Here is a 57,671-nt window from a genome sequence, read left to right as displayed (position 1 = left end):
CGCAGCGCGTCCAAGGGGCCCATGCCCTCGGCGAGTCGGCCGCTGACGGTCGACGAAAGGTGCATGACGTGCGAGTAGCGCTCGACCTCCATCAGGCGGTCCACCCGGACGGTGCCCGGGGCGGCGACCCGGCCGATGTCGTTGCGACCGAGGTCGACGAGCATGATGTGCTCGGCGCGTTCCTTCTCGTCGGCCAGCAGTTCGGCCGCCAGGGCGGCGTCGGTCGCGGCGTCGGTGCCGCGCCAGCGGGTGCCGGCGAGCGGGCGGGTCTGCGCGCGGCCGTCCTCGACCTTCACCAGCAGTTCCGGCGAGGCGCCGATGACGTGCCGGCCGCCGCCGAGGGCCAGGTGGAACATGTACGGCGACGGGTTGACGGCGCGCAGGTGGCGGTAGACGTCGAGGGGCCGGGCGGCGAGCGGCTTGCTGAACCGCTGGGACAGGACGACCTGGAAGATGTCGCCCGCCCTGATGTGCTCGCGCGCGGTCTCGACCATGTCGAGGAAACGCTCCTCGCTGGTGTGGGCGCGCCAGGCGGAGCGGTCCTGCTGATCGGCGGTGCGGGTGGGGGCGAGCGGTCGCGCGCCGCCGTCGGCAGGGATCCGGTCGGCGAAGAGCCGGTCGCGGGTGGCGGCGAGCCGGGCGACGGCGTCCCCGTACGTCTCCGCGGCCGTGTCGTGGAGCGTGGTGATCAGCAGCCGGCGGGTGGCGTGGTCGAACACGACCAGGTCGTCGGCCTGGAGGAACACCGCCTCGGGCATGCCGGGCCCGGCGCCGGGCGCGGTGGGCAGCTGCTCGAAGTGGCGGACGCTCTCGTAGCCGAGGTAGCCGACGGCTCCCCCGTGGAAGGGCGGCAGCCCCGGGACGCGGGCGACGTCGCGCTCGGCGATCGGTCGCAGCGCCGGCAGCGGATCTCCGTCCCCGAGCGGGACGGGACGGGTGCGGTGGGCGACGTACGAGTAGCGGGCGACGGCGATGCTGCTGTCGGTGCCGACGACGCTTTCGAGCAGCAGGCCGGGCTGCTCCAGCTCCGGGCCGCAGAGCCGGGCGAAGGCGGTGACCGGCGAGAGGGTGTCGGCGAGCAGCTCGATGTACAGCGGGACGTACGCGTGCCGGGCGGCCAGGGCGCGCGCCGCGTCGGGGCCGGGGACGACGCCCACCTCGACGGCGTCCGGCACCGGGGGCGCCACGGGGGCGACGGGGGCGGTCATGCGGCCGCTCCCGCCATCGCGAGCGGCTCCACCGTGCGGTCGACGGCCGCCTCGGCCCGGTCCAGGGCCCGGCGGCAGGCGGCCTCGTCCGGCCCCACGGCGACCAGTGCGGCCAGCCGCGGGATGGCCTGGCGGGGCGGCAGGAGCAGCTGGTCACCGGGCTCGGCCAGGACGGCGGTGTGCGCGATGCCGGGTACGGCCGCCGCGGCGGTGAGGTCGAGCGGCCGCGCGAACCCGTCGGAGTCGGCGTAGACGAACCGGACCTCCGCCGTCGCACCGCGGGTCGGGGCGAGGTCGGGCAGGCGGCCGAAGGACAGCTCGGCGGCGGCCACCACGAGGTCGATGCCGGTGGCGAAGGCGCTGATGTAGGGGATGAGGTCCCCGCCGAGGCGGGCGTTGAGCTCGATCAGGCGCGGGCCGCGGGAGGTGAGGCGCACCTCGGCGTGGGTGACGCCGGTGGTGACGCCGAGCACCCGGTGCGCGCCGGCGACCAGCTCCCGGGCCTGCGCCGCCCACGGCTCCTCGACCGAGGCCGCGACGAGGTGCCCGACCTCCTCGAAGTACGGCGCGAACCCGAGCCGCTTGCGGGCGACGTGCACGACGTGGACGGCGCCGTCGTGGACGACGCTGTCGACGCTGATCTCCTCCCCGTCGAGGAACTCCTCGACGAGCACGCCGTGCCCGGTGGGCAGGGTGGCGTAGGCGGCCCCGGCGGCGAGCGCGAAGGCCGCCCGCACCTGGCCCTCGTCGTCGGCGCGGGTGACGCCGATGCTGCCGGCCAGGGCGCGGGGCTTGAGGACGACCGGATAGCCGAACTCGGCGGCGGCCGCGACGGCCTCGTCCACGGTGGTGACGAGCCGGTGGCGGACGGCGGCGAGGCCGGCCCGGGACATCAGCGTGCGGGTGGCGTACTTGTCGCGGCAGTTGCGGGCCGCCTCGGCTGAGAGCTGGGGCAGCCCGAGGGCGGCGGCGGCCTCGGCGGTGGCCTCGACGGCGGTCTCGTCCCAGGTCAGGATGCCGACCGGGGCACCGTCGGGGCCCGCCAGCAGGCGGACGGCGTCGGCGATGGCGACCGGGTCGGACAGGTCCGTGACGACGTAGGAGTCGAGGTGGGGACGCTGCCAGGTCGGCTCGGCGGCCAGGACGGCGGACAGGGTGTAGCGCGCCTGCAGGGATCGGTACGAGTACTCGCGGTAGGCGCGGCCACCGCTGCCGACCACGACGAGGCGCTCGGCGGGAGCGACCACGGACGGTGTGGACATGGCTGTTCCCTCTCAGGCCTGGGCGGGGGCGGAGTCCAGCAGCTGCGCCAACTCGGCGAGCACACCGGCCAGTTCCTTGACCGTTTCGGCCGGGGCGTCGAAGCCGTCGGGCCCGGTCAGCTCCCCGACGTGCGGGATCGAGAGGCTGCGCTCGGCGGCGCGGAAGCCGATGCGGGTGAGCACCGGGCGGAGCATCTCGACGGCCGGGACGCCGCCGGAGGGGCCGGCCGTGTAGCTGACCAGGGCGACGGGCTTGTCCTGCCACTCGTGGTACAGGAAGTCGACGGCGTTCTTCAGCGGCGCGGTGAAGGCGCCGTTGTACATCGGCATCACGAACACGTAGGCGTCGCCGCGGGTGACCGTGGCGCTCCAGTCCTTGGTGTGCTGGTGGACGTAGGCGCCCTCCGAGGGGTGCCCGGGCTCGTCGAGGAACGGCAGGCCGACCTCGGCGAGGTCGACGACCTCGACGTCGAAGCCGCCGTGGCGGCGGGCCTCCTCCGCGGCCCAGGCGGCGACGGCGGGGCCGACGCGGCCGGGGCGGGTGCTGGCGACGATGAACTGCAGACGGGACATGGCGGGTTCTTCCTCCTGGACGGTCCGGTCGTCACCGCGGATCGCCCGGGGCACACAAGCCCCTGCCAGTGCTCAGTAGGTAAGCAGCGGGCCGGGCGTCGCGCAACCGCCACCACCCGGCGCCGCGGACGTTTGTCCGGCTTCGGCCCGTTTCGCTGCCCCGGACGCGCCTGACGCGTTTGCGCCAGCCGCAAACGCGCTGCCCCGCAGCCCGGGATCCCGGCGTCCGGCGGTGCCACAGTGAGAGCACGTCACCGCGGATCCCCCGCCGGCCGCCCGTACGACCCGCACACCTCGTCCGACACACATGTCGTACGACCCGCACCTCGTACGGGCAGCACATCTCGCGACCTCGCGCACACCTTGCGATTCCTCGCAAACGTTGCGACCTCTCGCACATCTCGTACGAGCCACACCCCGTACGAGCCACACCCCGCTCGAGCCACACCCCGCACGAGCCACACCCCGCTCGATCCACGCCCCGCCCCCGCCCCCGGCACGCCTGCTCCGGCAGAACTGGAGACCGCCCATGGACAGTTCAGTCACCTCCCGCTACGTCACGGAATCAGCGAACCCGGACGGGGGACTGCGCACCCTGACCACGCGGGCCGAAATCCCCGCCGTCTACGGGACGTCCTACGGGCACCTGCTGCTGCCCCGCCCGGTGTTCGTCTCCGAGCAGGAGATCGGCGCGTTCGCCGACGACCTGGCGGCGATCTTCCGGGTCCTGGTCTCGCTGCCGGGCCGCTGCTTCGGCGGCGACCTCCACCGCTACGGCGCCGCCATCGGCCTGCCCCCCGAGCTGATCGAGGTCATGACCGAGGGCGCGACCGGTGACCCGCTGCTGTACGCCCGCGCCGACGCCTTCCACGACGGCGCCCGTTTCCGGCTGCTCGAGCTGAACGTCGGCAGCGAGCTCGGCGGCGTGGACATCGCGCAGCTCAACCGCGCCTTCCTCGACGTCCCCGCGTTCCGCGCCTTCGCCGAGGCCAACGGCCTGGACCACACCGACACCATGGCGCACCTGGTGGCGGGTCTGCGCGGGGCGGCCGGCGGCGTCGCGGACGCCGACCCGGTGCACCCGGTGGTGGCCCTGATCGAGGGGCCGGGCGCGCTGGGCGACCACGACGGCGTGTTCCTCTCCATCCAGGAGGACATGCGCGGCCACGGGATCGAGCTGCTGCTGGGCGAGATCCAGGAGCTGGCCGAGGGCGCGGACGGCAAGCTCGCCCTGCACGGCCGCCCGGTCGACGTCGTCCTGCGCTACTTCGCCGCCGGCCAGATCGCCGGCGACCCGGTCGCCCGCGCGGCTCTGACCCGACTCAACCGCGCCCACGCGGCTGGCCGCACCGCCCTGTTCACCCCGCTCGAAGGGGCCCTGTTCACCAGCAAGGCCGCGCTGGGCCTGCTGCACCGGCCGGAGGTCCGCGCCACGCTGACCGAGGCCGAACAGGACCTGGTCGACCGGGTCCTGCCGCACACCTGGGTGCTCAGCGGCGAAAGCGGCGGCGGCGACAGCGACAGCGACAGCAGCGGTGACACCGGCGACGCGAGCTACGCCGAGGCGCTCGCCCACGCCCGCGCGCACCGCACCTCGCTGGTCCTCAAGCCGGGCATCGGCTACAGCGCCGACGGCGTGGTCATCGGCCGCGACGTCACCGAGGAGCAGTGGCAGGAGGCCCTCGAGCGGACCGCCGTCCGGGACTACGTCGCCCAGGAGCTGGTCGTGCCGGCCCTGGAGCAGGTCGTCGACCCGCAGAGCGGGCGCACCGAGGGCTGGGTCGCGAACTGGGGGGTCTTCGTCACCCCGCAGGGGTACGGCGGCGCGTTCTGCCGCGCCCTCAGGCCGCAGGACGGGGCCGTGATCACGTACGCGAACCCCGGCACCCGCGGCACCTGCGTGTTCACCCACCCGGCAGCCCGACCGGAGGAGTCCCGGATATGACCGAGCAGCACCCCACCACCGAAGAGCTCGTCACCACCGACCGCCCGCACGTCGTGGTCGTGAACCGCTGGCGCGAGCGCTACGCCGAGTTCACCCGCTACGTCGACCACGCCGCGAACCGCGTCACCTACGTGTCGACGGAGGTCGGCACCGGTTCGGTGCCCGCCGAGGCCCACGAGGTCGTGCTGGTCCCCGCCACCGACGACCTGACGCGCGTCGGCGCCGAGGTCCGCGCGCTCGCCGCCCGGCACGGCGCGCCCGCCGCGATCGTCGCCCTCAAGGAGGACGACCTGCTGGTCGGGGCCGCGCTGCGGGAGGAGTGGGACGTGCCGGGCCCCCGGCAGGCCTCGCAGATCGCCTTCCGCGACAAGTACCTGATGTGCCGGGCCGTCGCGGACGCCGGCCTGGACGTGCCGGCCTTCACCGCCGCCACCGACGCCGACGCGGTCCTCGACTTCGCCGCGGGCACCGGCTGGCCCGTCATCGTCAAGCCGCGCACCGGCAGTTCGAGCGCCGGCGTGGTCCGGGTGGACGGCCCCGAGCAGGTCGCGGACCTGGACCTGGACGGCGAGCCGATGCTCGTGCAGGCCTTCGTGGACGCCCCGGTCTCCCACGTGGACGGCGTCTTCGACGGCGGGCGCCTGCTGGCCTGGCGGGCCTCGCGCTACCTCAACACCTGCCTGGGCTTCCGCGGCGGCAGCTTCCTCGGCTCCGTCGAGATCGACGACCCGGAGGTCAACACGGCCGTCGAGCACGCCGCCACCGCCTTCCTCGGCGCGCTCTCCCCGGGCCGCGCCACCGTGTTCCACCTCGAAGTGTTCATCGACCGCGACGAGGACGGCGGGGTCGTCTGCCGGTTCCTGGAGTGCGGCGCCCGGGTGGGCGGCGCCGAGATCGCCTTCCTCTGGCGCGAGGTGCACGACTACGACCTGATGCACGCCGCCTGGCAGCTCCAGGTGGGCGGGGCGCTCCCGCCGGTGCCGGAGGCGGCCGCCGCGCCGCACGCCGGCGGGGAGGTGGCCGGCTGGATGCTCGTGCCCGCCCCGGCCGAACGGCCCTGCCGGATCACCGAGTCCACCTCCATGACCGGCCGCGCCGACGGCCCGTACGCCGAGGCCGTCCTGCCTCCGGGCGAGGTGCTGCCCGACGCGGACGCCTACTACGAGCACGTCGGCGGCCGCTTCCGCTTCCGGGCGGCCACCGCCGCCGCGGCCGAGGCCGCCGTCACCGCCACTGCCAGGGACTTCCGGGTGCGCGCCGAGCCGCTCGCCCTGTCCACCACGAACGCCTGACTGGAGCACCGTGTCCAAGGACTACTCGGTTCCCGTACTCGACGGAGAAGGGGACAACGACTACACGCGCTACATGCGCACCGACACCCTGCTGTCGCTGCAGCGCCGGCCGGAGGACGTGATCCACCGGGACGAGTTGCTCTTCCAGGTCGTCCACCAGTCGACCGAACTCTGGCTCAAGCTGGCCTGCCACGAGGTCGAGGAGGCCGCCCGGCAGATCGACGCCGGACGACTGGACACCGCGGCCCGGCTGCTCGGCCGCGCCTCGCTCAGCGCGCGGCTGACCGCCGACCAGCTGGAGATGATGCGCCACCTCGCCCCCTGGGACTTCCAGATCATCCGCACCGTCCTCGGCCACGGCTCGGGCTTCGAGTCCCCGGGCTGGAAGGCGGCCCGGCAGGTCAGCCAGGAGCTCGACAAGTCGTTCCGCCGGCTGGTCGAGGCGCGCGGCACCGACCTCGTGGAGGTCTACCGCAGCGGTCACGACACCGCCGAGTACCGGCTGGCCGAGGCGATGATCGACTGGGACGAGCGGATCTCGCTGTGGCGCACCCAGCACTACAAGATGGCCACCCGCGTCATCGGGCACTCCGTCGTCGGCACCAAGGGCGCTCCGGTCGAGTTCCTGGCCAAGCTGATCGGCCACAAGTTCTTCCCGCAACTGTGGGAGCTGCGCACGGAGTTGACGCTGACCGGCCCCCTGGGGGACGCCGAGGCCTCGCCCGAGTTCGCCGAAGGAGCCGAGAAGGCCGAGGACGGTGCGGAAGCCGCGCCGGCGTCAGGAGCCGCACCGGACGCCCCGCTGGTCTGCCCGATGAGCGGCGCCGGGGCCGGGGTGTGAACGGCGCCGACGGCGCCGCCACCCCGTCCCCCGTCACCGCGGCCGCCTTCCGCCGCGCGTTCCCCATGCTGGAGCGCACCGTCCACCTCGCCAGCTGCAGCCTCGGGGCCCGTTCCGACGCGGTGGACGCGGCGGTGGAGCGGATGCGGGAGGCCATGGCGGCCCACGGCGCCCCGTGGCACCGGTTCGAGCAGGAGGTCACGGAGAGCCGGCAGCGCTTCGCCGCGCTGATCGGCGCCGCTCCGGAGCAGGTCGCGATCGTGCCCAACGCCTCCGTCGGCGCCTACCAGGTGGCCTCCACGCTCGCCTACGGCACCCGGACCGACATCGTCACGACCGTCGAGGAGTTCCCCTCCGTCGCCCACGTGTGGCTCGCCCAACGGCCGCGCGGGGCCCGGGTGGTGTTCACCGGCGACCGGGAGACCGGGGAGGTCCGGGCCGCCGACTACGCGGCGGCCCTGGGGAGCGGGACCGCCCTGGTGTCCGTCCCGATGTCGACGTACCAGTACGCCGAGCGGCCGCCGGTCGCGGAGATCGTGCGGGCCGGCCGCGAGGCCGGCGCGCTGACCTTCGTCGACGCCTACCAGGCGGTGGGCGTGATGCCGGTGGACGTCGCCGAGATCGGCTGCGACTACCTGGTCTGCGGCACGATGAAGTACCTGCTCGGACTGCCCGGCCTGGCCTTCCTCTACGCCCGCGACGGCCTGGCCGGCGATCAGGACCCGCAGCTGACCGGCTGGTTCGGACGGGTCGAGCCGATGGCGTTCGACCCGGAGCTGCTCGACTTCCCGACCGGTGCCCGGCGCTTCGAGACCGGCACGCCCGCGGTGCCCGCGGTGTACGCCGCCAACGCCGCGCTGGAGCTGTTCCGGGGCACCGACCCGGCCGCCGTGCGGCGCCACATCGGCGGCCTGATCGAGCTCGCGGCGACCACCCTCACCGACCGGGGCGAGCGGGTCCGCACCGCCCGCGCCCCGGAGTTCCAGGGCGCCCACCTGAGCCTGTACGACGCCGACCCGGCCGCCCTCGCCGGCTGGCTGGCCAGCCGGGGCATCGCCGTCAGCCCGCGCGGGCCGGTCGTGCGCCTGTCCTTCCACTACTACAACTCCACGGACGACGTGGCGGCCCTGTGCCGGGCCCTGCGCGAGTACCGCGCGCAGACGCGGCGCCGCCCTCCCGTCCCCCTCCCGAAGGCGAGACCCTCAGCGTGAAAGAGCTGACCGACTGGCTGGCCGATCCCGTACCCGGCCGGTTCCCCTACTCCGCGGTGACCGACGAGTTCCACGGCGTCGGCAAGCACTTCGTCTCCGACGGGACGCTCAAGTCCCTGGCCCTGGCCCGCGAACGGCTCGCCGAGCAGGCCACCGGGGCCACGGATGCCGAACGCCTGCTGCTCGCACGGTTCCTGGACACCGCGCTCGACAAGTGGGACGGCGTCTACGACTACCCCAGCTACACGTCCCTCTCCGTGCTCGGCCTCCCCACGGCCGACGACGGCCCGGCCGCCGCCGACGCCGCCCGGACCACCCGCGACCGCCTGACCGTCCAGCTCCTCGCCGATCTGCTGCGCTTCGAGCTCGACGCCGCCGCCGGCCGCACCGCCTGGCTGCCGCAGATGCGCCCCGACGCCCGGCTGGTGGAGAAGCGCTGCCGGCTCGCCGTCCGCGTGGCCTCGCCCGCCCTCGCCCGGCTCGGGTACGAGGGGCGGCTCACCGCCGACGACCCGGCCGGACAGGCCGCCCAGCTCTGGGAGTTCGCCGACGGCGAGCTGCTGGACCCGCACGAGCGCCGGGTGCTGAAGCTCAGCATCATGCCGGTGTACGTGTCGCACGACGAGCACATGTTCATCCGGGTGCTGCAGACCTTCGAGACCACCTTCGCGCTGCTGGCGCTCAGCATCCGCACCGCCATCGGCCACCTGGACGCCGCGCGGACCCGGGAGGCGGCCGACCACCTCGCCGTCGCCGAGACCGTCCTCGCCGAGTCGGCCCCGCTGTTCTCTCTGCTGGCCACCATGCAGGTCGAGTCGTTCCGCACCTTCCGCGACTTCACCGAGGGCGCGAGCGCCATCCAGTCCCGCAACTACAAGCTGGTCGAGTCGCTGTGCCGGGTCCCCGACCAGGACCGGCTGGACTCCCCCGCCTACCGCTCCACCCCCGAGGTGCGCGAGCGGATCCTGGCCGGCCAGCCCACGCTCGACGAGGCCTGCGCCGCCGCCCGCACGGACGCCCGGTTCACCGCCGCCGACCACGAGCTGCTGACCGCCGCGATGCTCGGCTTCGCCGGCGCCCTGCGCCGCTGGCGCCAGACCCACTACCGGCTCGCCGTCCGGATGCTCGGCGCCCGCTCCGGCACCGGCGCCACGGAAGGCACCCCGTACCTCAGCGCGGTCCGGACGATCCCGGTGTTCCGCAGCGTCACCGAGGCCCCGGACGCCCCGGAGGCCCCGGCGGTCGCGGAGGCCAAGGAGGCCACCGCCCCCACCTGCCCGATGGGTTCGACCGCCGCCTCCGTCACCCCCACCCCCACCTGCCCCATGGGCTCGTCCCGCCCCTCCGGCTCCGCCGCCCACCCAGAGAGCGAGAAGGCAGCATGAACAGCGACCTGATCCCCGTCGGCATCGTCGGCGCCGGCCCCGTGGGCCTGGCCCTCGCCGCCCGCCTGGCCTCCTTCGGCATCCCGAGCGTGCTCTTCGAGCGCGATCCCGAGCTGCGCAAGCAGGGCTCCAAGGCCTGCCTGATCCAGGGCGACGTGCTGGAGGTCCTCGACAAGTTCGGCTGCGCGGAGACCATCGGCGCCGAGGGCATCACCTGGACGACGGCGCGCACCTACGTGCGCGGCAAGGAGATCCGCGCCGCCGAGCACACCCGCCGGATCGGCTACGGCCCGTTCGTGAACATCTCCCAGTACCGCATCGAGCAGCTCCTGCTGGCGAAGGTCGAGTCCGACCCGCTCAGCGAGGTCCGCTGGGCCCACGAGATCACCGGCGTCGAGCAGGACGGCGACAGCGTCACCGTGACGGCCGCCACCCCGGACGGCCCGCGCGCCCTGCGCTGCCGGTACGTCGTCGCCTGCGACGGCGTGCGCAGCCCGATGCGCGGGCTCACCGGGGTCGAGTGGACCGGCTACAGCCACAAAGACCGCTTCCTGATCACCGATCTCAAGGTGAAGCTGCCGCTCGCCAAGGAGCGCCACTTCCACTACGACCCGCCGTTCAACCCGGGCCGCCAGCTGGTCATGCACCCGCAGCCGAACGACATCTGGCGCATCGACTGGCAGCTCGCCCCCGGCACGGACATCGAGGCCGAGCGCGCCGACGGCCGCTTCGACGCGCGCGTGCGCGCCGTCATCGGCGACGTCGACTACGAGATCGACTGGGTGTCCACCTACCGCTTCCACCAGCGCGTGGTGGAGAAGTTCCGCCTCGGCCGGATCTTCTTCGCCGGCGACTCCGCCCACTCCCTGCCGCCCTACGGCTCCCGCGGCATGAACAGCGGCATCCAGGACGCGGACAACCTCGCCTGGAAGCTCGCCCTGGTCATGCAGGGCAAGGCCGAGGACGCCCTCCTCGACACCTACCACGACGAGCGCCACGCGGCCGCCAAGGAGAACCTGGCCGTCACCGAGGCCACCATCACGTTCATGGTGCCGCCGACGCTGGCGCGCCGGATCGCCCGCAAGGTGCTGCTGACCCTCTCCCGGCCCTTCCAGGGCGCCCGCGACAAGGTCAACAGCGGCACGATGGCCGAGCCGCACACCTACGTCGCCTCCCCGGTGGTCGAGTCCGCCGAACGCCACCCGCTGCTGGGCGCCTTCGCCCCCGACGCGCGGATCACCGCGCCCGGCGCCTCCCGCGTCCGCGAGCTGTACGGCGCCGGGTTCACCGGCCTCTACTTCGCCCCGGACCGCGACACCGCCCGCGCGTTCGCCGAGCGCGCGCTGGCCGACACCCGCGGCCTCACCGCCGGCCTGGTCGTCGTCCTGCGCGAGGGCGAACTCGCCGTCCCGGCCGCCGGTCCCGCCACCGACATGCCCGAGGGCGTCACCGTGCTGCGCGACCGCGACAACGTGCTGCGCGAGGCCTACCGGGCCGACGAGGGCACCTGCCTGATCGTCCGGCCCGACGGACACGTGGCCGCGCTCGTCGACGCCGGCCGGCCCGCGGCGTTCGGCGCCGCGCTCGCCCGCTGCGCCGCGGCCACCGCGCCGGCCGCCGCGCGCGTCCCCGTCCCCGCGTGACCGCCGCTGCGTGCCGCCCCCGCCTGACCGCCGCGCCCGTCTCCCCCTCTTCCAGTGACCCGCACCAGGAGCACCCAGTGACCACCCCACCCCAACTCCCCACCCACGCCTGGCTCAACGGCACCGTCGTCGGCTGGGACGAGTGCACCGTCCACGCCCGCTCGCAGGGCGCCTTCTGGGGCGCGAACGTCTTCGAGGGCCTGCGCGCCTACCGCCGCCCCGGCCAGGCCGGCCTCGCGGTCTTCCGCATCGACGAGCACCTCGCCCGCCTGCGCCGCTCGATGAAGAGCCTGCGGATGGAGATCCCCTTCTCCGACGCCGACCTCAAGCAGGGCGTGCTCGACGTCCTCGAGGCCAACGCCTTCGAGGAGGACGTGCACGTGTGCGTCGTCGCGTACTTCAACATGGGCCCGAACGCCGACCCGCTCAGCCACACCGACGACGCCGGCGTCCACATCACCTCGACCCGAGCCCCCCGCGGCCGCGGCTTCGAGCAGGGCCTCGCGGCCACCGTCTCCTCCTGGCGCCGGATCAGCGACGACTCGATGCCGCCGCGCATCAAGGCCGGCGCCAACTACCACAACAGCCGTCTCGCCCACCACGAGGCGATCCGCAACGGCTACGACACCACGCTGCTGCTCAACCAGCGCGGCAGCGTCTCCGAGGCGCCCGGCTCCTGCGTGGTGATGCTGCGCGACGGCAAGCTCGTCACCCCGCCCGGCACCAGCGGCGTCCTCGAAGGCATCACGGTCGCCACCATCGGCGAGATCGCCCGCCGCGAGCTCGGCATCCCGATGGAGCGCCGCGAGGTCGACCGCACCGAGCTCTACGGCGCCGACGAGATCTTCGTCGCCGGCACCCTCGCCGAGGTCGCCCCGGTCACCAGCCTCGACCGCATCGCGGTCGGCGACGGCGTCCCCGGCCCGACCGTCCGCAAGCTCCAGGAGCTGTACGACGCGGTGGTCCGCGGTCAGCACCCGGACTACCAGCACTGGTCCACCATCGTCCACACCACCGGAGAGAAGTGACATGCCCGCCACCACCGCGCCCACCGCTGTCGAGCCCACCACCTGTGCCGTCACCGACACCGCCACCGACACCGACGCCGCTGCCGACGCCCAGCCGCTCGCCCCGCTGCTGACCGGCCTGCTCGACGGCTCCGTCGAGGTGATCGACCTCACCTCGCCGCTGTCCGAGCAGACCCCGCTGATCCAGCTCCCGCCCGAGCGCGGCCAGCCGTGGCCCTTCGCCCGCGAGGCCATCAGCCACTACGACGAGGCCGGTCCGACCGTCTACTGGAACAACATCCGCCTCTCCGAACACACCGGCACCCACTTCGACGCGCCGATCCACTGGATCACCGGCAAGGACCTCGACGACGTCTCCCAGGTCCCGCCGCAGCGCCTGGTCGGCCCCGCCTCCGTCCTGGACTTCTCGGCGCACGCCGCCGCCGACCCCGACTTCCTGCTCCAGCGCCACCACGTCGAGGCCTGGCAGGAGGAGCACGGCCCGCTCGCGCCGGGCGGCTGGCTGCTCTACCGCACCGGCTGGGAGCAGCGGCAGGGCTCCCAGGAGGAGTTCCTCAACGGCCGGCACACGCCCGGCATCGCCCCCGACTGCGCCCGCTGGCTGGCCGAGGAGACCCCGGTCATCGGCGTCGGCGTGGAGACCGTCGGCACCGACGCCGGCCAGGCCGGCGAGTTCGAGGACCAGCCCTACCCCTGCCACTGGTACTTCCACGGCGCCGACAAGTACGGCATCACCCAGCTGCGCAACCTGCACCGGTTGCCCCCGCAGGGCGCCGTGATCATCGCCGCGCCGCTGCCCATCGTCGGCGGCTCGGGGAGCCCGGCCCGGGTCCTCGCCCTGGTCCCCCGCTGATCCCTGCTGATCCCCGCCCGCCCCTCAGGAAGGTCCCGCCCATGCCCCGGAGCCCCGTCGACCCGGCCGTGCTGCGCCGCAGGTCGGTCAACCGCATCGTGGTCCTGCACGGCCTGTCGTCGTTCTGCTACGGGATGGTCTTCCCGTTCATCGGCATCCACCTGGCGTCGCTGCCGGCCGTCGGCACCACCGGGGTCGCGGTCTACTACGGCGTTTCCGGCCTCGCCAACCTGGCCGTCTCGCTGCTGCTCGCCTCGGCGGCCGTGCGCGTGCCCCGGCACGCGTTGGGCATCCTCGGCCTGCTGCTCTGGCTCGGCTGCTTCCTGCTGCTGGCCGGGGGCGGCACCCTGACCGGCACGGCCGCGGCGGCGGTGCTGGGGGGCGCCGGCCAGGGCTGCTTCATGGCGGCCATCATCCCGATCGTCAACTCCCTGGTGCCGCCGGAGGAGCGGCGCCGGGTGTTCGCCCGGCGCTACCAGGTCCTCAACGCGACCCTCGCGGGCGGTTCGCTGGTCGCCGGGCTGTTCCTCACCGTCTTCTCCGACCGGGCCATCACCTGGCTCCTGGTGGCGAACGCCGTCGGCTACCTGCCGGTGGCGCTCGCCCTCGCCCTGGCCCGCCGGGTCCCGGCCGTCCCGGAGAACACCGGGAGCGGTGAGAACACCGGGAGCACGGAGAGCGGCGACGGAAGCGAGACCGCCGCGAGCGACGACCGCACCGGCTCGCTCGGGGTCGGCCTGCTCATCCGGGCCTCCCTCGGCGCCGCGCTGTTCCAGTTCGGGGCCTACCTCTTCGGCTACAGCCAGTTCGAGGCCACCGCCCCGCTGGTCGCCGACCGGCTCATGGACACCGGCATCGGCTGGGTCTCCGTGATGCTCACCCTCAACGTCGTGGTCATCGTGACGCTCCAGCGCCCGATCACGAAGCTGCTGGAGAAGCGCCCCGAGGAGCAGGGGCTGCGGATCGCCGTCGCGCTGTGGGTGGCGGGTCTCGCCGCCGCCGGTGTCACCGCCCTCGGACCGGGCCCGCTCCGGCTGGCCGGACTGCTGCTGTACGCGATGCTCTTCGCCCTCGGCGAGTGCGCGTACTCCTGTTCCTTCCATCCCTGGCTGATCTCCCGGGTGCCCGAGCGCGAACTCACCCGCGCCAACGCCCTGTGCAACTCGATGATGGGCATCGGCATGTTCTTCGGCCCCTCGATCGGCGTCACCCTGATCGGCACCGGACAGGCGGCCTGGGTGTGGCTGCCGCTCGCCGGCCTCTGCGGCACCGTCGCCCTCACCACCGTGCGCCGCCGCCGCTCCCGCACCGCCACGACCGTCGCGCCCGACCCCCTGCCCGTCGGCTGACGCCGTCGGCCGCACCGCACCCTTCGACCCCACCGACCCCGGAGCACCGCATGCCCGACGACATCGCGACCCTCGACCGGCAGATCATCCGGCTCCTCGGCCGCCGCACCGCCGCCGCCAGACAGCAGATCCACGCCCGGGTCGCCTCCGGCGGCTCCCGCACCTCCCTCGCGGAGGAGAACCTGGTCATCGACCGCTACCGCGAGGAGCTCGGGCGTCCCGGGGTCAACCTGGCGCTGCTCGTGCTCGGCCTCCCCGAGCGGCTGCCGGCCCGGTGAGCCCCGCCCGCACCGCGAGCGACGGACGGGCCGTCCGCTGCTACGTCTTCGCCCGCGCGAGCGGCACGGACGCCGGGCACGCGTGGTTACTCGGCCTCCTGCCCGGTACGGGCACCGGCCCCACCGCCGGCCTGCCCGGCGAGCACGTGCCCGACGGCACCGACCCGGCCGCCGCCGCGCTGCACGCCGTCTCCCGGCTGACCGGCACCACGGCGTCCCGGGTCACCCCGCCGGTGTCGCCCCTGGAACGCCCCTGGACGGCCGGGACGGTCCGGCCGACGGTCCCGCCGTGGTGGGTCCGAGCCTCGGAGGACGGCCCGTACGGGACCGAGTACGAGTACGTGCTGACGGTGCCCGGCGCCCCGCCGGCCGGCCTGCGGTGGCTGACCCCGGCCGCCGCCCGCGCCCGCGCACACCCGCAGGACGAGAACCTGCGGCTCGCGGCGGCGCTCGGCGGGGTCATGGAGGAACTGGTCGGCGGGCGGATCACCCCGGCCGTGATCCGCGCGATGACCGTGGGCCACAGCCGCCGCGGGCTGGGCGGCCCCCGGACCGCCCCCGAGTGGTGAGACCTCCTACCGATCCGAGATGCCGACCTCGTCCAATCCGACCAGGTATCCCGTCTGGAACCGGCTCTTGGCGTCGAGGGTGCGCATGATCTCGGCCACGTGCCGCTGGACGGTGCGCATCGACATGCCCAGCCGGCGCGCGATGGACTTGTCGTCCAGCCCCTCGGCCAGCAGCCGGACGATGGACTGGCGCAGGTCGTCCGAGATCTGTTTGGCCCACTCGCGGTCGAAGCCCACCGGGAAGGGGGCGGCGGCCCGCCAGGCGGTCTCGAAGGAGGAGACCATGAAGGCGACGAGGTTGGGCTCGTACACGACGAGCGCGTGCGCGGAGTTGCCCTGCACGCTCACCACGGCCACCTTGCGGTCGTAGATCAGCATGCGGTCCGGGCCGTCGGCCAGGGTCCGCACCTGCGCGCCGCGCTCCATCATCCACTCGGCGAACTCCACCGTGTGCTGGCTGTAGCGGGCCGGGTGCTGGTAGATCGACCGGCTGCTGACCCCGCGCTCCAGCAGCCGCCCCATGCTGGCGCGGGCCTTGAGCAGCGCTTCCGGATCCCGGGCGCCGCCCGGCTGCACGTGGAGCGCCTCGGTGCGGCAGTTGTCGGCCAGCCCGTCGATCAGCCGCCGGACGTCCTCGAGGTCGGTCAGGACCTCCACCTCGGCGCGCTGCCGGCCCTGCCGCCCGTTCTGGTAGCAGGGGCCCAGCGCGGCGAAGGTCGTCCGGATCCGCTCGACGTCCTCGGACTGCTGACGGATCCGGCGCTCCATCGGCCACAGCAACTGGCCGGCCGCGAACTCCGGCGAGACCACGGCGTACCGGCACGCCTCGTCGGCGTCCCGGCGCAGCAGGCGCAGCGCCTCCAGGTGCTCCAGGGCCCGCGCCAGCTCCGGCCGCGCCAGCCCGAGGGCGTCGCCCGCCTCCGTGGGGGTGAACGAGGGGACGGCGGCCGCGTACTCGTAGAGCCGCAACCCGTCCGGCGTCAGCTCCCCCGCCGGGCCGCCCCCGCCTTCGGCGCCCAACTCGCCATACTCCATCGCTTCTGTCCCCCTTCGTGTTTACGACAGACGTGAATACCGCATGTCAGAGCACCTCCCCCGGCCCCCGGCGGCACGGCAAGCTGATCACGAGAGAAGGCGACCGGAACAGTCCGGTCCGCATTTCACCAGATCACCCAGAACAGGACCACCCCATGCAGTCGCTCTCCGTGCGCGTCGCCCTCGTCGCCTCCACCCTCACCGCCGCGCTCGCGCTCATTATCGGCCACACCGGCACCGATTCGGCCACCCCCCACATCACCGCCGACAACGGCTGGTCCGCCCCCGCCCCGGCCAGCGTCACCGGTGCCGCCGACAACGGCTGGTCCTGATCCACCCAACCCCCCACCGGGCCCGCCAAACCCCCCGAACCCCCACATCCCACCCAGCGGGCCCGGTAACCCCCGCCGCCACGCCGGCGCCGAGTCGATCCCCTGGTCGCCGCGTTTGAACGCCAAGGCCTGCGCGTGTTCGTCGACCACGCCGCCGTTCCCGGTCCCCGCCTCCGCCGCCGGCGGCTGATCCCGACGGCACCCGACTTCGGCCGTCCCGCACCTCACGCAGCAGGTGGTCCAGCACCTCCAACTCCGGAGTGCGACCGGATCTACGAGGGCCGGCCCGGCGTCGCGGTGGTCATGGAGGGCGTCGTCCCGACCACCCAGGGCCTCCAGAGCCCGCCGGCCGCCTCCAACGACCGGGTCCGGCGGCTGCAGGCGGTCGAGGCCCGGGCCGGGCACTCCTTCCAGTACGTGGACCCGCCCGCCCTGACCCCGGCCGAGATGTCCGACCGCCTCCACCCGAACGACAGCGGCTACGGCCGCATGGCGCAGGCGTTCTACACCGGGCTGGACCAGTCGTACTCGGCCGGAGCGGCGCGGGCCTCCGTGGCGTCGAACACCGCCAGCGAGTCGGGCGGTCTCGGCCGGGTCCGGTACGCGGACTTCGACGGCGACGGCAAGGCCGACTACCTCAGCATCGCCGCCAACGGCGCGGTCAGCGCCTGGCTGAACAGGGGCGGCGACGGACACGGCGGTTGGCAGCCCGTCGGCCAGGTCGCCTCGGGTCTCACCACGGACCCGAGTCGCGTGCGCTTCGTGGATGTCGACGGTGACGGGCGGGCCGACTACGCGGCGATCGACCCGGACGGTTCGGTGCACGTCTACCTGAACAGGGGCGGTGACCCGGCCGGAGGCTGGTTCGACCTCGGCATCGTCGCCACCGGTCTGACCACCGACCAGAGCCGGGTGCGCCTCGCCGACTTCGACGGTGACGGCAACGCGGACTACATCCGCACCGATCCGCCGTCCAACGCCGCTCTCGTCTACAGCTGGAACGGCGGCGACGGCCACGGGGGCTGGAGCGACCTCGGCCAGGTGGCCGGCGGCGTGCCCACCGGCTGACCGTACGCACCCCGAGCCTGCCCTCCTCCTGCCCGGTCCCCTGGTGGAGCTTCCAGGCGGCCTGTGCGTAGGCCAGGGCACGCCTGTTGCGGCCCTGCTGGCCGAGGGCCCTAGGCAGGCTCAACGCTGAGGAGGGTCTGCGAAACACGAGATTCCCCAGGCTCGGTGGCATACCGGATCGAGGTCAACCGGGGGAGGGCTGATGGCCGGATGGTCATCATGTCCGCGGACTCGGCTTGTCGCCTGGTGACCATCGCGTCGCTGCCCAGTAGCCACTTTTTTGTGCGTACTGGGCAGCGACGTGCGGTGGGACAAGACTGGTGTCCGTAAGCACGAAGGGAGATGGCAGCAGGTCAGGAGAGCGGCGGTTCGACCTGTCCGGCCTGCTCGGCCGTCATACGGTCGAGGCGCTCGTGGCCCAGGTCGGAGACCGGGCCGAGTGCGCCGGAGAGGCGGCGGCCGAAGTCGGTCAGGGAGTAGACCGTCTTCAGCGGAAGGACGTCGTGCACCTCGCGGTGCACCAGGCCGTCGGACTCCATCTCGCGCAGGGCCTGGGTGAGGACCTTCTCACTGAGGCCGGGCAGCCGTCGGCGGAGCTCGGCGGGGCGATGCGGGCCGGCCTCCAGCAGCCAGAGCAGGGACGTCTTCCACTTGCCGTCGATCACGGCGATCGCAGCCGTCACCCCGCACACGTTCGGGTTCGCGGCCTGACTGCGCGTCATCTCTTCCCCCCAGGGTCGCCGTTGTCCACCACCATGTCTACAGGAGATGAAGTATGCCCACCAACCACGCCCAGCCCACCGTCACCGTGCTCGGCCTCGGGCCGATGGGACGCGCCCTGGCCGGCGCCTTCGTGGACGCCGGCGTCCGCACCACGGTCTGGAACCGCACCCCGGGCCGGGACGCCACGCTGGTCGCCCGGGGCGCGCTGAGCGCGGCCACGGCGGAGGAGGCCGTGGCCGCGAGCGAGCTGACCGTCGTCTGCGTGGTGAACTACGACGCCTCGGACGCCGTGCTGCGCCGTACGGAGGTCGAGGCCGCGCTCAAGGGCCGGGCGGTGGTCAACCTGACCGCCGACTCGCCGGACCGGGCCCGGTCCACGGCCGCTTGGGCGGCGGAGCACGGCGTCGAGTACCTGGACGGCGCCATCATGACGCCGGCCCCGAGCATCGGCACCCCGGAGGCGGTCTTCATCCACAGCGGGCCGGCCGACCTCTACGAGCGGTACGCGCCGGTGCTGGCGGTGCTCGGCGGCACCCACACCCACCTCGGCGAGGACATCGGCCGGGCGGCCGGCTTCGACATCGCGCTGCTGGACATCTTCTGGACGGCGATGGCCGGGTACGTGCACGCGCTGGCGCTGGCCAAGGCGGAGGGGATCAGCGGGCGGGAGCTGGCGCCGTTCGCCCAGGGGATCGGTGCGATCCTGCCCCCACTGTTCGCGGAGTTCGCCGAGGACTTCGACAGCGGCAGCTATTCGGGCGCCATCAACCCGCTCACCTCGGGGGTATCCACCATGGCCCACATCGTGCACACCGCCGAGTCGCACGGCATCGAGTCCGGGGTCATGCGCGCGGCCGAGGGTCTGGTCCGCCGGACCATGGGCCTCGGCCACGGCGAGGACGGGGTGAGCCGCCTCGCCGAGGTGCTGGCCCGACGCTGAACCGGCTCCGCAGTCGGCGAGTCCGGCCGCGGTGCCGCGCCAGATGCCGGCGGGCAGGGAGCCACGGTTGCGGTTCTCGGAGCCGACGAGCCAGGCCTTGTCACCCTCGAACTTTCCGGGGTGGTCATTCCGTTGTCCTCGGCCTGGGCGTCCTTCCCGATCCGTGTTTCGAAGTCGGCCAGATTCTCCACGCCCTTGATCGCGCACCGCAGCCGGTGGGACGCGTGGGTGTGCTGGCCGAAGAGGCCCCGCCGGCCGGGATGCCCGCAGAGCAGTCGCCGCCATGTGCGCCGCCACCTTCGCCACCGCCGGACGCCGGTGAAGGCGGTCCTCCACCGAACCGTGACACGCGGCCCCGCCGCAGAAAAGGCCGTTCCCCGCATCGCTGCGGGGAACGGCCTTCCGGCCTGCATGAGCATAACGCCGACCGGGGCAGCAGGATCTGCATCTGTGCCCCTTCCCCCCAATTCACCCTGTGATCTTTCCCGCCGAAAAGGCGGACACTTTTTCGATCACGAGCCGCACAGCCAGGGATCCTGCCTCAGTGATCTGCATATTCGCCTCCTCGCGATCGTCCTACCGGTAACTTCTCCCGGTACTTTCGAGGATACTCCCTACTGCGATAATTCGAGCCCACCGTGCACATTGATATGTGAAAATTCCTCCGCGTGGAGTTAGCCCAGAAATTCCACCCGAGAGATTTCCTGCGCCTCACCCCACAGTCGCAGGCGCCGAGTCGGGGCCGCCGGTCCGGATCCGGGTGAGGCGAGCGAGGCACGGCCCTGCGCTCCGAGCACGAGACAGCCTGCGTGCGCCGTGCCCCCGGCAGGGGACGCCATGCGTCACACTGTGTGCCGTGTCGGAGACGAGTCGAGGTGGCGAGGGCGGCGCACCGAGCCCCGACGCCCTGCTGTCGGCGCTCGACGCGGAGCAGCTCGAGGTGTTGCGACGGGTGGGGCTCGAGTGGGGTCGGGTAGCCGGGGATCAACAGGCATGGCGGCATGCGCTGCCGGTGGATCCGGATCTCGGTCGTTATCCCGCTCCTTCGGAGATCCGGCCGGTCCGCTTCGGTCGTTTCGTGCGGGTCGCCGCGGTTGGCGGAGGACCGCCTGCGGTCGAGGCGACCAGCGAGGACACACGGACCTCCCGGCTCGGCCGGGTCGGTACCGGGGTGCGACACGTGGTGCTCGGGGCTCCGCTGAGAAGCTCCGCGATCGCGCATGAGCGGATGCGCAAGCTGGTGGCGTTGCCGGTGCTCTCCGCCGACGCGCTCTCCTCGGTCGCGTACGGGCCCGAGGCGATGCTGGGCGTCCTCGTCCTGGCTGGTGCCGCGGGTTTGCGGTACTCGGTGCCGATCGCCGTGACGATCGTGTTCCTGATGCTCGCGGTCGGGGTGTCGTACCGTCAGACGATCCGGGCGTATCCGCACGGCGGCGGTTCGTACATCGTCGCCACCGCCAACCTCGGCCGCGTTCCCGGGTTGGCGGCCGCTGCCGGACTGATGACCGACTACATCCTCACGGTCGCGGTCTCGATCGCCTCCGGCATGGCGGCGATCACCTCGGCGATCCCCTCGCTCCAAGGCGACGTCGTGCCGATCGGCGTCGCCGTGATCGCCGTGCTGCTCGCCGGGAACCTCCGCGGTGTGCGGCAGGCGGGTGCACTGTTCGCCGCACCGACCTACGCCTTCGTGATCGCGGTCCTGACGCTCGTCGCCGTGGGTCTGTCCGACGCGGCCGGCCGCGGTTTCCACCCGGCGGCGACACCGCAGCTGACCGCGACCGAGGGCGTCAGCCTGCTTCTGGTCCTGCGTGCCTTCGCCTCGGGTTCGACGGCGATGACAGGCATCGAGGCGATCTCCAACGCGGTGCCGGCCTTCCAGCCGACCGAGTGGCGCAATGCCCGCACGACACTGACCTGGATGGTCGGCCTGCTCGTCGCACTGTTCGCCGGCACGGTCACACTCGTCCACCTCGACGGCATCGTCCCGAACTCACGGGAGACGGTCCTGTCGCAGCTCGCCCATCGCACCTTCGGCTCGGGCTTCGGCTACGTGTTCACCCAGGCCTCCACCGCCGCGATCCTGCTCCTCGCGGCCAACACCGCCTACAACGACTTCCCCCGCGTCCTGTTCCTGCTGGCCCGTGACAGCCAGGCACCGCGGATCTTCCTGCGACTGGGCGACCGTCTGGCCTTCAGCAACGGGATCATCCTGCTCTCGGTCGCCGCGGCCGCCATCTACGCGGCGTTCGGCGGCAAGAGCGGCCCTCTGATCCCGCTCTATGCCGTCGGCGTCTTCCTCGCCTTCACTCTGTCGCAGGCCGGCATGGTCGTTCACTGGTGGCGCCTGCGCGACCGCCACTGGCGCAAGAGCCTGGCCTTCAACGCCACCGGCGCCCTGCTCTCGGCGGTCGTCCTCATCACCGCCGGCATCACCAAGTTCACCGAGGGCGCCTGGTTCGCCGTGCTCACGGTGGGACTGTTCGTCCTGGTGACGACACGCATCCGACACCACTACGACACGGTCGGCGGGGCGACCGCCCTGCATCCGCATGCCGTCGAAGTCCCCAGCCGTACGGTCACACCGCCGAGTTCGGAGGGGCGCACGGCACGAGGCACCGCACGGACATCGGGCACCGCGACCGGAGCAACGTTCGAGACCACGGCTGAAGCCGAGAGCGAGGAGACTCCCGAGGAGATCCACCCCCTGTCGATCGTGCCGATCGCCACCCTGGACCAGGCCGGCATGCGCGCCCTCGCCTACGCCGCCTCGCTCCAGCAGCCGGTCCTCGCGCTCCACATCAGCTCCAGCGCGGACGAGGCCCAACGCTTCCGCGCGTACTGGAACCTGTGGGGCGACCACCTACCCCTGAAGATCGTCCTCTCGCCCTATCGCGCGATCGTCGCACCGCTGGTCAACTACATCGAGTCGCTGCACCGCCAGCGCCCGGACCTCACCCTGACCGTCATCCTCCCGGAGATCGTCGTACGGCACTGGCGCCACCGCCTCCTGCACAACCGTCTCGCGGCCAGGCTACGGAGAGCGCTGCGCCCCCTGCCGAAGGTCGTCGTCACGACCGTCCCGTTCCACGTGTAGGACAGCGGCGGCACCGAGCAACCCGACGTGTCCGATCGCGCGCAGTGGCACATCCGCTTCGCCGGGCCACCGGGACGGTTCCGCGTCCGCCCCGGAAAGGCCGACCCTCGGCACGGGGCACGACGGATAGTCGGTCCCCGGGCCGACCAGGGCACGGAGGTGGGCTCCAGGCCCCTTGGGCGGGCATGACGGGGCTCCGGTGGTGGGCCCGGGCTCGGACCTGGACAATGTGGTCATGGCAAGCCTTGAGGCGAACCCCGGAACAGTGCATCTGGCCCATGGGGCGGGATACGTCAGCCCCGGCGTTGCGCTCAGCGAGTCGGTCGGGGGCATCATTCGTATCGACGAGCACGGATGGGTGCACGTTACTCAGAAGGACGGTTCTCGGGTGTCGTTCCCGCCGCATGCTGTGGAACGCATCGACTGGGGCGAGGACGCTTCCTAGACACGAGGCTCCGAGCCTTGCCGCGGGCAGAGCACGGCCGCCCCGTTACGCGAAGGCGCCTGTGCCGTGCCAGTGAGAACGCCGCGGGGCGCACCGTCCACCCACGGCCGCCGGCCCGCCACCGCGAGCCGGCGGAGCGCCCCGGTGGGCGGGCCTGTCGGGGCGGGACCGGACCGTCGTGACCGGAGGGTGGCCGCTGTCACGGATGACGCCCCCAGGGCGTCCGTCCCGCCGGGTCGGCGGGCCGGCTCATCCGGGGGCTCCTTTCGGAGTCTGGTCGTCGACGATCTCCGCATCGACGACCTCCTCCTCGTCACCGCTCTGCGTCGGGCCGGTGCCGGCGGCGGCTTGGGGGCCGCCGGCCTGGGCGTAGAGGGCGGTGCCGATCCTCTGCGCGACGGTGGCCGCGCGCTCCATCGAGGTGCGGATGGCCGTGCTGTCCTCGCCCTCGAGCTTGTCCTTCAGGTCCGCCAGGGCCCCGTTGACCTCGGCCGTGACGTCTGACGGGATCGTGTCCGGGTTGTCCTGGAGGAGTTTCTCGGTGGAGTAGACGAGGTGTTCGGCCTGGTTTCGGGTCTCGGCGGCCTCCTTGCGGCGACGGTCCTCCTCGGCGTGCTGCTCGGCCTCGCGCATCATGCGCTCGATGTCCTGCTTGGGCAGGGAGGAGCCGCCGGTGACGGTCATCCTCTGTTCCCGTCCGGTGCCGAGGTCCTTGGCCGCGACGTGCATGATGCCGTTGGCGTCGATGTCGAAGGTGACCTCGATCTGCGGCAGCCCGCGCGGCGCCGGCGGCAGGCCGGTCAGCTCGAACATTCCGAGCTTCTTGTTGTACGCGGCGATCTCGCGCTCGCCCTGGAAGACCTGGATCTGCACGGACGGCTGGTTGTCCTCGGCCGTCGTGAAGATCTCGGAGCGCCGGGTGGGGATCGTGGTGTTGCGCTCGATCAGCTTGGTCATGATGCCGCCCTTGGTCTCGATACCGAGGGACAGCGGGGTGACGTCCAGCAGCAGGACGTCCTTGACCTCACCCTTGAGGACACCGGCCTGCAGGGAGGCGCCGATGGCGACGACCTCGTCCGGATTGACACCCTTGTGCGGGTCCTTGCCGGTCAGCTCCTTCACCAGGGCGGTGACGGCCGGCATACGGGTCGAGCCGCCGACGAGGATGACGTGGTCGATGCCGGACACCTTGATCCCGGCGTCCTTCACCGCCTGGTCGAACGGGGTCTTGCAGCGTTCCAGCAGGTCTGCGGTGAGCTGCTGGAACTCGGCGCGGGTGAGCTTCTCGTCCAGGTGCAGCGGGCCCTCGGCCGAGGCCGTGACGTACGGCAGGTTGATCGTCGTCTCGCTCGTCGAGGACAGCTCGATCTTGGCCTTCTCGGCGGCCTCGCGCAGACGCTGCACGGCCATCTTGTCCTTCGACAGGTCGATGCCGTAGCCGTTCTTGAACTGCTGGACGAGGTGGTCGACGATCTTCTGATCCCAGTCGTCGCCGCCGAGATGGGTATCGCCGTTGGTGGCTTTCACCTCCACCACGCCCTCGCCGATCTCCAGCAGGGAGACGTCGAAGGTGCCACCGCCGAGGTCGAAGACCAGGATCGTCTGGTCACTCTCCTTGTCCAGACCGTACGCGAGGGCCGCGGCGGTCGGCTCGTTGACGATGCGCAGCACCTTCAGGCCGGCGATCTCGCCGGCTTCCTTGGTGGCGGTGCGCTGGGAGTCGTTGAAGTAGGCGGGGACGGTGACGACGGCGTCGGTCACGTCCTCCCCGAGGTAGGCCTCGGCGTCGCGCTTGAGCTTCTGCAGTACACGGGCGGAGATCTCCTGCGCGGTGTACCGCTTTCCATCGACGTCACCGGCGTCGGGGAAGCGCCAGTGCGGGTCGCCCACGTGGCGCTTGACGGAGCGGGCGGTGCGGTCCACGTTCGTGACGGCCTGGCGTTTGGCGACTTCGCCGACCAGCACGTCGCCGCCCTTGGCGAACGCCACGACCGACGGGGTGGTGCGCGCCCCTTCCGCATTGGGGATGACGGTGGGCTCGCCGCCCTCCAGAACACAGACGACGGAGTTCGTGGTGCCCAGATCGATACCGACGGAGCGAGCCATCGCGGGGCCTCCTCCCGCACAAGCGGATTCCTGGGCCAATCCCCTCTCCCTCACTCGTAAAGCTTGAGTTGGTCGATGTCAAGGTCGTTCAGCGTCGGGCCGCCCATCTTGGGGCGGGAGGGCCCCGAACGCTCGGCGGTGAGGAGGCCGCCATGGCTTCCGTCTGTGGTAGGCGATCGCCCTGCCCGGTGCCCGGCACCCACACGCCGCCCGAGACGGTCGTCGTGCATTCGACCGCCGACCTCGGCCCGAACGGAGAGCCGGTCCGCACGCTCCGCCCGTGGGTGACAGTGGTGCGGCCGTGTCGTCCTCAGCATGGGTACGGCATGACGAACGCGCCGAAACCAGGGGTGAGCGGCCCTCGCGCGGCACAGCTCATCGACTGGGTCAACCGCGTCGAGCGATCGCAGGACGGGGTGCGGGCCGTGGTGCGCGCGCTTTCCCACGTCCTGGAGGAGAAACGGGGCGGTCGTACGAGCGACGGCGCGCCCCTGTTCCTGATCGAGTGGCGCTGAGACGCCCGAACCCCCGCCGCGGCTCTCCAGAGCGGCCGGATCGGTCCGGCGCGGACGGAGCACCGTGGCGATGTCGGGGCGGCCCGAGCGGCCGCGCCCTGAGGGGCGGCCCTCGCTCGGCGGGCTCGGCCCGCGTCCACGGACAGGTGGCGAGCCATGTCGGACGAAACCGGGTGGGCAGGGTCTTCCGGGGCGGGCGGCCTTCGCCCTCGCCCAGCAGGGCCGCACCCGGCGCGAAGGCAGCTCACGACGGTGGCGGTGCTCCAGCGACGGCCACCGGATGGGAGCGGAGGTCAGCTGTCGCTGCGGTAGTGGTCCATCGAGACCTTCACCGGGCCGTTGCCGGTCACGGAGATGACCCGCACGATCGCTATGGCGTGAGTGCTTCTCGATCGCACGCAGAAGGCTCGGCCGGCCGGCAGGTCACTGAAGTCGAGGGCCGTCGCCGGATGCCGGTCGATGGCCGTCGAGCAATCGGCCGGGGCTGGCCGCCCGCCGGGGGTGATGGCGGCGTCGCTTCCCGTCGGTATCAGGAACTCGTTGGCGTTGTGCCCCACGGACCACTCGGCGGACTGCGCGGGGATCAACCTGCCGGTCTCGATGTCGAAGTCGTAGGAGTCGTCGGGTGCGGTCAGGATTGCATCCGTGTACGCCGCGGTGTACGTGGCCGGGCTCGCCAGGTCGGTCGGCCTCGGGCCGTCGGCCGCCGGTGCCGGCGTGTCCGGGCCGGTGTCACCGGCCGTCGGGCTGTCGCCGACCGATCCCGTGGCGGCGAGGATCCGGTCGAGCCTGTCGGACAGGAGCACGCCGCCGACCGTGCCGCCGAGAGCCACCACCAACGCCGACAGCAGCAGTACCGTCTTCCGGGCTGCGCCCTTAGGGCGGGGCCTGCCCACCGCGGGTGGCGCGGGAGCGGCGACGGTCGGCAGTGGGGGCTGAAGCAGAGCGGTCGGCACCTCGGACAGGGGCTGCACAGCGCCGTAGGAGCCGGGCGGGGCCTGGGCGGCGACGACGTCGGGGGAGGACGCGGCGGCCAAGTCCTGCGGCAGGTCGGAGCGGCGGGTGATGTCGGTGCTGACCTGAGTGGGCAGCCAGTCGTCGGCGAAGCGCAGTCCGCCGCCTGCGGCGGGGTGGTTGCGGGCGGCCTCGATGATCTCTGCGGGGGTCGGCCGGTCCTCGGGCTGCTTGGCCAGGCAGCGCAGCAGCAGCGCGTGCAGGTCGCCCGGGACACGGCCGAGATCCGGCTGCTCGTTCACCACCCGGTACAGCACCGTGGTCTCCGGTCCCTCGCCGAACGGCTGGGTGCCGCCGGCGGTGTACGCCGCCAGAGAACCCAGCGCGAAGACGTCCGTCGCGGGCGTGACCGGCCTGCCCAGAGCCTGCTCGGGCGCCATGAAGGCGGGCGAACCGATCCGGAAACCGGTGCCGGTCAGCGCGACGGCGTCGGCCGCGCGGGCGATGCCGAAGTCGATCACGCGCGGACCGTCGGCCGCGAGCAGCACGTTGGCGGGCTTGAGATCCCGGTGCACGACTCCGGCGCCGTGGATCGCCTGCAGCGCCTCCGCGATCCCGCCCATCAGCAGCAGGACCGTGCGCGCCGGTAGCGCGCCGTGTTCCCGGACCACCTGTTGCAGCGACGGGCCCGGAACGTACGCGGTGGCCAGCCACGGCACGTCGTCGTCCGCGCCGGAGTCGATCACCTGGGCGGTGTACAGCCCATGGATCCGCCGGGCGTTGGTGACCTCCTGTGCGAAGCGCCACCGGAACTCCGTGTCCTGCGCGAACTCCGGCCGGACCGTCTTGAGGGCCACGGGCCGGCCACCGGGGGTGTAAGACAGGTAGACCCGCCCCATGCCGCCTGCCCCGAGCCGGGCGTGCAACCGGTAGCCGCCTACTTCGGCCGGATCGTCGGGCTGCAGGGGCTGGTAAAGCGTTGACGCGGGCAAGGAGTCCAGGGACATGTCGACGGGCATGTGGAAGGTCTCCAGTGGTGCGAGCTGTGAGCGGGGACGGGGGTGACGCGACGGGAGTGCCGACCGTTCAGCAGGCCGTGCCGCTCGGGACCGGCTTGAGGTCGATGAGGTAGGCGTCCACGGCGTCGTCGACGCAGGCGTTGCTGCGGCCGTAGGCGGTGTGGCCGGACCCCTTGAAGGTGAGCAGCATGCCGCCGGGCAGTTGGGCGGCGAGGCCCTGCGACCACGGGTAGGGCGTGGCCGGGTCGCCGGTGGTGCCGACGACCAAGGCCGGGGGCAGGCCCTTGGCGTTCACGCGGTGCGGCTGCTGCTGTCCGGTCGGCCAGTCCTTACAGGTGAGTTCGGCGAGCACGGCGGACGTGCCGAAGACTCCGGCCTCCTGGTTGGCGCGCTCCAGCAGCTCCCAGTAGGGCTGCGCGTCCCTCGGGTGCGGCTGGTCGAGGCAGTTGACAGCGGTGATGGCGACGGAGGAGTTGTCGGGCGCCTGCCCGCCGGAGCTGCCCGGGTCGGAGCTGTCGTCCTGGGCGGGCTGGGCGGATATGCCGGGGCTGGCGATCTCGGCGAGTTTCGTTCCGTCGCCGCCCCGCGCGGCGCGCAGCGCCTCGGACAGGTCCTGCCACTGGGACTCGGGTGTGTACATCGACTTGGTGAGGGCGGTGAGCAGCATGTTCTGGTCGAGCCGCTCGGTGGTGCCGTTGATAGGCAGCGGGTGCTTGGCCGTCCGCCGGTGCAGGTCGGTGATCACCTTGTGGATGCCGTCCGGGGTGGTGGCGGGGCAGGCGTCGTGGACCACGGTGGCGCACTTCTGAGCGTAGTCGTCCACCGACTTCCGGAAGGCTTTGCCCTGCTGGAGGGTGGCCTCGGACCAGTCGAGTGAGGGGTCGACGGCGCCGTCGAGGGCGAGTGCGCGGACCCGGTGCGGGAACAGTTCGCCGTAGACGGTGCCGAGGTAGGTGCCGTAGGACCAGCCGAGGTAGCTGAGCTTCTCGTCGCCGAGGGCCGCGCGCAGCACGTCCATGTCGCGGGCCGCGTCCAGTGTCCCGACGTGCAGCAGGATGGCTCCGCTGCGGGCCTTGCAGGAGGCGACCTGCTTCTCGGCGTCCGCGAGCGCGGCGCTGCGTTCGGCAGCGGTCTTCGGATACGCACTCATCGAGGCGGAGTCGGATTCGGGCTGGTCCTGGTCGGCGAAGTCGGAGGAGCCGCAGTCGACGGCCGGCTTGCTGCCGGCCACGCCCCGGGGGTCGAAGCTGACAATGTCGAAGCGGGCGCGCGCCCGTTCGCTGAAGAAGGAGAGGCCGCCGGACTTCAGCTGCTCGACCCCGGATTCGCCCGGTCCGCCGGGGTTGAAGACCAGGGAGCCCATGCGCCGGGCGGGGTCCGCCGTGACGGACCTGGCCAGTGGCAGGGTGAAGGTCTGACCGGTCTCCGGGTGCGCGTAGTCCACCGGGACGGTCAACGTGGCGCACTGGAGCTCGCCGCACGTGGTCCAGGTCGGCTTCTGCCGGTAGAAGGTCTGCAAAGCGCTCTGCTGCGCGGAGCCGGTCAGCGCGGTATCGGTGCTCTCGGCAGCTGTGTCCCCGGACGCCGGGATGCATCCGGCAAGTGCCGTGACGCCGAGTGCGGCCATGGTCAGGATCAGGCCGACGCGCTTGCTCGTCGGGTGCTTCATGGGGGGACTCCAGAGGGACTCGGCAGGTTGTTGCGCACGGCGGCTGCGGTGATTCGCGGCACCGGCACCACCTCGGCGGCCCGGGGCGGCTGGGCCGAAGGCTCCATCCGCCGGGCCGCCGGCGGTCCCCGGGCGCGTGGGGGATCGCGCCCGGGGGTGTCTCACGGCGCCGCGTGCCGGTCCGCCCAGGCACTTCCTGAGCGAACGGCCGCGCTGCTCGGCTCCTGCCGGTTCACTCCGCTGTGACCTCACAGATGATGGCCGGGCGAAGCTGAGGATTTGATGAGGGGCGGGCCCTGGCCGCACATCGGGCGATCCTGACCGCCGTGCGAATACTGGTGGCCGAAGACCACGATGACCTGCGGTTCGCCGTGGCCGCGGCACTGCGCAGCGAAGGGCCGGCCGTCGACGAGGTGGCCGATCTGCCGGCCGCCGACGAGGCGCTGTTCGTCACCGAATAGGCCGCCCGCGACGCCGTCGACACCATCGACAAGACCCTGAACGCGATCGACGGAACCAGGACCCCAATTCCCATCCCCCGACCGCGACCGACGAGCGACGAGCGACGAGCGACCGCACCCCACAGGCCCACAACCGACTCGCACTCATCAAGAGCCGTGACGCCATGACGGACACGAGTTACCCGGCCAAAAGCCCACCGCCGCAGAGCCACGCGACCACAACGCGACCACCAACTGACGGAGCATCAAAAATGCCGTCCCTCGCCCACCCGGCCGTCGCCGCCACCATGTTCCCCGCCGAACGGCACCAGCTCACCGAGACCGTGACCGCCTGCGGCCTGGACCAGGGCAATCTACCGGCCGACCTACAAACCGACGTTGCCACCGCCCTCGACCGCGCCGCCTCGGCGCTCACCCGCAGTCTGGCCGCCAGCCGATAGGGAACGCATGGACTACAGCGCTTGGCCCCGAGTTGTCGTCGTGGACGTGGAGGGCAACGGCGCCCAGCCGCCGGACCTGGTGGAGCTGGCCGCCGTCCCGGTGGTGAACGGCAGCCCGGTGTCCGCCTCCGCGCGCTCCACCCTGGTCCGCCCGCCCCGGCCGATCAGCCCGATGGCCACGCGGGTTCACGGCATCACGAGCCAGGACGTCGCCTCCGCGCCATCGTGGCCGCAGATCGGCGAGCGGGTGCGCGCCGATCTGGAGGGCGCGTGGATCGCCGCGCACAACGCCCACGTGGACTACGGCGTCTTGTCCCAGCACCTGCCGGGGTGGCAGCCGGCCGGGGTGCTGGACACCCTGCGCCTGGCGCGCGCGACCTACCCGCAGGCCGCCGGGTACGGCCTGGACGCGCTGATCGAGCTGTGCGGCATCGACCTGTCGGCCGTCCCCGGGAAGCGCCACCGAGCCGCCTTCGACGCCCACGCGGCCGCCCTGTTGCTGATCCACCTCGCCGGGCACCACGCCACCTGGACCGCTCTGCTGGCCGCTGCCGTCCCGCCTGGCCTGCCCGGCCACCCCCGGCCGCAGGAGGACCCGACCTTGTGGTGAGCGGCCCGGCCCGAATCGAAAACGTGGTCTTCGTGGTCTTCGACCCGGGCTCGCCGAGAACCGCCGGGAACCTCCCGGCGCTTGGATGCGAAATCGAACAGGGAGCAGGATCAACCCCCATGGAAGAGCTGCTGCAAGTCGCCAACTTGGTTGCTAATAAGCTGAATTCGCGTTTCACGGACGATCCCGAAAAGCTCCGGATGCTCCAAGGCCTCAAGGTCCAGGAGGAGGCCGGCGAACTCGCCCAGGCCATCATCGGAGCCTTGGGCCTCAACCCGAACAAAGGCCACTCCCACACCTGGGACCACGTGCGCGCCGAGGCGTGCGACACCGCCCTCACCGCTCTCGTCACGCTCTGCATGCTCGGCGGCGACCCCGAATGGTTCCTCACCGAGCACCTGCGCACCATCCGCACCAAGGCCGAGGGCTGGGAGGCAACCGCTTGAGCACCACGCCACAGCTCGACCTCACGGCCGAAGACGAGGCCGAGATGATGGGGTACCGCCCGCCCGAGAGCGACGCCGAACTCATCTCCGGCCGCAAGGCCAGCGTGCTGGCCACCGCCCACGCCCTACCCCGCCTGGTCCTCCTCGCGCTGCGCCTTGGCCGCCAGGCCGACCCGGGCTCCCTCACGATCATGCTGTCGCCTCGACGGCGAGCGCCTTCGACCTGCTGGCCATCCCCGGCATGATCACTCACCTGCTAGTAGTGCTTTGTTAGGTGGTGTCGTAGGTCTGCCAGGGGATGGGTTGTCGACAGGTGGGACAGGTCCCGGTCCAGGTGGTGACGAGGTGCTGGAGGAGTGCCAGGGCCTGGTAGAGGGTCAGGCCCTGGCAGGGGATTGTGGGTGGGTGCGCTGTTCGGTGAGGAACAGATGGGCGGCGCTGACCAGGGTGACGTGGCGGTGCCAGCCGATGAACGAGCGGCCCTCGAAATGGTCCAGTCCCAGACAGGTCTTCAGTTCGCGGTAGTCGTGCTCGATCCGCCAGCGTGACTTGGCGAGCCTGACCAGGTCCTTGGCGGGGATGTCGGCGGGCAGGTTCGAGATCCAGTACTTGACGGGCTCGGCCTCGCCGTCCGGCCACTGCGCGATCAGCCAGGTGAGCGGGATCGTTCCGTCGCCGGCAGGCTTGGGACGGCGTCCGGCCAGCCGGACACGCAGGAGGACGAAGTGCGAGCTCATCGCGGCTTTGGAGCCCTTGCGCCAGGTCACGCTGTGTCCGGCTCTGCGTCCCGCGGCCAGGATGCGCTCGCGCAGGGAGACCGGGCGGGTCCGGCAACGCGGCAGCGGGTGCGGGCCCAGGCCGCCGTAGGGCGGCTGGTACGGCTCGGCGCTCTCACCGTGGGCGGTCATCTCGCCCCTGACCTGGAGGACGTATGCCAGGTGGCGGTCCTCGAGCCCGTGGCGGAAATCCGCGTTCGCGCCGTAGCCCGCGTCGGCGACCACGGCCGCAGGTCGCAGGCCCGTGCCGGAGAGTTCGTCGAGCATCTCCAGTGCCAGGCGCCATTTCGGGCGGTGGTGTTCGTCCTCGGGGATCCGGCAGGCCGCGCGTCGCCGGGCCGCTTCGGGCCCGTCCCACGAGGTGGGCAGAAACAGGCGCCACGACAGCGGGCACGAGGCGGTGTCGGAGACGGCGTGGACGCTGACGCCGATCTGGCAGTTGCCGACCTTGCCCAGGGTGCCGGAGTACTGCCGGGCCACCCCGGGCGAGGCCGTTCCGTCCTTCGGGAAACCGGTGTCGTCCACCGCCCACACCTCGGGCCGCACCACTCGCACGGTCCGCCGGGCCAGCCGGGCGCGCACCTGTCCGACGGGCCAGGTCGAAGACGTCATGAACTGCTGCAACTGCTGATGATCGATCCCCGGACGCTCGGCCATGGGCTGCACCGACTTCCGCCGCCCGTCCAGCAGCAGCCCCCGCAGGTACAACCCGCCCTTGGCCCGCTGGTCACGCCGCACCAACGGCGCGAACACTTCAGCCGCGAACTCCTCCAACCGCCCCCAGGAGACGGCAAGTTCCCCAACCCTCATACAGTCAGCGAACTGCCAGGCACGCACCGCGACAAGACCAGCTAACACAAAGTACTACTAGTCGGCTTGGCGTGTGGTGATCGATTCCGATCGCGTTCCTTCGGTTGCTTGGATCGAACTCGCCCTGTCGTGGGGTCCGAGGAGCCTCCATCGTGCTGGAGGTACATCGGAGACACGCACCGACGGGTGATTCACGCCGCTTGCATGCGGTGGCCGACCGCCGCCCCAGGCGACGGGTCGTAAGCTGGGCACTCGGCGTGTTCGGTGGTGCTCCGGTAGATTCTGTGGGCAGCTGATCGGCACACGAAGCGGCCGCGTGCCGCGAGTTCGACACGGGGGCTTTGGGTGCGGAGCGGACACGTGCGGGACCGTCGCCGGGAGGCTCTGCTGGAGTGCTGGCGGGCGATCGAGCTGTTCAGTCCGCCGAGCATTCCGTCCCTGCCGCGCGGTCGTCGCGCCGCGCGCTCCGGTCCCGCAGACGAGTACGTCATCGACGTGACCCCGCAACCGGGCCAGGCGTTCCTGCCTCTGCCGTGGGATTCGGACCACCCGGCAACCGCGAAGCGCCGTGCACCGTTCGGGAAGATGTGGCGCCACGAGGTCTACGGCGGGGTGTTCGACCTGGAGCTGCTGCGGCAGGCGATGATCGCGGTGCTGCCCGAAGGGACGGACCCCGATCCCGGGGTGCCACAGGCGGAGCTGGTGCTGTCCGGGCAGAGTGCGATGTTCGCGCTGATCCTGGACGACGAGGGCCGGCCAGTCGATGACACGTCGGTGATCTCCGCGTGCGCATGGGCAACAGGGCGGCTCTTCGATCCCGGGCCGTCCGTCCCGGGGTGGCTGGACGGTTTCGAGGACCTGAACGACGCCTTCGGCGCCGCGATCGACACGCTGGCTGCCACCACCATCCCCTACGCCCCGTCGCCGTCCCCCGGACCGGTGCCCGAGCAGCAGCCCCGCCCGCGACCTCCGGCGGCGGATCCCGCGTCGGCGTCGCGGGCCCCTGGCTGGCAACGGCTGTTGGCCGAGATCCTGGGCGGTGCGGCCGTGGGCGCGGTCGGCGCACTGTTCGGCGAGGTCGCCGGCGCCGCGCTGCAGGGCGCGGCGGAACCTCTCGTGCGGCGGGCCGCCGACTGGGCGGCCGCCCGCCGCCCCGCACCGGACCGCGCGGAGGAAGGCCTGCCGGCCGACGCCGGCCCCTCCCCCACTGCCGAACCTGCGGCACCGGCCAGGGACGGGGACGGCCCGACGGCACAGGAGGGGATTGCCGATCCTCGGGCAGTGGGTCTTGCCGACCTGGTGGCGCTGACCGCGCAGATCGCGGACCTGTGCGGAGTGGAGGAGCACCTGCGGCCGCGGGTGATCCGCGTGCGCAGCAGGCTGGTTCACCGTCCGCGTGATCCGCGGACGAAGGTCGCCGCCGCGGCGCCGTTCCTGAACAGCCTTCTTCCGCCGGACCTGGCCCGGGTGCGCGCGGCGGCCGGCAAGGGGGTCGGGCCTGCTCTGGGCGCCTATTTGACCGAGCGTGGCTCGGTGGACGTGGCGGCGCGCACCGACGTGCGGCAGGACCGCGAGGTGGTCCTGGCCGGGGTCGCCCCGGCTCTGGTGCCGGCTGGCCGGTGGCCATCTCCGGCGCGGTTCCCGCTCGCGTTGAGCCAGCAGTTCGCGGTCGACCGCATGCTTGCCGACCGCGACGGCGGCGAGGGCGGGATGTTCTCGGTGAACGGTCCGCCGGGTACGGGCAAGACCACGATGCTGCGCGATCTGGTGGCTGCCCTGGTGGTCGAGCGGGCGGCGGTGATGGCCTCATTCGACCGTCCGGGGCAGGCGTTCACCGGCCGCGCGTGGCAGGGGCTGGATCGCTCCGGCAAGCACCGGCGCTATGTCGCTCGACTCGACCCGCGGTTGACCGGGTTCGAGATCGTGGTCACCTCATCCAACAACGGCGCGGTGGAGAACATCACCGCAGAGCTGCCGGGCCTGGACGCGCTCGGCGAGCACTGGCGTGGCGGCCCGGACCACTTCTCCGATCTCGCCTCCGTACTCCTCGGCGGGGCGCCGGCGTGGGGCCTGGTGGCGGCCGTGCTCGGCAACAAGACCAACCGCAAGGAGTTCAGCGAACGGTTCTGGTGGGGCCGCCTGCCGAAGGAGGAGGACGACGCCCGCACCACCGCCGGCCTGCCGCCGCTGCGCGGCATGAAGGCGATCCTCAACGACTGGACCCCGCCGAACGCCCCCGCCCACGGCCGCCGCCTGGCCGCCGAGTCCGGCACCGTCCCGACGACGACCCCGGCACGGCCCGTACCGTCGTGGCGTGAAGCTGTCGCCGCGTTCCGCGCGGCCGAAGCCGAGGTCGAGCGCCTGCGCGCGCAGCGCATCCAGTTAGCCGCCGCGCTGGAGGCCGTCGAGTCCCCGCGGGCCGGGTGGCGGATCGCGGATCTGGAGGCCGCGGTGGAACAGGCTGACGAGCGGGTGATCGCGTGCGTGGCCCGCCTGGAGGCGGCCAACGCTGCCGTCGCCGACGCCCACGGCGCCGCGGTGGCGGCCGAGGCCGGTCACCGTACGGCCGGCGAGCGTGTGCCCAGAGCACGGCAGGAGCTGGCAGCCGCCCGCGCGCAGCTGTCCGGCGCACGGGAGCGGGCCGCGCACCACCGCGAGTACGTGGACGCGCTGACCGTCCGCCACGACGCTCCGCCAGCCGTCGATCGCGGTCTGCGCGGCGGGCTGCGCCGGCTGCTGCAGAGCACCGCCGACCGGCAGGCCGCCGAGCAGCATCGCGAACGCACCCAGGCCGAGATCCTGCACCTGCTCGTCCAGCAGCGGCGCGCCCTCGACGACGCCGTGGAGCAGGTTGCCGACGCGGTCCGCGCCGAGGCCCTGGCCGTCGAACTCCACAACGACGCCGACGCCGCTGTCACCGAAACGGCCAACGCGCTCGCGACCGCCCGGGCCGGAGTGCAGGCCGCTCTCGATCAGGAGAACGCGGCGGCTGGCGCTCTCTCGGGTGCCCGCACCGCCGCCATGGCGGCGCGACGCGAGTTGGACGCCGCCGTCGCCGATCTCGATGCCCGCCACCGCCGGCTACGGGAGGCCACCAGAACGCTACCCTCGCTGCCGCTCGGCTGGCTCCACCTCGATGAGCGCGACCAGGAACTCGGCTCGCCGTGGTCCGACGAGGCCTGGTCGACTGCCCGCAGCGACCTGTTCCTGCGCGCACTCGACCTGCACCGCGCCCTCGTCGCCGGCGCCGCGAAGAAGGTTCACGGCAACCTGCAGGTCCTCATGGAGCTGATGACGAACACCAACGGGCCGATCCCCGATGAAGAGGTCGAGCGCGCCTGGCAGACCCTCTTCCTCTTGGTCCCGGTCGTCTCCACCACCTTCTCCTCCGTCGGCAGCATGTTCGCCCGCCTCGGGCAGGGCACCATCGGCTGGGTCCTGGTCGACGAAGCCGGCCAGGCCACCCCGCAGGCCGCCGTCGGCGCCCTGTGGCGGGCCCGCCGCGCAGTCCTCGTCGGCGATCCCCTCCAGCTCGAACCCGTGGTCACCATGCCCACCGCTCTCCAGCGCCGACTGCTGCGCGCCTACGACGTCGACGAGCAGTGGCTTCCCTCGGCCACCTCCGCCCAGGCCGTCGCCGACCGGACCAACCGCTACGGCACCTACCTGCCCGCCCCCGATGGCGAGGACGACCACGTCTGGGTCGGCTCGCCCCTGCGCGTCCACCGCCGCTGCGAAGAACCGATGTTCACCATCAGCAACGTTGTCGCCTACGGCGGCCTCATGGTCTACGGCACCCCGGGCAAGCCCTTCCCCGACGCCGAACGCGACGGCCTGCTGCCCAGCCGCTGGCTCAACACCGACGACCCCACCCGCCCGCCCGACGCGCCGTGGGGCGAACGCGACCGCCGCGCCTTTAAGTTCGTCCTCAACCGCCTCGATCAGCACGGCGTCGGCATCGAACGGCTGCGGATCATCGCCCCCTTCCGCGCCCTCGTTGCCGAGTGCAAGAAGATCTGCGGCGACCGCCCCGGCTGGACCTTCGAGGTGCTCGACGAACGCTGCGCCACCGTTCACCGGGCCCAGGGCAAGGAGGCCGACGTTGTCATCCTTGTCCTCGGGGGCGGCCGGCCTGGCGCCCGCGACTGGGCCGCCCGCACCCCGCACCTGCTCAACGTCGCCGCCAGCCGTGCCAAACGCCGTCTGTACGTCATCGGAGAACGGAGCCTGTGGACACCGCTCCCCCACTTCGACGTCCTCGCCGCCGAGGTCGAGGTGTTCGACCACGTCCGCGACCGCGGTACGTGGCGCGCGGGTGAGGAACCGCCGGCTGCCGAGGACGGTTAAGCCGAGAGATCCGCGGCGCGGTTCTCCCCCGTCGGCTGTCCTGGCAGCTGGATCACGAGGCCCTCCGGGTCGCTACCGAAGAACGCGCGGTACTTGTCCACCGTGCCGATCGTGTTGACGATCTTCTTTACCCAGGCGTCGGTGTAGACGAACTGGTCGAACGCCTCGTTGTAGACGCAGTACCGGGCGTCCGTGGCGTGCGGCTTCGGATCGGTCTTGCGTGGCCGGACCTCGAGCTGCTGCCACATTGCCGTGTGGTGGTGGAGCTTGAACTCGAACGGCACCTGGTCGTTGACGAGCCCGGTGATGTCGGCTGGCCGGTGCAGTTCCTTGTCCGCGACCTCCACGTGCTTGTCGCGGGTCACCACGATCCCGCGGCGGCCCGCCTCGGTCATGGTCTGCCGCTCGTCCTCGGTGAGCTCGTCGAGGTTCACGAAGGTGATCGCCAGGTCGGCGTCGGTCTTGCGGCCCACGATCGGCACAAGGCGGATCCGGTAGTCGTAGCGCAGGTCGTCCCGCACGTCGTCGCCGATCGCCGCCTCGAACCGGGCTACCAGGTCGCGGGTTCGCTGAGGAAGCCTGGCGGCGGCAGCCCGCTGTTCCTCCCGGCCAGCCGCGGTGAGCTGCTGGAGGGAGATTGGGAAGCGCACACGGTCGGCGAGGCTGTAGGTCCTCCCGAAGTGGTCGACCATCTCGTGCTCGTAGTTGAAGACAAGCGCCTGCGCCTTGCCGCCGGTGATCACCTTGAGCCCGTGCTCGTACCGGTGCTCGACCTTGTTGCGCAGCTGGACGAACAGCTCGGCGTTCAGCCGCACGGGATCAGCCGGGTCCAGGTACCGGCGCCTCAGGCACTCCTCCAGCGGCCACGCCTTGGGCTCACCGTCAACCAACTCGTACCACCCGGTCTGCCCGTTCCGGTAGTGGTAGTCGACGCCGTCCTTGCGGAACTCCGCGTGCAGCAGGTAGTGCCACGCCTTGTGCATGTGGGTCAGGAAGTCGCCGTAGTTCCCGGTCGAGGCGTTCCACTCGTCAACCGCTTTGAGCGCGTGACGCTGGGACTCCATCACCATGTGGTGCAACCGGGGCTTTGCCATGACGCCTCTGCCGTTCCGTGACAAGGATCACACTGCCGACCCGGCCCGAGCAATCAATATTCCCAATATTCGATTTACGCCCCATTGGTGCGCTTGTCGGCCTGACGGAGGGTGTCGCCGAGGACGGCCCGCACTCTTGCGGCTTCGATTGAGTGGCCGCCCTTCAGCACCCCGCCGTGCTCCGTTGGATCCTCAACCCGGCCCGCTGAGAATAAGGTCAAGCAATGCTCCTGCAACCATAGTTGGTGCGTTTGACCGTGGCGGCTCCCCAGTGGCGCTGACAAGACTGGCAATCAGGCGGCACTGGCCCCACCGGGTCAGCAGACCGCCCAACCTTCACTGCCTGGGCGTGCTAACGTGACGGACAGTCATACGGTCCGCCGGGCTTCCGATGTTTGGACATGCCCCCACCCGTAACGGAGTTCCTTCATGTTGCCCTCGCGCATGCCCGCGAGCGCTTCGGCTATGTCCGGACGCGCCGCGCCAGACCAGGTCCTGCCCTGCGCCCCTTATGCGACACAGCCACAGGTGTTCTCTTCCCGCTTTCGGAAGATTTGAGCGGTGAGCTGTGGCGCGGGCTAGGTCCGTGCGCCAGCTCTGGCAACCCGGCATCATGCATCGCCCACGTTCGGCGCCGCTGGGCGCCTACACGCGCGGCCTCTCCTAAGGACTTCCGTGCTGTCCCTCTACACTGCCATTGGCTCTTCCCTCCTCGCTGTCTCGACGATCATCCGCGTCATCGTCCGGGCTCGACTGACCCGGCAGATCGCCAGCGAGGCACTCGCCAACTCGGATCCCAAGGACAGGCCTGAGATCCTCAAGGCCCTGCCCAAGTGAGCGGAGCCGCTCCCCCATCACCCGTTTTGTTACTGTCTCCCAGCCGGCCGACCCACGAAGCCAACCCCAGTAGCAAGGAGGAGACAAGTGCTGTATCGCGGTCCCGCATCCCTCCTGGCCGCACAAGCCCTCTCTGGCAGTCTCGCATCGGCAGTCGAGCATAGCTCGCTGCTCCTCCGCGGGCACCAGCCGAGTCAGGCCGAGAGGCGCATGTGGGAGCGCGGGCTACCTGGGGTTCTAAGCGTTCTCCTGGAAGCCGGTCTCGGCCAGGTTGAAGTGTTGGTTGAGTATGACCTCCCCTTCACCAACCGGTCAGCCGACCTCGTGCTGGCGGGAATCCACCCCGCAACGGGGGATCCGTCCTATGTAGTTGTTGAAGTGAAGCTGTGGTCGCAAGTCGAGCCCGATGGCGAGATCGCGCACCTGTGCCGAGTTCCCGGCCTCGCGCGTCCTCTACTCAACCCGATCCAGCAGGTGCGCGGCTACTGCTCGTATCTGGCGTCGTACAACGCGGCGCTAGCCGACCGCCCTGAGCGGATCTCCGGTGTTGCATTCCTTCCCTACGTCGCGGAGTTCGCGGCTCAGGAAACTCTCGCCGTGAGCCCGAGCTCCAACGTCGCGATGTTCACGGGGGGGCAGCGACCGAGCTTCATTCACCTCCTGCGCTCGCTACTAGCCCCAGCAGACGGTGCCGAGTCAGCTGATCTTCTTCTGTCTGCGAAGACCCGGCCCCCGCAACAGCTCGTGTCGGTAGCTGCCGCCGAGGTACGCGAGCGTGAGCAGTTCGTTCTGCTCGACGAACAGCGGGTTGCGTGTGAGGTGGTGCTGCACGCGGTGCGGCGGGCCCAGCAGACTGATCGCAAGAAGGTGGTTGTGATCACTGGAAGCCCGGGCACCGGGAAGAGCGTCATCGCGCTGTCGCTCCTGGGCTACATGTACCGGCATGGTGTTGCGGCTCTCCACGCAACCGGATCCAGCTCGTTCACCACCACGATGCGTCGGACGGCCGCAGCACGATCGCGTCAAGTGCAAGAGCTGTTCAAGTACTTCAACAGCTTCATGACCGCCGAGCGCAACGGCCTCGACGTTCTGATCTGCGACGAGGCACACCGCATCAGGGAGACGTCAGCAAATCGCTACACACGCGCGGCCCACCGCACGGGAAAGCCCCAGATCGAGGAACTGATCGATGCCGCCCGAGTGCCGGTGTTCCTGCTAGACGAGAACCAGATCGTCCGGCCGGGCGAGATGGGAACGGTGGACCTCATCCGCGCCGCCGCCGTCGCAAAGGGCTTGGATTGCCAAGTGATCGAACTGGGCAGCCATTTCCGCGGTGGAGGTAGCGACGCCTACCTGTACTGGGTGGTGCGACTGCTCGGGCTGGAGCCAGGTGGCCCTGTGGAATGGGAGCCCGACGGCAGAGTGACCCTAAAGGTTGTCGACAGCCCCGACGAGCTAGAGAAGTTCCTCGAAGCCCGCCAAGTGGAAGGGTTCAACGCCCGAATCACAGCTGGGTACTGCTGGAAGTGGACGACGAAGATCACACCTGGAGATCCGCTCCCTCTAGACGTGCAGATCGGAGACTGGGCCCGCCCTTGGAACGTGTACGGCGACCGCTCGATCGCCGGCGCGCCTCCGGCCGCACTGTGGGCCACCGACCCGGCCGGCTTCGGCCAGGTCGGCTGCGTGTACACCGCCCAGGGCTTCGAGTACGACTGGAGCGGCGTCATCCTCGGGCCGGACCTCGTCTGGCGCACCGACCGATGGGTCACCGACCGGACGGCGTCCAAGGACCCCGTCTTCCGCAAGTCCACCACCGACGCCGACATCGATCGGCTGATCCGCAACACCTACAAGGTGCTGCTGACGCGAGGAATGATCGGCACGGTGGTGTACTCGACGGACCCGGAGACGCGCGCCAAACTGCGGGAGTTGGTCACCGGGCAGCAGGCAGGACGGATCGCGGTGGAGCACGGCCGCCGCGGCTGACGACCACTCGGTGATTCCAGGCGAGGCATTCGGTGCCGTCCAGGCTGCACGGTCGGGGAACGGGCCACCCGGAATGGGAGTCGAACGGAGCACGGTCGCTGATGGGCCGACGACCGTGCATCCTCTGTTAGCCCGTATACGCCGGGGTCAGGGGCTCCCGGGCCTCACCCCGGAAGACCTGTTCGGCGTGCCACCGCCGGTGCCGGCCCGCGACCGGAGGAACCCCTGCTTGCGGGCCGATGACCGGCCGTCCGGCCAAAGCGAGCACATGCTGCCTGCTGGCCTCGCTGCGCCCGACGAAGCGCCGCGAAACGAGTATCCGGCGGCCCTCCCCCAGGCCCAGGACGCCCTTGTCGAAGAGCTTGTGGTGCAGCGAACACAGACACAGGCCGTTGTCGACCTCGTCCGGCCCGTCGTACGACCACCAGCGCACGTGCGCCGCCTCCAGGCCAACTGTGCTCGCGCCCAGCATGCCGTCGTAGCCGCAGAAGGCGCACTGGAACTCATAGGCGGTCAGGATGAGTTCACGCATCCGCCGGTCCCGCTGCCGTCGCGCTGCCCGCTCCGTCCCACCCGGGCCGCTACCGGTCGCATCCTCGGTCCCGACCATGTCCAGGTCGAGGCCGACGGCTTCGCACAAGTCGGCGTGCAGTGACGGCGGGAAGTGGAAGTCCAGGAGCACCCGCGCCAGACGGCCCAGCAGCGCCGGCTCCTTCCGCAGAGCCGTTCGCAACTCGGGCGCGAGCCTTCCGGTCGCGCCGCTGGCACGGAGGACCCGCACCCCACTTCCAGGGCTCCCAGGCCCTTGGTCGGTCCTGACCTCCCATACGCCGTCACTGACCAGATGATGGAATGGGTACGCAGGGGTCGTCGGATGGGACGGCCCGTACTCTTCGAGCAGCCGCTTCAGTTCCTCCTCGACAGCGCTGTACCTCAGTTCACCGTCGGCATCGCGCTGGAAGCTGCCCAGCGCGTACAGCAGCAGCAACGGTTTGTGCGGCGCCCGAACGTCGTTGTTCGTCCACCGTCTTAGCTTCGCTACCCGCTCCAGCCAGTCCATGGCCGCCTAGCGTATTCCGGGACACCGACACCACCTGAGCCGCAAACCTCCAATCGGACATCATCCTGGCGTCGGCGTCGCACAGGAGATGCGGCCCCGAACCGATCGCACAGTCCCACCGCCCCATCCCCAGCCTCACCACGTAACACTTCCTGCTCCGTGCACCCTGAGATGCCCCAATGCGCCCTTGATCCACCGTGCCGATCAGCGGACTGTCAGACCCTGAAGTTGGTCATAGGACGATCGATCGGGGGATTCTCATGTCAGACGCGCACTCCGCCGCCAGTCCGTGGGCACGCACCGTCTTCGGCCCCCTCGCCACCGAGGTCACAGCAATCGTGCCCGCATGCCTTGTCCGAGCCCACGAACGTGCCCAAGGCGGCCACGAAGGCGTCCACACGCAGACGCTCGAAGCGTACGGGCACGGGCTCTACGCCGCACAGTACGAGGAACTATCGGCTGGCCTATCGCAGCTTCCGGGCGTTGAGCTGGTGCGCCTCCAGGCGCGGACCGTCGCAGTGATCGCCGGCCATGTCATCTACCCCTACCGGTACGCGAAGAAGGACGTGCCCGTGACTGCTGCCAGGCTCCGCAGCGCGTCAGGGCTCCGTGCTGACCTCATCCGCAGGCACGGTCCCGACCCACGTCAGGGAGAACTGGATCTCGGCATCGAACTGCCGGATGACGACGAGCCTCATGCGGATCTCGCGCGCCTCTCGCCGGACACCAAGCTTGTTCTCGTCGCCTACGCCTGCTCACTGGCTGAAGGCGTGGTCCGCCTGGAATGGGGATCTGCGGAGCTTCGCCGCGAAGATCGATCACTGATCTGGCACCGCCATGAGCCCCTGCCAATCCCGCGGCAGCGCTGACGCGAGAGGTTCTGGCAGACGAGCGCTCGCGGGTTCGAACTCACCCGAAGTCGATCTGCTGAGAGAAGCGTTCGGCCGTACACCTCAGCACGCCTAGCGCTCCCGAACGCCGTTCCAAGAGCGTCGCCGGTCTCTGGACCAGGGCTATCTCGCACCGCCACAGGTACACGCTGGCTATACGTTCATCTGCTATTCCAGAGGGAGGACGTCATGCGTGGCACTGGAACGATCTACAAGCGGTGCGGCTGCCGGGACCCCCATACCGGCCGACAGCTTGGAAGCCTTTGCCCGGAGCTCCATCGCCGTGGCCACGGCTCCTGGTATCTCGCGATGCCAAGACACGTGGCCGTCGATGATCGCTGGTCCCGGCTGCGTCGAGGCGGCTACCGTACGCGGGCAGATGCCGAACGCGTGCTCAAGCGCCTGCGCGACCCCATGCTCGCTCGCCAGGGTGGACTTCTCACGACCGGCCAGTGGCTACAGCGCTGGTACGTGATCGTCGAGCCCCACATCCGGCCGTCGACCGCCCGCGGTTACCGCCAGCACTTGGAGCAGTACCTCGTGCCGCTGCTCGGCCGTGAAGTTTCCCCTTGAGGTTGGACACCTGGAGACTGGTTTGAACGAGCCATCCTGGGCGGCCCTGCGGCCTCCTGGGTCGGGCGTTCTCCGACATTGGAACAGCTCATGTGCGGTCTGCTGCCGCAGAAGGATGCCCCGATCCGTTCGACTGGCCGTTCGCTCTGCGCCGCCGCGCCGGGAAGGGGCCGAGCACCGTGTCGGGCCCGGAAGGCCCCTGCCAGTCGCCCGCCCGCCGCCGGCAGCGGGCGGAGGTACGTGCGCACCTCGGCCCGCCGTCCGGCGCGGGCCCGGCCGTTCAGCGGCGGAAACTGCGTTGGGGGTCTCGGGCCTTGACGTTCCCGAACGGTTCGAACCAGGCCTGCACGCGCAGGTCGCCCACGCCCAGCTGCCGGTTGGCGTCACCGTCGCGGTCCTCGATACCGTCGAAGCGGGCACTGTAAAGCATGAGGACGTCGGTGTCCTGAAAGAACATGTCCGTGCAGGCACCGAAGTCGTAGTCGTCGCGGTGCATCGGCAGTGTGCTGTGCGTGCCGTGCCCGGTGCCGTCGGAGTCGTCCCCAAGCTCGTCGGCGCTGTCGCCGGCGTCGTCGATGGCGAGGTGCAGGGCGAGTTCCTCTGCGGTGCAGGTCGGCCGCGGCCAGTGGCCGCGTTCGAGGTCGTCAGCGAGGTCGTCGGCGGCGCGGGCGAAGCGGCGCCGCCACTGGAGGTCGGTGGCGAAGGTCAGCTTGGGCAGCCGCGGGAACACCCCCCAATTGCCCTCGTGCTTGTCCGGGACGAGGCGCCCGTCACCGAGTTCCTCCGCGTCCTCGTACGCCTCGTCGGCCAGCAGCGACAGCGCGGTGTGGAGGAGGTCGGCCGTGCGGGGAGTCAGCTGCCACAAGCAGCTCTCTTCCTCACATTCCGGGTCCTCGCAGTGCGGGGCCTCGACGGGAAAGAGCGCCGCGAAATCGGGAAGTTCCTCACCAAGGCTGCGCTCAGGGGACTCCCCGGCCTCGGCGGCACGCGGGCCGGGGCCGAAGTCCGCCACGACCGGCTCCGTACTCCACTCGGCGACCTCGTCGCCCTTGTTCCGCCGCAGCAGGGAGATATGGCTGCGTTCGGTCAGGGCGTCCGCCCCGTCGACGTCGACGGGCGGGTCCGCGAGCCACATGACCGCTCCGACCACGTCGTGCGGGTCGTCATCGTCGAGCTGATCGGCCGGCATCGGCTCCCACCCCTGCTCGCCCGCCGCGTCCAGCAAGGCCTGCCGGTCGTGGACGTGGAACTCGCGGAGCGTGGCGATCCGTACGACCTGGCCCGGCAGGTCACGCAGCCGCGCCTCACCCCGTGCACGGCCGCCGGGGTCCGGGGCCGCGTCGTTGTCGCCGTCCTCGCTGTCGGCGCCGTCGTCCTGTCCCAGGTCCTCGTGCGCGGATCCTTCGGGCCAGGTGATGAGCGTTCCGGCGGCGGTCGGCCAGGTGCCGGCCAGCATGTGGGCGACGGCCTGCCGGAGCGAGGACGCCGGAGCGTCCGGCAACTGCCCGCACAGCCCGTCCACGGACTCCGCGGGCAGGGCATCGGCTGGCCGGCTCAGGGTCCGGCGCAGTAGTTCGGCCGCGCGGTGGGCGAGTTCGGGGTCACGGCAGGTGAGGACGGCCTGGAGCGAGTCGGGGCCGTTGTCGTGGGAGAGGAGTGCGAGGACTCGGCTCTTACTGAGGGTGTGTTCGCAGAGAAAGTCGCGCGGTGAGGTGGCGAGTTGGTGCTCGGGCATGCGGGAACTCCGGTGCGGTGGAAGGCGTGCCCAGGGGCAGGCAGCGCGGAATTGGGTGGAGTTCCGCTGGTGGGCACGTTGCTGACGCGCCTCCGGACGGTGGAGAAAAGCATCGGCCGAGGCTGGTTCCGCCGATGCTGTCGGCGGTCCGGACCTGGTCCTGTCCGACACCGTACCCGACGGCAGCACTCGTGTCCGCTTCGAAAGCCGGACCGGTCCGGACTATTGGACCGTAGACCGGCCTCTCGACTTGATTGTCCGAGGCATAGAGCAGGATGGGCCTGACCATTCGTGTCTTGGGAGGGATGTGCGGCATGGCCACCAACGGCTCACGGCTGCCCGTGGAGTTCCTGGTCGCTGTTGCGGCCGGCGCCGACGCCGGGTCGGCCGCGGCCCGGATGGCTGCCGAACAGGCCCGCGCGCTGTCAGACGACCGGCAGTACACGCGTCTCCTCGAAGCACTGCTCACGAAACCGTTTCGGAACGAGGCGCCTGACTGGCTCTTGGAAGCGGCGGTGACGAACGGCCTGCGGAAGGCGGAGTCGGAGCCCGACTATACGGTCGGGACGGCGATCGAGCTGGTGGCTCTCGCGCTTGCCCATCCCGAGTGCGGGGATGCCCTTCGAGACGACGCACTCCGACAGTGCACGGCCGGCCAGCTCGGTTCTCTCGGTACCGCCCGCCGGCCGCCGGTTCTGTGCAGGGCCGTCGCAGCGGAGCTGCGCAGGCGGGTGCCTGAGCGTCCGTTCATCACACCGACCCTGCTCAAGGAACCGACACCCGCCCAGCTGGTCCTGCGGACGGAACGCCTTCACGACGACGTGTTCAACGCCGCGGTCTCGCTGCTGCCCGATGCACCCGACGACAGCGAGCGCGACAACGAGAGCTCCCACGCCTGGTGGGAGCGGTTCAAGCAGGCGTTCGCCGCCTGGGAGACCATGTGGTCGGGAGTCCTCAAGCGCCACCCCGACCGGCACTCCCAGCTCGTCGTCGGCGCCGAAGGAACCGACGCCCACCCCGTCATCATGGAGCAACTGCTCGGCAGCCTGCCGTGGATGGTCGAGCCCGGCCTGCTCAAGCGGATCGCCCTGGAGGACCTGGACCGCTTCGCTCAGGCCAGGTTGGTGGCCCGGGTGTGCCGCGTTCTCCAGGACGGGTCCTCGTCGGAGGAAGCCCGGGAACGCTTCGCCGCCGACCTCGCCTCCCTCGGTGAGGAGGACCGCGAACACATCGAGCGCTACCTTGAGGACGGCGGTGGCCGCCGGGCCCGGTGGGGCGTGGGTGCCGCTGTCTCCTGGGCTTCCCGCGCCGCAGAGGGGCGGTGGCGCTTGGTGCTCAACCCGGCCGAGGCCAAGCCCTCGTACGGCGATCCCTACACCTGGCTCACCCCCACAGGGGAACTCGCCGAACTGGGACAGCACTTCGCCGATGTGGCCGTACAGGCGCTCCACACCTGGCAGCCAAACGACTCCCTCGGCATCAGCCAGGCAGGCGACCTCCGCTGGGTCCACACCATGCTGCTCCACCTGCCCGAGGTGACACCTGCCGTCAAGAAGACGGTCCAGTCGATGATCCGCGAAGCCCGCCGAGGCCAGGCCCGTCCCAGGTCCTACGACTACACGGCACAGGAGGACCACCGGCAGTTCACCGAACTGATCGCCGCAATCAGCCGGATCGTCGCCGACCCACTCCCCCAGACACCCGCCACACGACGCACGGCACTCGGCGATCCCGAACAGGTGACGCCCCGCGCCCTCTCCGCCGTGACGGCAGACGTCCTCGACGAGTACCTCGACCGGCATGCCGGCAACGACGAACTCATCGAGAAGGCACTGCTGTCGTTCGCGCACAGCGGCTACGGGCACAACCGCTCCTTCCCCGACGTCCTCGCACGCCACACAAACCCGCGGCAGGCAGTCCACACCCTGACTCACGAACTTCGGAGCAGGCTGGGCGGCAATCCCGCCAACCGCGAAGCCTGGGCCCGGCACGTTCTCGCTCTGCCCGACTGCAGCAACGAAACCGTCCTCGCAATGCCGGCCTGGACCGCGCTCAAAACGAGGGGAAGCCACTACGACAGCATCCACCCCACCGTGGTCGCCCTGGTCGTCGGCACGCTCGGCGACGACGACCACGCCTGGCAACGGCTCGCCGACAGCCCGATCAGCTCCTCCGGCCCCAACGCCTGGCTCCGCCTCGGCGACATCCTCACGGCCGCAGTAAAGGGAACAGCGTGGCCGAAGCCGCCCGCCACCCGGTGACAGCTCCGGGCGGCCCCGAGGCAGGCTAGCCGTACGACAGCACCGAGCCGGTCCGAGCGCGCCGGTCAGGACGGCTGGCTGTCTCAGGCCTGGCCTGCGTGCCGCAGACGATGCGGCTGTCACTCCCGGCGTTCTCAGCGCCTCACAGCCCCGCTGGGTGGCACGGCCGGACTTCCGGCCAGAGCCACAGGGACATGCGGCGTTCTTCGGGACCGAACGACCCGGCCCCTCGGGTTTGGCCTTGGGAGCCGTACGGCCAGTCGTCTGCGCTATGCCGCGCGCCCGCCAGCGAGCAAGTACCGAAGGCAGGTGGTCGCCTTGTTCCAGCAGCCATTGGGCCGCCGCTCGACCGGATTCATCGGGGAACGTCTCCGCCGTCCTACGCAGCCCATCGGCGGTGAGGAACGCCGCCGCGATGGTGGCGTACGACGCCCCCTGGAAGGTCTTCATCCCGCTCAGGCGGAAGACGTTGCGGGCGTATCCCGCGGCCGCCATGACGGCCGCGCCGGCGACCGTCGCGCCGGGATCACCTTCGCCTGCTGGCGTGCTGGTGGCGTTGAAACGATCCACCAGGGTCTTCTCGCTGGGAGAGACCTCGATGTGCGTCTCCGCTGCCAGCAACTCCTGGTAGCGATCGTATAGTTCTCTGCGGTCGGAGTAGGTGAACCTGCCGGCGGCGGAGGTGTGGGAGAAGTGCACGACGTACATGTCGTCCTGCAGTCCGGAGGTCTTGATCTCCACCACATCCGTGCTCGCGTAGCCGGCCGCGAGCACGCCGGCCGGTCGACGCTGGCCCCGGCGACCGTCGTCACCCAGGCGCGCGCCTGGAGACGACAGGAACGGACAGACTGTGCTGCGTAGACACCGCAGATCTCGTGCACGGGGGCCTCGCCGCTCCAGATGGCGTTGACACTTCCTCCTTCCGGCATATGCATGACGAACTGCCACCGTGCTTCGTCGCGGAACGGCAAGCCGCAGACCGCACACCAGTCGAACGTCGCGAGGACCAGTTTCCGATGCTCATCGATCGAGCCGAAGTCGACGCCGTCACTGCCGCGGTCCACCGTCGCGATCACTGGATACCCGCGAGGGTCACGACTGAGATGCCCCAGACGCTGAGGGATGGTGATGTCTCCGGGTTTCACGGCTGCTCCCAGATGATCTCCGCTGTACCTCACAGCGAGCATATGGGCGATGTACGGCAAGCACCCGGGAGACCAAGGAACGCACCCACGACCGGGAGCCGTTGCATCACTGATGCCCACCTGAAGCCGCAGCCCGTTGGCACCCGTGAGCACTCATCGCGGGAGGCCCCGAAGTGATCCCAGGCCGAGCACCTCGCCGCAGTTGCTGCCGACGGCGCGGCGGTCAGGGCGCGTCACGACGCTGCAGCGCCTGGGCCTTGTTCTGGAGATCATTGACGATTCTGCGCCATTTCCGGGATCCGCGCCCGGACCAGTGGCTTTCGCCGATCGGGTGCCAGTCGGCGAGTGCGGCCAGCTGTTCGGCGGTGGTCTTGGGGTCGGTGTGGGCGTGGCCGGGCCCGTGCTGGTCGATGTCCCGGGCGAGAAGGTGCAGGCGGTGTGCCGCACGGTAGTAGGAGAGCTGGGTGTCGGTGAGCCTGCGGACGGCGTACCCGCCGCACTTGCTGCACCAGTGATAGTCGAGGTCCTCGCGGCCGAGCAGGTCCGCTGGGGTCAGGACGTCGTCGTCCTCCGCGACGCCGCGCTCGTTGGAGTGCCTACACAGAGGCGAGTGGCCCTTGCCCTGGATCCGCGGATTGGCGTTCGTGGTGTAGATCTGGACGTCCGTGAGAACGCCGAGCGGGATGCCGCTTCCCCTTCGTCGCCAGTCGCCGGTCCCGGACTCGAACGGTTCGAGGTCGAGGGTTTCTTCGGCGAGCAGGCCGTGCCACACCGCGCTGGGTACTGTCCGGCGGTGGCCGTCACGGTCGTAGCCACCGTCGACGGTGCGCAGGTCGTGAACGCTGCGGAGGATGGCGAGGAGCCGCAGGTTGCGTTCTCGGTCACGGTCGTCGAAGGCGAGCCAGGCGGCCCGCAGTTCGCCGTACTCCAGACCGAGTTCAGCGCCGAATCGCGGGTCGTCCGCGTCCGGTACGGGTTGGGGCCAGAGAGAGGTGCCCGTCTCGGGCCGGGCGCCGATGCGCTCAGCCCAGGGATGGATCAGGCTTGCCGGCAGGTCGGAGGCGCCGGCGATGATCACGCCTTGCCATCCGTCGGCCAGCCGCTTCTCGATCACGGCCAGCGGCAGGACTTCGGCGCCGCCGCTCGTCGAGAAGACGATGAACAGCTGATCGGCGTCGGGCGCGAAGGTCCGCAGGGCACGCAGGTGCTCCGCCGTGACCGGTAGACGTTCCAGGACCGGGGTGTCGTCGAACAGCCCGGGCTGGAGGTTGCTCACGGGGTGGTGCGCGTCGCCGTTCTCGGGCTCGGTGCCGCCGGTGCGGAGCTCGCAGGCGAGCGGCCAGGACCTGGCGAGGAGGCGTTCCGCGACGAGGGCGGGGACGTGGAGAGTGAGGGTGCGGCGGCCCCAGTCGGCGTCGGTGAGATAGGTGACCAGGACGCCGAGCGTCCACGAGTCGACGTCGTGGAGGAAACCGTGCTCGGGCCTGTGCGGGGTCTTCTCCTTGATCTCCGGCAGCGTCACCTTCACCGGCTGTGCGGACGCGGGGTCCGCCGCGGCGACGGCGGTGCGGGTGTGCTCCACCCAGGAGGCGACGAGCAGTTCGGCGGCCTCGCGGGCCTGGTCGTACCCCTTGCGGTTGCTCCGGATTCCGTGCATGAGGTTCGCCACCGCATAGGTAGGCCGAGCGGAACCGTCCCTGCCAGGGGAGGCTTCGGCCTGCCAGCCGCGCCAGAGCGCTGTGAGGGCCTTGGCGATGTCGCCGCTCTTGCCGAGCGCGCCGAACGCGGGATCGTTCACCGGGAGGTCGGGTTCGCTCATGCCGGCTGCGGCCGCGCCGGTGAGGAGCCCTGTCGCATCGACGAACGCCGCTGCCTGGCCGCGGAGTTCCTCCAGGTGGTGCTTCTTGGCCGCCAGCTTCGGCTTCACCCAGTCCGCGAGCCAGGGGAACATCGCCGCGGTGCTCTCGGCCTGGTGCAGGCTCTGCGCGGCGGCGCGCCACCGATCGAAGATATGGTTCCGCAACCACTCGGCGTCGCGTCGACCATCCTCGTCGGGGGCTTCGTCGTCCTCGTTGTCTTCCTGATTTGCGACCGCCGAGCGAAGAAGATCAGCCGCGGCCTGGACCTCCTCGCTATCCCAGTGGACATCCTCGTCCGGCCCGGCGTAGCAATGCAGTTGGAACAGCAGCCCGACCCCGCCGAGCGCCCGCAGGAAGACGCCCAACCCGCTCCCCGACCTCGTCCACGGCCCCCAGGACCAGCACTGGGCGCACAACCGCTCGACCGTCGCAACATCCAGCGGGAGCCTGGCTTCCGTGACCGCCGCGGTCCGGAGCAGGGAGCAGTCCGTCGTGGTGTGCAGCTTGGCGTTCCTGCCCTTGGCCGAGTGAACGGTAACCGGTGTCCCCTCGAACGGGCCGAGCGGGATGTCGACGGTCAGCGAGTTCTCGTACACGAAGCCCCCTGTCGATGGCGGTCCCAGAAGCCTATGGCCCAGCACCGACAACATCGGGGGGTTCCAGCGTTGATGCACGCGCCAGCACCGCTGCTGGTAGTGGGCCACTGGTGGATGACAGCCGACGATCAGGTTTGCTGCCCCGTTCCGCGGTCGATCTCCAGGACGTCGTAGAGGTGCTCACCGGCGCCCCAGCGCGCGAGGCGCTCGCGGTCGACGAGGTGGAGGCGCTGCTGGTTGGCGAAGGCGGCTGCCGGTTTGGTGAAGCCGTTGAGGGCGACGACGACCGGGACGGCTGCGCCGTGCACCGGCCGGGCGGTTCCGTTGAACTTCTGCACGGCCTCAGACCCCACCGCGTTCGCGTACCTCTTGCACTGCAGCACCACGCGCCGTCCCAGATGGTCGTCGGCGACGATGTCGGCGCCGAGGTCTCCGGCCCCACCGACCCGCTCCGCGCTGGCAAAGCCGTCGCGTTCCAGCAGTTCACGGCACATTTCCTCGAACCGGACCGGCGACGCGCCCTGGAACGCCTCCAGCGTGTAGTCGAGAGACCGCCGCACATAGGAGGCGGCGGGCTCGGACGGCGCGGCCCGGCGCAGCGGCTGGTGGGCCCACTGCTCGACGCGGTCGGTGACGGCCGCGGTGAGCGTGGTGCGGGCGAGGGCGAGGCGTGCGGAGATGCCCGCGCGGACGAGGGCCCACAGGGGTTCGAGGAATCGGCGCAGTCGTGGGCCGAAGCCGCTGCGCCGAAGTACCGGGCGCAGGCCGACGAACGCGAGGGCGGTGCCGGCCAACGCGGCTGCTGCGGCCAGGGGGTGCCCCCACATCCAGGCCGTGGTCTGCACGACGATGCCGAGGAAGACCAGGCCACCGAGCAGGGCGAGCCCACTGCCTTCGTCACGTGGTGTCTGCGCTGCCGGACTTCCGTGCTGCGGACCCGCACCACCGGACGTCATGCCCACCCCTCTCTCATTTCTGACGAAAGGTTAGGACCTCCAGCTCGCGAAGGAGGGTGGGTCTGGGGAATCCCGCCGCTGGTTGGTCCTGCGCGACCCGCCGGCTCCCGCTGGAGAAGCGGTCGGGTACCGACTGCGCCGGTACTGGCGCCCCCGCTCGTATCCCACCGCCGTGCGCCGCCGCTTTTCGCCATATCCATGACCAGCATCGCTGAGCCTCGGGGGAAGGCATCCGTCCCACGTGGAAACGGCCCCCTCCCCGAGGGCGGTCGGCGCGAACACCTGCCCCTATCCCCGCACTGTTGTGCGCGCCTGTCCGATCCGGCGAGGCCACGGGCGTCCTGTCGGGGCGGCGGCGGAGGAAACCGCACACGATCGGTTTGGCCGATTCGCATCCTGGCCCGTGATCATCTCCCCACGTTCCCCCGGTTTCTGTCGCGGGGCGCTGCTACATCAAGAGGCGAGACGAGCCGTGTAGTGCGGCCCGCCGACGGGAGGGAGACGAGTCCGATGCCGGTCCCCGAGGGATATCACGTCGTGCGCAGCTACATCCGCCGCAACCCGCGCCCGAGCGCGAAGAGGATGAGTGGTTGGACGATCGCCGGGATCTGCGCCGCCGTGTGGCTGTGGGGGCACTTCATCGGCTTCGGCGGGACCGATACCGCCCCGCCGCCGGCTCCCGCACCGGTTGCCTCCGCCCCCGCCGTGGCGCGCTGATGGCGCGCCGTCGGCGCCGGCTGCGTCGGCCACGGGGCACCACCGAGTTCGTCGCGGCCAGCACTGTCGCCCTCGCCGTGCTCGTCCTCCTCGTCCGGGCGGCCGAGGCCGGCACTCGGGCCGCCATGGCGCATTGGCCTGTCCTTGCGGCCCTCGTGGGCGCGGCCGGTGTGGCCGCAGCGGTGTGGTGGGCGCGGCGCCGAACCGCGACCCGGGCCCGCCTTCAGCGCCTGGCGACCCTGCGGCTGAGCCTGCCCGGCATCGACGCGCTCGGTGACCAGGAGTTCGAGTACGCGCTGCGGGACCTGCTGGTCCGGGACGGCTGGAGCGCCCGCAAGGTAGGACGGCAGGGGGATCAGGCCGCTGACGTGATCGGCCGGCACCCCGCCCTGGGCCGCATCGTACTGCAGGCCAAGCACACCACGGTCGGCGCAAAGGTCGGCTCCCAGGTGATGTACCAGGTGAAAGGCACTGCCGGCCCCGTGCACGGGGCCGACGTCGCGGTCGTGGTCACCAACGGGTCCTTCACCCGCGACGCCAAAGTCTGGGGCGACAAGCACGGCGTCCACTGGATCGACCGCGACCGGCTCGGCCGGTGGGCCGAGCATGGCACCGCTCTGCACGACCTACTGCGCCTTCCCGCCGGACCACCCAGGCGCAGGGCACTCGGCGCCCCCGCTGCCACCCGCCGGATCCAGCGGGAAGGAGCACACGGCAGTGCGCGATGACGGCACCTTCGATCCGCTGCTGAAGCTCATCGCCGGCGCGGTACTGGCCGTGGCCGCCGCCAAAGTCTTCTGGCAGTGGCTGACCACCTCGTTCTGGCACTGGCTGAGCATGGACGTGTGGGGGCTGGATCACCGATCACCCCTGGTGGTCGGCGCTCACCGCCGGCCTCGTCGTCCTGGCTCCGCTCCTGGCGGCGGCAGCATGGATCTTCGCTCCGCGCGGGCACGTGCACCACTGGGCCGACGATGTCGAGGACGAGGACCCGACCGCCCTGACGTACTCGATCCACCATCTCGACGTGATGGACCCGACCGACTTCGAGAAGGCCTGCGCCGCACTGCTCGTCCGGGACGGCTTCCTCCAGGTGCAGCACTCCGGCGCTCCGGCGACCTCGGCGCGGACGTCACCGCCAGGGACCACCTCGGCCGCAAGGTCGTCCTCCAATGCAAGCACGACCGCAAACCGGTCGGCTCCCGGGACGTCCAGACGTTCAACGGCACCGCCCGGCCCGAACACGGCGCCGACGTGCCCGTCATGATCGGACTCAACGGCTTCACCCGGGACGCCGCCGCGTTCGCCGCCCGCCACGACCTCATCCTCATCGACCGGCGCACTCTCACCAACTGGGCCCACGGCACCTACCTCTACGACGCCATCGACGAGGACGAGCACCGCGCCGCCGCCTGAGCATCGTGCCGCGTCGTTGGGTCGCTTGCCGCCTCGGGTCCACCGAACAGCAACGCCTTCCGCAGCGGGACGCCATGTCGCCGGTCCGGGCTGGGAGATCCTCACAGTCACGGCACGGCCGCCGCCATGCTCACCCCGGGGGCCTTCCGCCGGGGCGCGGCGCGCTCCTGCGGAAGGTGGCGGGTCAGACGGTGGTGGCCAGCCAGCCGATCTTCTCCGTCGTGTGCTTGCCGTCGCTCATGACGGTGGCGTTCACGCGCACTTCGTTCAGCCGGATCAGGAAGCCCGACTCGGTGACGTCGTGGACGCGGATGCCGGGCGTGTCGGGGCCGTTGAAGGTCTGCGTCAGCGGCAGCACGATGACCTCCGAGCCGGGCGGGAACGGGGTCGGGCAGGTGACCCGGGTGAAGGTGGAGGTGTTGCCTGAAGTTTCCCCTTGAGGTTGGACACCTGGAGACTGGGCGATGCAAGCCCGCAGGAAGCAGCACCAGGTGGGAATCAAGAGCAACATGGCCAAGCGGTACACGGCGGAGTTCAAGCGGGACGCGGCCGCGCTCATCCGGTCCTCGCCACATCGGAACGTCACCGAGATCGCCCGGGAACTGGGGGTCAGCCCGGAGGGGCTGCGGGGCTGGGTCAAGCAGCACAAGACCGACCGGGGCGAGAGCCGGCCGGGCGAGCTGACTACCGCCGAACGCGAGGAGCTCACCCGGCTGCGGCGCCAGACCTCGAGCAGCAGAAGACGATCGAAAACCTGCGCAAGGCGGCCGCCTATTTCGCGACCGAGACGACACGGTGATCCGCTTCCGTTTCGTCGATGATCACCACGGCGCCTGGGGCGTCAAGCGGATCTGTGCCGTCCTGGGGATCTCCCGGTCGTCGTTCTATGCCTGGCGGGCCGGCGAGGCCGCCCGCCGGGCCCGCCTGCGTGAGGAGGATCTGCTCGCGGCCGAGATCACCGTGATCCACCTCGCTTCCAGGGGCGCCTACGGCGTCCCCTTCAGCGCGGGCTCGAAGACTTCCTCCGCGATCACCGGGTACTCGTCGTCGGTGGTGCGGGGATCGGTCATCTCGTCGCCCCAGCGGGGGCGCTCGCCGGACGCCATCTCGTGCAGGGTGACGGCTGCGGCGTAGTACTCGGCGTGGTTGTCGAAGACCGGCCGGCGCGGTGTGTCGAGGAACGGGTCGAGGTAGCCGCGGGTGCCGGCCTTCACGTCCCGTTCCCATGCCTCGGCGAGGGAGAAGTCGAAGAGCACCAGCTGCCAGGATCGGTCGGCCCGCTGGAGCACGCCGAAGCTGTCCGGCTTGAGGTCGCGGTGCCGCACGCCCTTGCCGGCCAGCTGGTCGAGGGCGGTGAAGAGGTCGCTGCTGAAGCGCTCAAGCTCGTGGTAGGTCAGGCGCCCGTCCCCACGCAGTCGGGCACCGAGTGAGCGCTCGCCGGCGTACTCGAGGTCCAGCACCGTCCGGTTGTGGATCTTGCGCGGACCGTCGAGCAGCCGCACGACGGCGCCACCGCCGACCTTGGCCAGCACGTCGGCCTCGGATTCCAGGCGGTCGTCGCGGGTCTCGTCCAGGGCGACCTTGAGCACGCGCCGATCGACCCGGATCGCGCCCCCGAGATCTTCCGCCTCGCGCCGCACGAGCAGAGCCCTGGCGGTGGCGCCGGTGCCGAGGACCTTCTCGACCGTCCACTCCGCATCGACGTTCTGCCCTGCCATCGCCGCGAGCGGGTCGATGCCGACCGGCGCCGATACTTCCGTGGCGGCTGCGTGCTCGATTCGGTCGAGTTCGTCCAGGAACCGGTCCACCGAGTCGAGCCGTTCGGCCACGTCCGCCCGGGTTGCCCGGAACACCAGGCCGTCGAGTTCTTCCGACACGGCGTCCGACACGGCGGACGGACGCAGTCCGCCGTCGTTCGTCAGCCGCTCGATCATGGCGCTGCGCCGCTCGGCCGGTGGCTCGCCGGCCAGGATCAGGTGGGCGAGGGCGCCGAGGCCGAAGATGTCCAGGTCGACCGGGTCGGCGAACTCCATCTCGAACTCCGGCGCCAGGTAGACCTGTGCGGCGTTCTCGACGTGATCGCCGCCGGCGCTGGGGGTGCCGAGGGAGGTGTGCGAGGTGCTGTCGAAGTCGCGGGCGGCGACCTGCCAGTCGATGATGCGCACGACCGGGTTGGACCCGTCGGACTTGCAGGAGACGTACACCGATCGGGCCGCGAGCGCGCGGTGGTAGAGCGAACGCTGGTGGGCGTAGCGCAGCGCGTCGGCGATCTGGCGTACCAGCTCCAGTCGGGTCTCGTGGGTCAACGAGGCACTGTAGGTGGCCAGGTAGGCATCCAGGCGCAGGTCGGCGGCGCGGTGGTTGAAGAGGATGGCCGGGCCACCCTGGTGGTCGCGGAACTCCCGGGCCTGGGCGATGCCGCGGTGGCTGATGCCCTGGAGGACCTGGTACTCGCGCCGGGCTGCTCGTTCGACCGAGTTCCGGGTCTCCGCGGTTGCCTGGAGGCTCACCAGGTAGACGCGGACGCGGCCTTCCTCACGGATGGGCTGCTCGCGGATGGCAAGGCGGTCCTCCCAGGTGGGGCCACCGTCAAGGGGGCGCCCGGCGAGGTTCCAGCCGTCGCCGAAGTTCAGGTGGGCGGTGGATGCCTTGACGCCGATCCTCTTCATGAGATCGGGCAGGGCCCGCGCCAGCTCGAATCGCTCGCGCCGGGCAGCCTCGGAGTCTCGCTGCGGCGGCAGGCCGAGGAAGTCCTGCCAGATGCGGGGCAGGCCGCTGGCGCCGTCGTCACGTCCGTAGACGTTCGTCTGCTGGCCGACGTCGAGTTCGGATCGAAGGCTCGGGGCGGACAGGAACACCGCCGGGGAGATGAACGGGATGCGCACGCCGGTGTGGAACTTCCCGGCGGCCCAGGAGAGCTTGCTCCGCAGTTCCTTGGACTTGAGGTCGGTCAGGTGCAGCGGGTTGTCGATCGTGCGGAGTCGGTCGGGGCCGTGGAAGTTCCAGGTGCTCCCGTTGTTGACGAGGCGCCCCGGGTGCGCTTTGAGCTCCACGAGGAAGAGGCCGCGCGGCACGAGGATGAACAGGTCGCACTCGTTGACGCGCCCCGAGGAGGCCGTGAACGAGAAGGTCGCCCAGGACCGGAAGGGCTCCGCCTGCGGCATCAGCGCCTTACTGACCTTGGCGCTTCGAGGTGATTGGCCTGTTTGGGTAGCTGACTGACGGCCGTGTGCGCGCTATGCCGTTGGTATGCGTTATGCGGATGGGGGCGGGCTGACGGCAAAGGCACGTCAGCGCCGCGAGGCGGTGCGGC

49 protein-coding genes (1 of these 49 running past the window's edge) are annotated in these 57,671 nt (G+C 71.1%); 33 read left to right on the top strand and 16 right to left on the bottom strand.

Annotated features, from left to right (window positions below):
- The 3 genes in view from PUR71_RS10910 to PUR71_RS10900 are tightly spaced (at most 12 nt apart) and all read right to left on the bottom strand, a layout consistent with a single transcriptional unit that may run on beyond the window.
- Nucleotides 1–1,208: the 5' portion of an anthranilate synthase component I family protein gene (locus PUR71_RS10910; protein ID WP_329926527.1), read on the bottom strand. Its footprint begins 301 nt before the window's first position; 1,208 of the gene's 1,509 nt are visible here — the first part of the coding sequence; the start codon lies at nt 1,206–1,208; its stop codon lies off the left edge, out of view.
- Entirely contained in the window at nt 1,205–2,470 is a 1,266-nt protein-coding gene (locus PUR71_RS10905) for an ATP-grasp domain-containing protein (RefSeq protein ID WP_329926525.1), read from the bottom strand. Before PUR71_RS10905 ends, PUR71_RS10910 begins: the two co-directional genes overlap by 4 nt.
- Nucleotides 2,471–2,482: 12 nt before the next feature.
- Nucleotides 2,483–3,043, bottom strand: coding sequence for an NADPH-dependent FMN reductase (locus PUR71_RS10900; protein ID WP_329926523.1), 561 nt, complete (start codon nt 3,041–3,043; stop codon nt 2,483–2,485).
- 529 nt (nt 3,044–3,572) lie between these two features.
- On the opposite strand from PUR71_RS10900, the gene PUR71_RS10895 reads away from it, so the two are divergent.
- From PUR71_RS10895 to PUR71_RS10845, 11 genes are all read left to right on the top strand, one after another.
- A complete protein-coding gene (locus tag PUR71_RS10895; RefSeq protein ID WP_329926521.1) occupies nt 3,573–4,988 on the top strand; it encodes a hypothetical protein in 1,416 nt (471 codons plus the stop codon).
- Nucleotides 4,985–6,280, top strand: coding sequence for an ATP-grasp domain-containing protein (locus PUR71_RS10890; protein ID WP_329926519.1), 1,296 nt, complete (start codon nt 4,985–4,987; stop codon nt 6,278–6,280). The genes PUR71_RS10895 and PUR71_RS10890 overlap by 4 nt, the downstream gene beginning before the upstream one ends.
- 10 nt (nt 6,281–6,290) lie before the next feature.
- Nucleotides 6,291–7,121, top strand: coding sequence for a tryptophan 2,3-dioxygenase family protein (locus PUR71_RS10885; RefSeq protein ID WP_329926517.1), 831 nt, complete (start codon nt 6,291–6,293; stop codon nt 7,119–7,121).
- A complete protein-coding gene (locus PUR71_RS10880; protein WP_329926515.1) occupies nt 7,118–8,332 on the top strand; it encodes an aminotransferase class V-fold PLP-dependent enzyme in 1,215 nt (404 codons plus the stop codon). The genes PUR71_RS10885 and PUR71_RS10880 overlap by 4 nt, the downstream gene beginning before the upstream one ends.
- Nucleotides 8,329–9,717 (top strand): tryptophan 2,3-dioxygenase, encoded by a 1,389-nt coding sequence (locus tag PUR71_RS10875; RefSeq protein ID WP_329926514.1) that lies wholly within the window; start codon nt 8,329–8,331, stop codon nt 9,715–9,717. The genes PUR71_RS10880 and PUR71_RS10875 overlap by 4 nt, the downstream gene beginning before the upstream one ends.
- A complete protein-coding gene (locus tag PUR71_RS10870; RefSeq protein WP_329926512.1) occupies nt 9,714–11,360 on the top strand; it encodes an FAD-dependent monooxygenase in 1,647 nt (548 codons plus the stop codon). Before PUR71_RS10875 ends, PUR71_RS10870 begins: the two co-directional genes overlap by 4 nt.
- Nucleotides 11,361–11,437: 77 nt before the next feature.
- Complete coding sequence (gene ilvE / locus PUR71_RS10865; protein WP_329926510.1) at nt 11,438–12,388, top strand: branched-chain-amino-acid transaminase; 951 nt, start codon at nt 11,438–11,440, stop codon at nt 12,386–12,388.
- Nucleotide 12,389: 1 nt separating this feature from the next.
- Nucleotides 12,390–13,241: a cyclase family protein gene (locus PUR71_RS10860; RefSeq protein ID WP_329926508.1), complete on the top strand. Its 852-nt coding sequence runs from the start codon at nt 12,390–12,392 to the stop codon at nt 13,239–13,241.
- A 41-nt stretch (nt 13,242–13,282) separates the two neighbouring features.
- Entirely contained in the window at nt 13,283–14,590 is a 1,308-nt protein-coding gene (locus PUR71_RS10855) for an MFS transporter (protein WP_329926506.1), read from the top strand.
- Between the two features lie 50 nt (nt 14,591–14,640).
- A complete protein-coding gene (locus PUR71_RS10850; protein ID WP_329926504.1) occupies nt 14,641–14,868 on the top strand; it encodes a chorismate mutase in 228 nt (75 codons plus the stop codon).
- Nucleotides 14,865–15,437, top strand: coding sequence for a hypothetical protein (locus PUR71_RS10845; RefSeq protein WP_329926502.1), 573 nt, complete (start codon nt 14,865–14,867; stop codon nt 15,435–15,437). The genes PUR71_RS10850 and PUR71_RS10845 overlap by 4 nt, the downstream gene beginning before the upstream one ends.
- A 6-nt stretch (nt 15,438–15,443) precedes the next feature.
- Here PUR71_RS10845 and PUR71_RS10840 read toward each other — a convergent pair whose 3' ends face one another.
- Nucleotides 15,444–16,472, bottom strand: coding sequence for a helix-turn-helix transcriptional regulator (locus PUR71_RS10840; protein ID WP_329926500.1), 1,029 nt, complete (start codon nt 16,470–16,472; stop codon nt 15,444–15,446).
- A 155-nt stretch (nt 16,473–16,627) separates the two neighbouring features.
- Between PUR71_RS10840 and PUR71_RS10835 the strand changes: the two genes are divergently transcribed.
- Nucleotides 16,628–16,804, top strand: coding sequence for a hypothetical protein (locus PUR71_RS10835; RefSeq protein ID WP_329926498.1), 177 nt, complete (start codon nt 16,628–16,630; stop codon nt 16,802–16,804).
- Between the two features lie 303 nt (nt 16,805–17,107).
- Complete coding sequence (locus PUR71_RS10830) at nt 17,108–17,872, top strand: FG-GAP-like repeat-containing protein (protein ID WP_329926496.1); 765 nt, start codon at nt 17,108–17,110, stop codon at nt 17,870–17,872.
- A gap of 353 nt (nt 17,873–18,225) precedes the next feature.
- Here the strand turns inward: PUR71_RS10830 and PUR71_RS10825 are convergent, their stop codons facing one another.
- Nucleotides 18,226–18,594: a winged helix-turn-helix transcriptional regulator gene (locus PUR71_RS10825; protein WP_329926494.1), complete on the bottom strand. Its 369-nt coding sequence runs from the start codon at nt 18,592–18,594 to the stop codon at nt 18,226–18,228.
- 53 nt (nt 18,595–18,647) lie between these two features.
- On the opposite strand from PUR71_RS10825, the gene PUR71_RS10820 reads away from it, so the two are divergent.
- From PUR71_RS10820 to PUR71_RS10810, 3 genes are all read left to right on the top strand, one after another.
- Nucleotides 18,648–19,535, top strand: coding sequence for an NAD(P)-dependent oxidoreductase (locus tag PUR71_RS10820; protein WP_329926492.1), 888 nt, complete (start codon nt 18,648–18,650; stop codon nt 19,533–19,535).
- Between the two features lie 1,228 nt (nt 19,536–20,763).
- Nucleotides 20,764–22,632: an APC family permease gene (locus PUR71_RS10815; protein WP_329926491.1), complete on the top strand. Its 1,869-nt coding sequence runs from the start codon at nt 20,764–20,766 to the stop codon at nt 22,630–22,632.
- Nucleotides 22,633–22,867: 235 nt separating this feature from the next.
- Nucleotides 22,868–23,077 (top strand): hypothetical protein, encoded by a 210-nt coding sequence (locus PUR71_RS10810; protein WP_329926489.1) that lies wholly within the window; start codon nt 22,868–22,870, stop codon nt 23,075–23,077.
- A gap of 249 nt (nt 23,078–23,326) precedes the next feature.
- Here the strand turns inward: PUR71_RS10810 and dnaK are convergent, their stop codons facing one another.
- Complete coding sequence (dnaK, locus tag PUR71_RS10805) at nt 23,327–25,183, bottom strand: molecular chaperone DnaK (RefSeq protein ID WP_329926487.1); 1,857 nt, start codon at nt 25,181–25,183, stop codon at nt 23,327–23,329.
- A 326-nt stretch (nt 25,184–25,509) separates the two neighbouring features.
- Here dnaK and PUR71_RS10800 point away from each other — a divergent pair, with 326 nt between their 5' ends.
- Complete coding sequence (locus PUR71_RS10800; RefSeq protein ID WP_329926486.1) at nt 25,510–25,698, top strand: hypothetical protein; 189 nt, start codon at nt 25,510–25,512, stop codon at nt 25,696–25,698.
- 293 nt (nt 25,699–25,991) lie between these two features.
- On the opposite strand, the gene PUR71_RS10795 is transcribed toward PUR71_RS10800, so the two are convergent.
- The gene (locus PUR71_RS10795) at nt 25,992–27,671 is read right to left on the bottom strand and encodes a serine/threonine-protein kinase (RefSeq protein ID WP_329926484.1); all 1,680 of its coding nucleotides are present in this window, start codon (nt 27,669–27,671) and stop codon (nt 25,992–25,994) included.
- 67 nt (nt 27,672–27,738) lie between these two features.
- Nucleotides 27,739–29,340, bottom strand: coding sequence for an alpha/beta hydrolase (locus tag PUR71_RS10790; protein ID WP_329926482.1), 1,602 nt, complete (start codon nt 29,338–29,340; stop codon nt 27,739–27,741).
- A gap of 326 nt (nt 29,341–29,666) precedes the next feature.
- Between PUR71_RS10790 and PUR71_RS10785 the strand changes: the two genes are divergently transcribed.
- The 5 genes from PUR71_RS10785 to PUR71_RS10765 all read left to right on the top strand — a co-directional run bounded on the left by PUR71_RS10785 (nt 29,667) and on the right by PUR71_RS10765 (nt 31,542).
- Nucleotides 29,667–29,801, top strand: coding sequence for a response regulator (locus PUR71_RS10785; RefSeq protein WP_329926480.1), 135 nt, complete (start codon nt 29,667–29,669; stop codon nt 29,799–29,801).
- A gap of 251 nt (nt 29,802–30,052) precedes the next feature.
- On the top strand, nt 30,053–30,241 hold the full coding sequence (locus PUR71_RS10780) for a hypothetical protein (protein WP_329926478.1): 189 nt from the start codon (nt 30,053–30,055) through the stop codon (nt 30,239–30,241).
- Nucleotides 30,242–30,248: 7 nt separating this feature from the next.
- The gene (locus PUR71_RS10775; RefSeq protein WP_329926476.1) at nt 30,249–30,851 is read left to right on the top strand and encodes a 3'-5' exonuclease; all 603 of its coding nucleotides are present in this window, start codon (nt 30,249–30,251) and stop codon (nt 30,849–30,851) included.
- 119 nt (nt 30,852–30,970) lie between these two features.
- Nucleotides 30,971–31,297, top strand: coding sequence for a MazG-like family protein (locus PUR71_RS10770; protein WP_329926474.1), 327 nt, complete (start codon nt 30,971–30,973; stop codon nt 31,295–31,297).
- Entirely contained in the window at nt 31,294–31,542 is a 249-nt protein-coding gene (locus tag PUR71_RS10765) for a hypothetical protein (protein ID WP_329926473.1), read from the top strand. Before PUR71_RS10770 ends, PUR71_RS10765 begins: the two co-directional genes overlap by 4 nt.
- Before the next feature lie 132 nt (nt 31,543–31,674).
- On the opposite strand, the gene PUR71_RS10760 is transcribed toward PUR71_RS10765, so the two are convergent.
- A complete protein-coding gene (locus PUR71_RS10760) occupies nt 31,675–32,883 on the bottom strand; it encodes an IS701 family transposase (RefSeq protein ID WP_329926471.1) in 1,209 nt (402 codons plus the stop codon).
- A 585-nt stretch (nt 32,884–33,468) separates the two neighbouring features.
- Here PUR71_RS10760 and PUR71_RS10755 point away from each other — a divergent pair.
- Entirely contained in the window at nt 33,469–37,230 is a 3,762-nt protein-coding gene (locus tag PUR71_RS10755) for a DEAD/DEAH box helicase (RefSeq protein WP_329926469.1), read from the top strand.
- Here PUR71_RS10755 and PUR71_RS10750 read toward each other — a convergent pair.
- Nucleotides 37,227–38,294, bottom strand: a complete 1,068-nt coding sequence (locus tag PUR71_RS10750; protein WP_329926467.1) for a DUF3644 domain-containing protein — start codon at nt 38,292–38,294, stop codon at nt 37,227–37,229. The two genes, PUR71_RS10755 and PUR71_RS10750, sit on opposite strands and share 4 nt — an antisense overlap.
- Before the next feature lie 705 nt (nt 38,295–38,999).
- On the opposite strand from PUR71_RS10750, the gene PUR71_RS10745 reads away from it, so the two are divergent.
- Nucleotides 39,000–39,161 (top strand): hypothetical protein, encoded by a 162-nt coding sequence (locus tag PUR71_RS10745; protein ID WP_329926465.1) that lies wholly within the window; start codon nt 39,000–39,002, stop codon nt 39,159–39,161.
- An 87-nt stretch (nt 39,162–39,248) separates the two neighbouring features.
- Nucleotides 39,249–41,150, top strand: coding sequence for a DUF2075 domain-containing protein (locus PUR71_RS10740; protein ID WP_329926463.1), 1,902 nt, complete (start codon nt 39,249–39,251; stop codon nt 41,148–41,150).
- Nucleotides 41,151–41,277: 127 nt separating this feature from the next.
- On the opposite strand, the gene PUR71_RS10735 is transcribed toward PUR71_RS10740, so the two are convergent.
- Complete coding sequence (locus tag PUR71_RS10735; RefSeq protein ID WP_329926461.1) at nt 41,278–42,210, bottom strand: phosphorothioated DNA-binding restriction endonuclease; 933 nt, start codon at nt 42,208–42,210, stop codon at nt 41,278–41,280.
- 260 nt (nt 42,211–42,470) lie between these two features.
- On the opposite strand from PUR71_RS10735, the gene PUR71_RS10730 reads away from it, so the two are divergent.
- Nucleotides 42,471–43,079: a hypothetical protein gene (locus tag PUR71_RS10730; RefSeq protein ID WP_329926459.1), complete on the top strand. Its 609-nt coding sequence runs from the start codon at nt 42,471–42,473 to the stop codon at nt 43,077–43,079.
- Between the two features lie 342 nt (nt 43,080–43,421).
- Complete coding sequence (locus PUR71_RS10725) at nt 43,422–43,673, top strand: hypothetical protein (RefSeq protein WP_329926457.1); 252 nt, start codon at nt 43,422–43,424, stop codon at nt 43,671–43,673.
- Between the two features lie 280 nt (nt 43,674–43,953).
- Here PUR71_RS10725 and PUR71_RS10720 read toward each other — a convergent pair whose 3' ends face one another.
- Nucleotides 43,954–45,408, bottom strand: coding sequence for a hypothetical protein (locus tag PUR71_RS10720; protein WP_329926455.1), 1,455 nt, complete (start codon nt 45,406–45,408; stop codon nt 43,954–43,956).
- A gap of 314 nt (nt 45,409–45,722) precedes the next feature.
- On the opposite strand from PUR71_RS10720, the gene PUR71_RS10715 reads away from it, so the two are divergent.
- Together PUR71_RS10715 and PUR71_RS10710 are read left to right on the top strand one after the other, a co-directional pair.
- Nucleotides 45,723–47,669, top strand: a complete 1,947-nt coding sequence (locus PUR71_RS10715; protein WP_329926453.1) for a hypothetical protein — start codon at nt 45,723–45,725, stop codon at nt 47,667–47,669.
- A gap of 415 nt (nt 47,670–48,084) precedes the next feature.
- Nucleotides 48,085–48,300, top strand: coding sequence for a hypothetical protein (locus PUR71_RS10710; protein ID WP_329926451.1), 216 nt, complete (start codon nt 48,085–48,087; stop codon nt 48,298–48,300).
- Between the two features lie 737 nt (nt 48,301–49,037).
- Here PUR71_RS10710 and PUR71_RS10705 read toward each other — a convergent pair.
- Both PUR71_RS10705 and PUR71_RS10700 read right to left on the bottom strand, forming a co-directional pair.
- Entirely contained in the window at nt 49,038–51,377 is a 2,340-nt protein-coding gene (locus tag PUR71_RS10705; protein WP_329926449.1) for a hypothetical protein, read from the bottom strand.
- A gap of 20 nt (nt 51,378–51,397) precedes the next feature.
- Complete coding sequence (locus tag PUR71_RS10700) at nt 51,398–52,225, bottom strand: restriction endonuclease (RefSeq protein ID WP_329926447.1); 828 nt, start codon at nt 52,223–52,225, stop codon at nt 51,398–51,400.
- A gap of 510 nt (nt 52,226–52,735) precedes the next feature.
- Between PUR71_RS10700 and PUR71_RS10695 the strand changes: the two genes are divergently transcribed.
- From PUR71_RS10695 to PUR71_RS10685, 3 genes are read left to right on the top strand one after another with little or no spacing between them, the layout of a single operon-like run.
- Nucleotides 52,736–52,942, top strand: a complete 207-nt coding sequence (locus PUR71_RS10695) for a hypothetical protein (RefSeq protein WP_329926446.1) — start codon at nt 52,736–52,738, stop codon at nt 52,940–52,942.
- On the top strand, nt 52,942–53,670 hold the full coding sequence (locus PUR71_RS10690; protein WP_329926444.1) for a restriction endonuclease: 729 nt from the start codon (nt 52,942–52,944) through the stop codon (nt 53,668–53,670). Before PUR71_RS10695 ends, PUR71_RS10690 begins: the two co-directional genes overlap by 1 nt.
- Nucleotides 53,660–54,358 carry a restriction endonuclease gene (locus PUR71_RS10685; protein WP_329926442.1) on the top strand — a complete coding sequence of 233 codons (699 nt, stop codon included), beginning with the start codon at nt 53,660–53,662 and terminating at the stop codon, nt 54,356–54,358. Before PUR71_RS10690 ends, PUR71_RS10685 begins: the two co-directional genes overlap by 11 nt.
- A 184-nt stretch (nt 54,359–54,542) precedes the next feature.
- Here PUR71_RS10685 and PUR71_RS10680 read toward each other — a convergent pair whose 3' ends face one another.
- The gene (locus tag PUR71_RS10680; RefSeq protein ID WP_329926440.1) at nt 54,543–54,716 is read right to left on the bottom strand and encodes a hypothetical protein; all 174 of its coding nucleotides are present in this window, start codon (nt 54,714–54,716) and stop codon (nt 54,543–54,545) included.
- 133 nt (nt 54,717–54,849) lie between these two features.
- On the opposite strand from PUR71_RS10680, the gene PUR71_RS10675 reads away from it, so the two are divergent.
- Nucleotides 54,850–55,179 (top strand): transposase, encoded by a 330-nt coding sequence (locus PUR71_RS10675; protein WP_329926438.1) that lies wholly within the window; start codon nt 54,850–54,852, stop codon nt 55,177–55,179.
- Between the two features lie 165 nt (nt 55,180–55,344).
- Here the strand turns inward: PUR71_RS10675 and PUR71_RS10670 are convergent, their stop codons facing one another.
- Nucleotides 55,345–57,522 (bottom strand): protein kinase domain-containing protein, encoded by a 2,178-nt coding sequence (locus PUR71_RS10670; RefSeq protein WP_329926436.1) that lies wholly within the window; start codon nt 57,520–57,522, stop codon nt 55,345–55,347.
- Nucleotides 57,523–57,671 lie beyond the last annotated feature (149 nt).

Origin of the sequence: Streptomyces sp. SP17BM10 (genome assembly GCF_036322405.1) — a bacterium.
Lineage (GTDB): Bacteria > Actinomycetota > Actinomycetes > Streptomycetales > Streptomycetaceae > Kitasatospora.
This window is presented reverse-complemented; position numbering and strand designations above follow the sequence as displayed.

Bases quoted from the DNA above. Each gene is read 5' to 3' on its own strand.
- PUR71_RS10905 (WP_329926525.1), bottom strand. From the start codon at position 2,470: ATGTCCACACCGTCCGTGGTCGCTCCCGCCGAGCGCCTCGTCGTGGTC.
- PUR71_RS10900 (WP_329926523.1), bottom strand. From the start codon at position 3,043: ATGTCCCGTCTGCAGTTCATCGTCGCCAGCACCCGCCCCGGCCGCGTC.
- PUR71_RS10895 (WP_329926521.1), top strand. From the start codon at position 3,573: ATGGACAGTTCAGTCACCTCCCGCTACGTCACGGAATCAGCGAACCCG.
- PUR71_RS10890 (WP_329926519.1), top strand. From the start codon at position 4,985: ATGACCGAGCAGCACCCCACCACCGAAGAGCTCGTCACCACCGACCGC.
- PUR71_RS10870 (WP_329926512.1), top strand. From the start codon at position 9,714: ATGAACAGCGACCTGATCCCCGTCGGCATCGTCGGCGCCGGCCCCGTG.
- PUR71_RS10860 (WP_329926508.1), top strand. From the start codon at position 12,390: ATGCCCGCCACCACCGCGCCCACCGCTGTCGAGCCCACCACCTGTGCC.
- PUR71_RS10855 (WP_329926506.1), top strand. From the start codon at position 13,283: ATGCCCCGGAGCCCCGTCGACCCGGCCGTGCTGCGCCGCAGGTCGGTC.
- PUR71_RS10850 (WP_329926504.1), top strand. From the start codon at position 14,641: ATGCCCGACGACATCGCGACCCTCGACCGGCAGATCATCCGGCTCCTC.
- PUR71_RS10840 (WP_329926500.1), bottom strand. From the start codon at position 16,472: ATGGAGTATGGCGAGTTGGGCGCCGAAGGCGGGGGCGGCCCGGCGGGG.
- PUR71_RS10835 (WP_329926498.1), top strand. From the start codon at position 16,628: ATGCAGTCGCTCTCCGTGCGCGTCGCCCTCGTCGCCTCCACCCTCACC.
- PUR71_RS10830 (WP_329926496.1), top strand. From the start codon at position 17,108: ATGGAGGGCGTCGTCCCGACCACCCAGGGCCTCCAGAGCCCGCCGGCC.
- PUR71_RS10825 (WP_329926494.1), bottom strand. From the start codon at position 18,594: ATGACGCGCAGTCAGGCCGCGAACCCGAACGTGTGCGGGGTGACGGCT.
- PUR71_RS10820 (WP_329926492.1), top strand. From the start codon at position 18,648: ATGCCCACCAACCACGCCCAGCCCACCGTCACCGTGCTCGGCCTCGGG.
- PUR71_RS10815 (WP_329926491.1), top strand. From the start codon at position 20,764: ATGCGCAAGCTGGTGGCGTTGCCGGTGCTCTCCGCCGACGCGCTCTCC.
- PUR71_RS10810 (WP_329926489.1), top strand. From the start codon at position 22,868: ATGGCAAGCCTTGAGGCGAACCCCGGAACAGTGCATCTGGCCCATGGG.
- dnaK (WP_329926487.1), bottom strand. From the start codon at position 25,183: ATGGCTCGCTCCGTCGGTATCGATCTGGGCACCACGAACTCCGTCGTC.
- PUR71_RS10800 (WP_329926486.1), top strand. From the start codon at position 25,510: ATGACGAACGCGCCGAAACCAGGGGTGAGCGGCCCTCGCGCGGCACAG.
- PUR71_RS10795 (WP_329926484.1), bottom strand. From the start codon at position 27,671: ATGCCCGTCGACATGTCCCTGGACTCCTTGCCCGCGTCAACGCTTTAC.
- PUR71_RS10790 (WP_329926482.1), bottom strand. From the start codon at position 29,340: ATGAAGCACCCGACGAGCAAGCGCGTCGGCCTGATCCTGACCATGGCC.
- PUR71_RS10780 (WP_329926478.1), top strand. From the start codon at position 30,053: ATGCCGTCCCTCGCCCACCCGGCCGTCGCCGCCACCATGTTCCCCGCC.
- PUR71_RS10775 (WP_329926476.1), top strand. From the start codon at position 30,249: ATGGACTACAGCGCTTGGCCCCGAGTTGTCGTCGTGGACGTGGAGGGC.
- PUR71_RS10770 (WP_329926474.1), top strand. From the start codon at position 30,971: ATGGAAGAGCTGCTGCAAGTCGCCAACTTGGTTGCTAATAAGCTGAAT.
- PUR71_RS10760 (WP_329926471.1), bottom strand. From the start codon at position 32,883: ATGAGGGTTGGGGAACTTGCCGTCTCCTGGGGGCGGTTGGAGGAGTTC.
- PUR71_RS10755 (WP_329926469.1), top strand. From the start codon at position 33,469: ATGTGGCGCCACGAGGTCTACGGCGGGGTGTTCGACCTGGAGCTGCTG.
- PUR71_RS10750 (WP_329926467.1), bottom strand. From the start codon at position 38,294: ATGGAGTCCCAGCGTCACGCGCTCAAAGCGGTTGACGAGTGGAACGCC.
- PUR71_RS10735 (WP_329926461.1), bottom strand. From the start codon at position 42,210: ATGGACTGGCTGGAGCGGGTAGCGAAGCTAAGACGGTGGACGAACAAC.
- PUR71_RS10730 (WP_329926459.1), top strand. From the start codon at position 42,471: ATGTCAGACGCGCACTCCGCCGCCAGTCCGTGGGCACGCACCGTCTTC.
- PUR71_RS10720 (WP_329926455.1), bottom strand. From the start codon at position 45,408: ATGCCCGAGCACCAACTCGCCACCTCACCGCGCGACTTTCTCTGCGAA.
- PUR71_RS10715 (WP_329926453.1), top strand. From the start codon at position 45,723: ATGGCCACCAACGGCTCACGGCTGCCCGTGGAGTTCCTGGTCGCTGTT.
- PUR71_RS10710 (WP_329926451.1), top strand. From the start codon at position 48,085: ATGGTGGCGTACGACGCCCCCTGGAAGGTCTTCATCCCGCTCAGGCGG.
- PUR71_RS10700 (WP_329926447.1), bottom strand. From the start codon at position 52,225: ATGACGTCCGGTGGTGCGGGTCCGCAGCACGGAAGTCCGGCAGCGCAG.
- PUR71_RS10695 (WP_329926446.1), top strand. From the start codon at position 52,736: ATGCCGGTCCCCGAGGGATATCACGTCGTGCGCAGCTACATCCGCCGC.
- PUR71_RS10690 (WP_329926444.1), top strand. From the start codon at position 52,942: ATGGCGCGCCGTCGGCGCCGGCTGCGTCGGCCACGGGGCACCACCGAG.
- PUR71_RS10670 (WP_329926436.1), bottom strand. From the start codon at position 57,522: ATGCCGCAGGCGGAGCCCTTCCGGTCCTGGGCGACCTTCTCGTTCACG.